This is a genomic window from Anaerococcus cruorum, from assembly GCF_046365495.1.
Taxonomy (GTDB): Bacteria; Bacillota; Clostridia; order Tissierellales; family Peptoniphilaceae; genus Anaerococcus; species Anaerococcus cruorum.
Window position 1 is genome coordinate 114,462 of record NZ_JBGMEH010000006.1, and the last position, 57,671, is coordinate 172,132.

Annotated in this window: 57 protein-coding genes (2 of these 57 cut by a window edge); 29 read left to right on the forward strand and 28 right to left on the reverse strand. The window is 30.5% G+C overall.

Annotated features, from left to right (window positions below; translation table 11 throughout):
- The 6 genes in view from gatA to ACCQ40_RS05235 are tightly spaced (at most 29 nt apart) and all read left to right on the forward strand, a layout consistent with a single transcriptional unit that may run on beyond the window.
- Window positions 1-194, forward strand: the end of a protein-coding gene (gatA, locus tag ACCQ40_RS05210; RefSeq protein WP_410032903.1) for an Asp-tRNA(Asn)/Glu-tRNA(Gln) amidotransferase subunit GatA. The gene continues 1,216 nt to the left of window position 1, outside the view; the window shows 194 of its 1,410 coding nt (coding positions 1,217-1,410); its start codon lies beyond the left edge, outside the window; the stop codon is at window positions 192-194.
- Window positions 191-1,609 (forward strand): Asp-tRNA(Asn)/Glu-tRNA(Gln) amidotransferase subunit GatB, encoded by a 1,419-nt coding sequence (gene gatB / locus ACCQ40_RS05215; RefSeq protein ID WP_410032904.1) that lies wholly within the window; start codon window positions 191-193, stop codon window positions 1,607-1,609. The genes gatA and gatB overlap by 4 nt, the downstream gene beginning before the upstream one ends.
- A gap of 29 nt (window positions 1,610-1,638) precedes the next feature.
- On the forward strand, window positions 1,639-2,901 hold the full coding sequence (locus ACCQ40_RS05220; RefSeq protein ID WP_410032905.1) for an amidohydrolase: 1,263 nt from the start codon (window positions 1,639-1,641) through the stop codon (window positions 2,899-2,901).
- Window positions 2,898-4,082: an NAD(P)H-hydrate dehydratase gene (locus tag ACCQ40_RS05225; RefSeq protein ID WP_410032906.1), complete on the forward strand. Its 1,185-nt coding sequence runs from the start codon at window positions 2,898-2,900 to the stop codon at window positions 4,080-4,082. The genes ACCQ40_RS05220 and ACCQ40_RS05225 overlap by 4 nt, the downstream gene beginning before the upstream one ends.
- Before the next feature lie 2 nt (window positions 4,083-4,084).
- Window positions 4,085-5,206, forward strand: a complete 1,122-nt coding sequence (gene alr / locus ACCQ40_RS05230; protein ID WP_410032907.1) for an alanine racemase — start codon at window positions 4,085-4,087, stop codon at window positions 5,204-5,206.
- Window positions 5,196-5,549: a type II toxin-antitoxin system PemK/MazF family toxin gene (locus ACCQ40_RS05235; protein WP_394011563.1), complete on the forward strand. Its 354-nt coding sequence runs from the start codon at window positions 5,196-5,198 to the stop codon at window positions 5,547-5,549. The genes alr and ACCQ40_RS05235 overlap by 11 nt, the downstream gene beginning before the upstream one ends.
- Before the next feature lie 49 nt (window positions 5,550-5,598).
- On the opposite strand, the gene murC is transcribed toward ACCQ40_RS05235, so the two are convergent.
- Entirely contained in the window at window positions 5,599-7,002 is a 1,404-nt protein-coding gene (gene murC / locus ACCQ40_RS05240) for a UDP-N-acetylmuramate--L-alanine ligase (protein ID WP_410032909.1), read from the reverse strand.
- A gap of 120 nt (window positions 7,003-7,122) precedes the next feature.
- On the opposite strand from murC, the gene rpiB reads away from it, so the two are divergent.
- The 9 genes from rpiB (at window position 7,123) to ACCQ40_RS05285 (ending at window position 17,147) form a co-directional block, all read left to right on the forward strand.
- Window positions 7,123-7,563 (forward strand): ribose 5-phosphate isomerase B, encoded by a 441-nt coding sequence (rpiB, locus tag ACCQ40_RS05245; RefSeq protein WP_410032910.1) that lies wholly within the window; start codon window positions 7,123-7,125, stop codon window positions 7,561-7,563.
- An 82-nt stretch (window positions 7,564-7,645) separates the two neighbouring features.
- Entirely contained in the window at window positions 7,646-8,365 is a 720-nt protein-coding gene (deoD, locus tag ACCQ40_RS05250) for a purine-nucleoside phosphorylase (RefSeq protein WP_394011560.1), read from the forward strand.
- Window positions 8,366-8,370: 5 nt separating this feature from the next.
- Window positions 8,371-9,765: a bifunctional UDP-N-acetylglucosamine diphosphorylase/glucosamine-1-phosphate N-acetyltransferase GlmU gene (gene glmU, locus ACCQ40_RS05255; protein ID WP_410032911.1), complete on the forward strand. Its 1,395-nt coding sequence runs from the start codon at window positions 8,371-8,373 to the stop codon at window positions 9,763-9,765.
- Window positions 9,762-10,748: a ribose-phosphate diphosphokinase gene (locus ACCQ40_RS05260; protein ID WP_394011558.1), complete on the forward strand. Its 987-nt coding sequence runs from the start codon at window positions 9,762-9,764 to the stop codon at window positions 10,746-10,748. The genes glmU and ACCQ40_RS05260 overlap by 4 nt, the downstream gene beginning before the upstream one ends.
- The gene (gene pth, locus ACCQ40_RS05265; protein WP_410032913.1) at window positions 10,749-11,333 is read left to right on the forward strand and encodes an aminoacyl-tRNA hydrolase; all 585 of its coding nucleotides are present in this window, start codon (window positions 10,749-10,751) and stop codon (window positions 11,331-11,333) included.
- Window positions 11,330-14,824, forward strand: coding sequence for a transcription-repair coupling factor (gene mfd, locus ACCQ40_RS05270; protein ID WP_410032914.1), 3,495 nt, complete (start codon window positions 11,330-11,332; stop codon window positions 14,822-14,824). The genes pth and mfd overlap by 4 nt, the downstream gene beginning before the upstream one ends.
- Window positions 14,808-15,905 (forward strand): peptidylprolyl isomerase, encoded by a 1,098-nt coding sequence (locus ACCQ40_RS05275; protein WP_410032915.1) that lies wholly within the window; start codon window positions 14,808-14,810, stop codon window positions 15,903-15,905. Before mfd ends, ACCQ40_RS05275 begins: the two co-directional genes overlap by 17 nt.
- Window positions 15,886-16,785 (forward strand): SurA N-terminal domain-containing protein, encoded by a 900-nt coding sequence (locus ACCQ40_RS05280; RefSeq protein WP_410032916.1) that lies wholly within the window; start codon window positions 15,886-15,888, stop codon window positions 16,783-16,785. The genes ACCQ40_RS05275 and ACCQ40_RS05280 overlap by 20 nt, the downstream gene beginning before the upstream one ends.
- A gap of 83 nt (window positions 16,786-16,868) precedes the next feature.
- Window positions 16,869-17,147: an HU family DNA-binding protein gene (locus tag ACCQ40_RS05285; RefSeq protein ID WP_101540075.1), complete on the forward strand. Its 279-nt coding sequence runs from the start codon at window positions 16,869-16,871 to the stop codon at window positions 17,145-17,147.
- 48 nt (window positions 17,148-17,195) lie between these two features.
- On the opposite strand, the gene ACCQ40_RS05290 is transcribed toward ACCQ40_RS05285, so the two are convergent.
- The gene (locus ACCQ40_RS05290; RefSeq protein WP_410032917.1) at window positions 17,196-18,941 is read right to left on the reverse strand and encodes an Rqc2 family fibronectin-binding protein; all 1,746 of its coding nucleotides are present in this window, start codon (window positions 18,939-18,941) and stop codon (window positions 17,196-17,198) included.
- A gap of 85 nt (window positions 18,942-19,026) precedes the next feature.
- Here ACCQ40_RS05290 and gmk point away from each other — a divergent pair, with 85 nt between their 5' ends.
- The 11 genes from gmk (at window position 19,027) to ACCQ40_RS05345 (ending at window position 33,087) form a co-directional block, all read left to right on the forward strand.
- Window positions 19,027-19,635: a guanylate kinase gene (gene gmk, locus ACCQ40_RS05295; RefSeq protein WP_410032919.1), complete on the forward strand. Its 609-nt coding sequence runs from the start codon at window positions 19,027-19,029 to the stop codon at window positions 19,633-19,635.
- Entirely contained in the window at window positions 19,628-19,813 is a 186-nt protein-coding gene (gene rpoZ, locus ACCQ40_RS05300; protein ID WP_394011551.1) for a DNA-directed RNA polymerase subunit omega, read from the forward strand. Before gmk ends, rpoZ begins: the two co-directional genes overlap by 8 nt.
- Window positions 19,810-20,982, forward strand: coding sequence for a bifunctional phosphopantothenoylcysteine decarboxylase/phosphopantothenate--cysteine ligase CoaBC (coaBC, locus tag ACCQ40_RS05305; protein ID WP_410032920.1), 1,173 nt, complete (start codon window positions 19,810-19,812; stop codon window positions 20,980-20,982). Before rpoZ ends, coaBC begins: the two co-directional genes overlap by 4 nt.
- A gap of 19 nt (window positions 20,983-21,001) precedes the next feature.
- Window positions 21,002-23,353, forward strand: coding sequence for a primosomal protein N' (gene priA / locus ACCQ40_RS05310; protein ID WP_410033150.1), 2,352 nt, complete (start codon window positions 21,002-21,004; stop codon window positions 23,351-23,353).
- A gap of 9 nt (window positions 23,354-23,362) precedes the next feature.
- Window positions 23,363-24,754 carry a signal recognition particle-docking protein FtsY gene (gene ftsY, locus ACCQ40_RS05315; RefSeq protein ID WP_410032921.1) on the forward strand — a complete coding sequence of 464 codons (1,392 nt, stop codon included), beginning with the start codon at window positions 23,363-23,365 and terminating at the stop codon, window positions 24,752-24,754.
- A gap of 137 nt (window positions 24,755-24,891) precedes the next feature.
- Complete coding sequence (rpsB, locus tag ACCQ40_RS05320) at window positions 24,892-25,746, forward strand: 30S ribosomal protein S2 (protein WP_394011548.1); 855 nt, start codon at window positions 24,892-24,894, stop codon at window positions 25,744-25,746.
- A 7-nt stretch (window positions 25,747-25,753) separates the two neighbouring features.
- Complete coding sequence (tsf, locus tag ACCQ40_RS05325) at window positions 25,754-26,425, forward strand: translation elongation factor Ts (protein WP_410033151.1); 672 nt, start codon at window positions 25,754-25,756, stop codon at window positions 26,423-26,425.
- A 76-nt stretch (window positions 26,426-26,501) separates the two neighbouring features.
- Window positions 26,502-28,238, forward strand: a complete 1,737-nt coding sequence (locus ACCQ40_RS05330) for an ABC transporter ATP-binding protein (protein WP_410032922.1) — start codon at window positions 26,502-26,504, stop codon at window positions 28,236-28,238.
- On the forward strand, window positions 28,231-29,979 hold the full coding sequence (locus tag ACCQ40_RS05335; protein WP_410032924.1) for an ABC transporter ATP-binding protein: 1,749 nt from the start codon (window positions 28,231-28,233) through the stop codon (window positions 29,977-29,979). Before ACCQ40_RS05330 ends, ACCQ40_RS05335 begins: the two co-directional genes overlap by 8 nt.
- 118 nt (window positions 29,980-30,097) lie before the next feature.
- Complete coding sequence (rny, locus tag ACCQ40_RS05340) at window positions 30,098-31,639, forward strand: ribonuclease Y (protein ID WP_410032925.1); 1,542 nt, start codon at window positions 30,098-30,100, stop codon at window positions 31,637-31,639.
- A gap of 461 nt (window positions 31,640-32,100) precedes the next feature.
- Window positions 32,101-33,087 (forward strand): tyrosine recombinase XerC, encoded by a 987-nt coding sequence (locus ACCQ40_RS05345; RefSeq protein WP_410032926.1) that lies wholly within the window; start codon window positions 32,101-32,103, stop codon window positions 33,085-33,087.
- A 13-nt stretch (window positions 33,088-33,100) separates the two neighbouring features.
- On the opposite strand, the gene ACCQ40_RS05350 is transcribed toward ACCQ40_RS05345, so the two are convergent.
- The 6 genes from ACCQ40_RS05350 to dut all read right to left on the reverse strand — a co-directional run bounded on the left by ACCQ40_RS05350 (window position 33,101) and on the right by dut (window position 40,737).
- Window positions 33,101-34,378: a methionine gamma-lyase family protein gene (locus tag ACCQ40_RS05350; protein WP_410032928.1), complete on the reverse strand. Its 1,278-nt coding sequence runs from the start codon at window positions 34,376-34,378 to the stop codon at window positions 33,101-33,103.
- Window positions 34,368-35,315, reverse strand: coding sequence for a tRNA (adenosine(37)-N6)-dimethylallyltransferase MiaA (gene miaA / locus ACCQ40_RS05355; protein ID WP_410032929.1), 948 nt, complete (start codon window positions 35,313-35,315; stop codon window positions 34,368-34,370). Before miaA ends, ACCQ40_RS05350 begins: the two co-directional genes overlap by 11 nt.
- Window positions 35,305-37,095 carry a DNA mismatch repair endonuclease MutL gene (mutL, locus tag ACCQ40_RS05360; RefSeq protein ID WP_410032931.1) on the reverse strand — a complete coding sequence of 597 codons (1,791 nt, stop codon included), beginning with the start codon at window positions 37,093-37,095 and terminating at the stop codon, window positions 35,305-35,307. The genes miaA and mutL overlap by 11 nt, the downstream gene beginning before the upstream one ends.
- Complete coding sequence (mutS, locus tag ACCQ40_RS05365; RefSeq protein WP_410032933.1) at window positions 37,095-39,704, reverse strand: DNA mismatch repair protein MutS; 2,610 nt, start codon at window positions 39,702-39,704, stop codon at window positions 37,095-37,097. The genes mutL and mutS overlap by 1 nt, the downstream gene beginning before the upstream one ends.
- Window positions 39,705-39,766: 62 nt before the next feature.
- Window positions 39,767-40,303, reverse strand: coding sequence for a hypothetical protein (locus tag ACCQ40_RS05370; RefSeq protein ID WP_394011537.1), 537 nt, complete (start codon window positions 40,301-40,303; stop codon window positions 39,767-39,769).
- A complete protein-coding gene (dut, locus tag ACCQ40_RS05375) occupies window positions 40,303-40,737 on the reverse strand; it encodes a dUTP diphosphatase (RefSeq protein WP_394020638.1) in 435 nt (144 codons plus the stop codon). Before dut ends, ACCQ40_RS05370 begins: the two co-directional genes overlap by 1 nt.
- Window positions 40,738-40,820: 83 nt before the next feature.
- Between dut and pepT the strand changes: the two genes are divergently transcribed.
- Window positions 40,821-42,041 carry a peptidase T gene (gene pepT, locus ACCQ40_RS05380; protein WP_410032935.1) on the forward strand — a complete coding sequence of 407 codons (1,221 nt, stop codon included), beginning with the start codon at window positions 40,821-40,823 and terminating at the stop codon, window positions 42,039-42,041.
- Window positions 42,042-42,098: 57 nt separating this feature from the next.
- Window positions 42,099-42,386, forward strand: coding sequence for a hypothetical protein (locus ACCQ40_RS05385; RefSeq protein WP_394018173.1), 288 nt, complete (start codon window positions 42,099-42,101; stop codon window positions 42,384-42,386).
- A gap of 31 nt (window positions 42,387-42,417) precedes the next feature.
- Here the strand turns inward: ACCQ40_RS05385 and ACCQ40_RS05390 are convergent, their stop codons facing one another.
- The 20 genes from ACCQ40_RS05390 to ACCQ40_RS05485 form a co-directional block, all read right to left on the reverse strand.
- Window positions 42,418-43,650: a peptidase U32 family protein gene (locus ACCQ40_RS05390; RefSeq protein ID WP_394018175.1), complete on the reverse strand. Its 1,233-nt coding sequence runs from the start codon at window positions 43,648-43,650 to the stop codon at window positions 42,418-42,420.
- A gap of 2 nt (window positions 43,651-43,652) precedes the next feature.
- Window positions 43,653-44,279, reverse strand: coding sequence for an O-methyltransferase (locus ACCQ40_RS05395; RefSeq protein ID WP_410032937.1), 627 nt, complete (start codon window positions 44,277-44,279; stop codon window positions 43,653-43,655).
- The gene (locus tag ACCQ40_RS05400; protein WP_394011531.1) at window positions 44,251-45,945 is read right to left on the reverse strand and encodes a ribonuclease J; all 1,695 of its coding nucleotides are present in this window, start codon (window positions 45,943-45,945) and stop codon (window positions 44,251-44,253) included. Before ACCQ40_RS05400 ends, ACCQ40_RS05395 begins: the two co-directional genes overlap by 29 nt.
- Window positions 45,946-45,954: 9 nt before the next feature.
- On the reverse strand, window positions 45,955-46,386 hold the full coding sequence (locus ACCQ40_RS05405) for a Fur family transcriptional regulator (RefSeq protein ID WP_394011530.1): 432 nt from the start codon (window positions 46,384-46,386) through the stop codon (window positions 45,955-45,957).
- Window positions 46,376-46,618: a DUF1292 domain-containing protein gene (locus ACCQ40_RS05410; protein WP_394011529.1), complete on the reverse strand. Its 243-nt coding sequence runs from the start codon at window positions 46,616-46,618 to the stop codon at window positions 46,376-46,378. The genes ACCQ40_RS05405 and ACCQ40_RS05410 overlap by 11 nt, the downstream gene beginning before the upstream one ends.
- On the reverse strand, window positions 46,611-47,030 hold the full coding sequence (gene ruvX, locus ACCQ40_RS05415; RefSeq protein ID WP_410032939.1) for a Holliday junction resolvase RuvX: 420 nt from the start codon (window positions 47,028-47,030) through the stop codon (window positions 46,611-46,613). Before ruvX ends, ACCQ40_RS05410 begins: the two co-directional genes overlap by 8 nt.
- The gene (locus tag ACCQ40_RS05420) at window positions 47,023-47,283 is read right to left on the reverse strand and encodes an IreB family regulatory phosphoprotein (RefSeq protein WP_394011527.1); all 261 of its coding nucleotides are present in this window, start codon (window positions 47,281-47,283) and stop codon (window positions 47,023-47,025) included. The genes ruvX and ACCQ40_RS05420 overlap by 8 nt, the downstream gene beginning before the upstream one ends.
- Window positions 47,284-47,293: 10 nt before the next feature.
- Window positions 47,294-49,909, reverse strand: coding sequence for an alanine--tRNA ligase (gene alaS / locus ACCQ40_RS05425; protein WP_410032941.1), 2,616 nt, complete (start codon window positions 49,907-49,909; stop codon window positions 47,294-47,296).
- Window positions 49,906-50,316: an RrF2 family transcriptional regulator gene (locus ACCQ40_RS05430; protein WP_394018181.1), complete on the reverse strand. Its 411-nt coding sequence runs from the start codon at window positions 50,314-50,316 to the stop codon at window positions 49,906-49,908. Before ACCQ40_RS05430 ends, alaS begins: the two co-directional genes overlap by 4 nt.
- An 8-nt stretch (window positions 50,317-50,324) precedes the next feature.
- Window positions 50,325-50,951: a DUF655 domain-containing protein gene (locus tag ACCQ40_RS05435; RefSeq protein ID WP_394018183.1), complete on the reverse strand. Its 627-nt coding sequence runs from the start codon at window positions 50,949-50,951 to the stop codon at window positions 50,325-50,327.
- A gap of 30 nt (window positions 50,952-50,981) precedes the next feature.
- The gene (rsfS, locus tag ACCQ40_RS05440) at window positions 50,982-51,290 is read right to left on the reverse strand and encodes a ribosome silencing factor (RefSeq protein WP_394011523.1); all 309 of its coding nucleotides are present in this window, start codon (window positions 51,288-51,290) and stop codon (window positions 50,982-50,984) included.
- Window positions 51,283-51,837, reverse strand: a complete 555-nt coding sequence (gene yqeK, locus ACCQ40_RS05445; RefSeq protein ID WP_394011522.1) for a bis(5'-nucleosyl)-tetraphosphatase (symmetrical) YqeK — start codon at window positions 51,835-51,837, stop codon at window positions 51,283-51,285. The genes rsfS and yqeK overlap by 8 nt, the downstream gene beginning before the upstream one ends.
- Window positions 51,830-52,426: a nicotinate (nicotinamide) nucleotide adenylyltransferase gene (nadD, locus tag ACCQ40_RS05450; protein WP_410032943.1), complete on the reverse strand. Its 597-nt coding sequence runs from the start codon at window positions 52,424-52,426 to the stop codon at window positions 51,830-51,832. The genes yqeK and nadD overlap by 8 nt, the downstream gene beginning before the upstream one ends.
- Before the next feature lie 9 nt (window positions 52,427-52,435).
- Complete coding sequence (gene yhbY / locus ACCQ40_RS05455; protein WP_394011520.1) at window positions 52,436-52,720, reverse strand: ribosome assembly RNA-binding protein YhbY; 285 nt, start codon at window positions 52,718-52,720, stop codon at window positions 52,436-52,438.
- 8 nt (window positions 52,721-52,728) lie between these two features.
- A complete protein-coding gene (gene obgE, locus ACCQ40_RS05460; RefSeq protein WP_394018189.1) occupies window positions 52,729-54,009 on the reverse strand; it encodes a GTPase ObgE in 1,281 nt (426 codons plus the stop codon).
- A 55-nt stretch (window positions 54,010-54,064) separates the two neighbouring features.
- Window positions 54,065-54,358 (reverse strand): 50S ribosomal protein L27, encoded by a 294-nt coding sequence (gene rpmA, locus ACCQ40_RS05465; protein WP_101540041.1) that lies wholly within the window; start codon window positions 54,356-54,358, stop codon window positions 54,065-54,067.
- A 10-nt stretch (window positions 54,359-54,368) separates the two neighbouring features.
- Window positions 54,369-54,680 carry a ribosomal-processing cysteine protease Prp gene (locus ACCQ40_RS05470; RefSeq protein WP_394018191.1) on the reverse strand — a complete coding sequence of 104 codons (312 nt, stop codon included), beginning with the start codon at window positions 54,678-54,680 and terminating at the stop codon, window positions 54,369-54,371.
- On the reverse strand, window positions 54,680-54,994 hold the full coding sequence (gene rplU / locus ACCQ40_RS05475; protein WP_394011517.1) for a 50S ribosomal protein L21: 315 nt from the start codon (window positions 54,992-54,994) through the stop codon (window positions 54,680-54,682). Before rplU ends, ACCQ40_RS05470 begins: the two co-directional genes overlap by 1 nt.
- A gap of 107 nt (window positions 54,995-55,101) precedes the next feature.
- A complete protein-coding gene (gene thiI, locus ACCQ40_RS05480; RefSeq protein ID WP_410032945.1) occupies window positions 55,102-56,262 on the reverse strand; it encodes a tRNA uracil 4-sulfurtransferase ThiI in 1,161 nt (386 codons plus the stop codon).
- A complete protein-coding gene (locus ACCQ40_RS05485) occupies window positions 56,262-57,380 on the reverse strand; it encodes a cysteine desulfurase family protein (RefSeq protein WP_410032947.1) in 1,119 nt (372 codons plus the stop codon). Before ACCQ40_RS05485 ends, thiI begins: the two co-directional genes overlap by 1 nt.
- Before the next feature lie 97 nt (window positions 57,381-57,477).
- Here ACCQ40_RS05485 and ACCQ40_RS05490 point away from each other — a divergent pair, with 97 nt between their 5' ends.
- A protein-coding gene (locus ACCQ40_RS05490; RefSeq protein ID WP_410032948.1) for a ribonuclease H-like domain-containing protein crosses the window boundary here: on the forward strand, window positions 57,478-57,671 show its 5' end (the start). Its footprint extends 712 nt past the window's final position; only the first 194 of its 906 coding nucleotides appear in the window; the start codon lies at window positions 57,478-57,480; its stop codon lies beyond the right edge, outside the window.

Consider the following 57,671-nt stretch of genomic DNA (forward strand, 5'->3'; position numbering starts at 1 on the left):
AAGAAACCCAAAAGGATCCTTTATCAGATTTTAAAGCTGATGGTTTTAACGTAATAGTAAACTTAGCTGGTATGTGTGGTTTATCTGTACCAGTAAAAGAAGGAATCTCTGGCTCTATCCAATTTATTGGAAATAGATTTGATGATAATAAAGTAATAAATGCGGCTGAGAAATTTTTAGGGGAGGCAAAATGAATTTAAAAACAATAATAGGTCTAGAAATCCACGTGGAGCTAGCAACTAATACAAAAATGTTTTGCTCCTGTAAAAACGAATTTGGTGCAGTACCAAATACAAATGTGTGCCCAGTTTGCTTAGGTCACCCTGGTTCTCTACCTGTGATGAATGAAAAAGCAGTAGAACTAGCTTTAAGAGCAGGACTTGCTTTTAATTGTGATATAGCAAATGATCAAAAAATGGATAGGAAAAAATATTTTTATCCAGATTTAACTAAGGGCTACCAAATTACTCAATATGATAAACCATATGCGACAAATGGATATGTAGAACTTTCAAATGGCAAAAAAGTTGGTCTAATTGAAATCCATATGGAAGAAGATACAGGAAAATCTAACCGTGATGAAGAAGGTAGAACCCTTATGGATTATAACCGTGCTGGTGTTCCACTTATAGAAATAGTTACAAAACCAGATATAGAATCCCTAGATGAAGCACGCGAATTCGTTGAGACTCTTGCTTCAACTTTAAGATTTTTAGAAGTATCTGATTGTATCATGGCCCAAGGTTCTATGCGTGTGGATGTAAATATCAATATGGTAGACATAGATACTGGCAATAAAACAAATATAGCTGAAATTAAAAATATGAACTCTATCAAAGCTATTGAACAAGCCCTCGCCTTTGAAGAAGACCGTCAAAGAAAACTACTTGAAAATGGTGAAGCTGGTATAAAAGAAACTAGAAGATGGGATGATGAAAAGCTAGAAACTATTCATATGCGTCATAAAGAGGTAGGAAATGATTACAGATTTTCTGTAGATGGCGATATACCTGAAATATATCTTGAAGAAAGTTACATCAATAACATTGAAGAAAATCTTCCAGAGCTACCAAGTCAAAAACAAAGTCGTTATATAAATGAATATGACATGACAGAATATGATGCAAATCTATTGGCAAATGATAGAGAACTAGCAGAATTATTTGAAAGCACTAATAACCTAGTAAATGATCCAAAGGTATCTGCAAACTGGATACTCACAGAATTATCCAGAAGATTAAATGAGACTGAGCAAAGTCCATCAACTATGAATCTATCAGTTGAAAACTTTGCAAAATTAATAAATTTAGCTAAAGAAGATAAGATTAACAATAACGTAGCAAAAAAATTATTACGTGAAATATTTGAGTCAAACGAAGACCCAGAAAAATTAGCGGAAGAAAGAAACTTACTACAAATAAGTGATAGTGGATTTTTAGAAGAAGTAGTAGATGAAGTACTAGCTGAAAATCCTGAGTCTATAGAAGATATTAGAAATGGAAAAGACCGTGCTTTTGGATTCTTAGTGGGCCAAGCTATGAAAAAAACCAAGGGTAAAGGAAATCCAGTTGAAATAAATAATTTATTAAAAGAAAAGATAGGAGAATAAGGAGTGGGCACCACTCCTTTTTTTGCAATATGAACATACTTATAGAGAACACTAATATTTTGTCAATGGTAGATGAAAAAATTAGAAAAGACAATATTTACATAGAAAATGGAAAAATAAAAAAAATTGGAAGCTTAAAAGATTTTAAAGCTGAGAAAATAATAGATGGTACAAATTATATAACTATGCCAGGCTTTATAAATTCCCATACTCATGTTGCAATGAGTTATTTTAGAAACTATGGAGATGATAATGAGCTATTTACTTGGCTAAATGATTATATTTTTCCGGTAGAAGCTAAACTTACAGAAGAAATAGTGTACCATGCATCTCTTTTATCCTTTGCTGAAATGATAAAAACAGGTACTACTACATTTGCAGATATGTATTTTTTTGAAGAAGAAACTATAAAAGCTCTAGATAAAGCAAAACTAAGAGCACAAATAGCTAGAGGTCTTACTAGCCCTGATCCTGATGATGAGAGAATAAATGAATGTATAGACCTACACAAAAAATATAATGGCCATAATGAAAAAATAGAAATAGCAATGGGTCCCCATGCAGTATATACAACAGATAAAAAATATCTTAAAAAAGTAGCGGCTCTTGCTAAAGACCACGATATTCCAATTCATATCCACTTATCAGAAACAAAATTTGAAAATGAAGAGTGCCTTAAAAACCACGGACAAAGCCCAACCGAAGTTTTTGCAGAATGCAATATTTTTGATAATAGAACTATAGCGGCCCATGGAGTTCATTTATCAGATAAAGATATAGAAATTCTAAAAAATAAGCATGTATCCGTAATTCACAATCCATCTAGCAACTTAAAATTATCATCAGGAATTTGTGACGTATCTCGTTTAATGGAAGGTGGAGTAAATGTTGCTCTAGGAACAGACTCGGCTTCAAGTAATAATAAACAATCCATGCTGAGAGAAATAGAAGTAGCATCATTAATATCAAAACTAAAAGCGGCTGATAACTTAAAAGCATTTGACGTTTTAAAAATGGCCACAATAAATGGAGCAAAGGCCTTAGGCATAGATGATAAGGTTGGGACAGTAGAAGAAGGTAAATGTGCTGATTTAATTATGATAGATATCGACAATATAAACCATACACCACAAAACGACCTTATAGCATCTATTTGCTATTCAACTTATGAAAATGATATTTCCTATGTATTTGTTGATGGTGATTTACTTTATGAAAATGGTAAATATACTTATTTAGATATAGAAGATATAAAAGTAAATGCGAAAAGATTAAGTAAAGATTTATTATGATTGGTGTAGACATCGTTGATATCTCAAAATTTTCTAGCAAAGCTAGCTCTAGATTTTTAGAAAAATTATTTGCTGAAGATGAACTTAATTATGGTTTTAAAAAACAAAATAGCTTACAAACTTTTGCAGGTATTTTTGCAGCAAAAGAAGCTATTTTAAAAGCAAATAATTTGAACTTAGCCCATATCTTAAGAAAAAAAATTGAAATTAAACATGTAGATAATAGACCAATTGCTTTTATAAATAATAAAGAAATAAGGGGGAGCTTATCTATTAGTCATGATGGAAACTATGCCATAGCCATTTGTAACATGAAGGAGCAATATCAGATGAATATCAGCCAGGAAATAAAAGAATTAATGCCAAAAAGAAAATCAGAATCACACAAGGGAGATTATGGAAGAATAGCTATTCTTGGCGGTAGCTCTGGTATGGCAGGCTCAGTTTATATGGCAAGCTTATCGGCTATGAGAACAGGAGCGGGAATGGCTTTTATTCTAGCTCCAAAATCTATTAGTGAAATTCTACAAATAAAATCAAATGAACAAATAATAAAAGAAATTGATTGTCACAATTTTTACTATAGTTCAGAAATTGTTGATCAAATATTAGATAATATTGAAGGTAAAGATACACTTATAATAGGCCCAGGTATGGGTAAGGGTGAAGACTTAAATAAACTCATTGGTGAAATAATTGCAAGTACTGACATAGATATGGTTATAGATGCAGATGGACTTAATGCAATTAGTAAAGATTTAAGTATCTTAAAATCTAATAATAAAATAATTCTTACTCCTCATATGGGAGAATTTTCAAGACTTACAGGTCTTCAGATTGATAAAATAAAAGAAGATGAGGAAAGTATTGCTAGAAAATTTGCCAAAGACAATGATGTTGTTTTAGTTTTAAAATCAGATCATACTATAGTTACAGATGGCCTAAAATTTTATAAAAATGAAATAGGCAATCCTGGCATGGCTACGGCAGGAGTTGGAGATGTTTTAACGGGAGTTATCGCAAGCCTTATGAAAAGATTAGAACCATTTGAGGCAGCTAAACTGGGAGTTTACATACACTCCTTAGCTGGAGATATAGCAAGCGAGAAACTTGGAGAAGATTCACTAATAGCAACAGATGTTATTGAAAATTTATCAGAAGCAATAAAGAGATTGAGGTAATCATGAACGAAAGTTATGTAGAAATTGATATAGATAAAATTATAGAAAATATTCAAAATATAAAAAGGATAAACCCTAACTCTATGTATTGTGCTGTTTTAAAAGCAAATGGATATGGACTTGGAGCTTTTAAAATAGCAGAACAAGTTGAAGAATATATAGATTATATTGCAGTGGCAAGACTTAATGAAGCTATTTCATTGAGAAAAGCAGGAATAAAAAAACCAATATTAGTATTAGGTGCTGTATATTTTAAAGATGTTAGTAAATGTATAAAATATGATATAGATATTCCGATTATTGATTTAGAGTATGCTAAGAAAATAAATGATTCTATAGATGAAAAAGTAAATGTTCATCTAGCTTTAGATACTGGTATGGGTAGGATAGGATTTAGAGATTATGAAGAAGATAAAATAAGAGAACTTAAAAATCTAGAAAATATAAATGTAATCTCCGCATTTACTCATTTTTCAACTGCAGATGAGGCAGATACTTCCTATACTGAAATGCAAAATGATAAATTTATAAAAATTATTAATGACATCAATAATGCTTTTAATTTAGAATTTGTCCACATTGCTAATAGTGCAGCTGCTATAAAACATAATATTAACCGCGACATGATTCGTGTAGGTATATCAACTTACGGTATTTATCCATCTGATCTATTAAAAGAAGAAAATAATGTAGAGCTTAAGCAATGTTTCTCTTTTAAATCAAGAGTTATTTTTATAAAAGAAGTAGAAGCTGGAACATCAATTAGCTATGGTAGAACATTTACAGCAGATAAGCCTATGAAAATTGCTACCTTAAGTATAGGTTATGCAGACGGATATATAAGAGCTTTTTCAAATCTTGGAGAAGTTTTGATAAATGGAAAACTTTGCAAGGTAGTTGGTAGAGTATGCATGGACCAAATGATGGTTGATGTAACAGGTGTAGATGTAAATATAGATGATGAAGTAATAATATATCCTGATATATATAAAGAAGCAGCAAAAATTGATACAATCCCTTATGAATTAATGACTTCAATTAATCTCCGTGTACCTAGAATTTATAAAAAAAGTGGTAAAATAATTAGTATAGATAATTATATAGGAGAAATCTATGAAGATTAAAAGAGGGGATTTGTTCTATGCAGATCTATCTCCGGTTGTGGGAAGCGAACAGGGGGGAGTTAGACCTGTTATAGTTGTGCAAAATGATGTGGGGAATAAATATTCTCCAACTATCATTGTAGCACCAATCACCAGCCAACTTAACAAAGCAAAACTTCCCACCCATGTAAAGATAAGAGGAAACGAATTTGGCCTTCCAAAAAATAGTGTAGCTTTGCTTGAGCAACTTAGGACTATAGATAAGAGAAGGCTAAGAGAGAAAATCGGCAACTTTGATGATACAGTTATGATAAAAATAAATGAAGCTATGGCGATATCCTTAGATTTAGCGCACGATTTTTAAATAAGTACATATTAAAAAAATGACCTCCCTAAGGGGGGGCATTTTTAATTTAAGCACTTACTTTTACTTGATCATCTACTATCATGTGAGCAAGCACATCTGGATTACCACAACCTGTAGTGATAATTAGATCTGATGGATTTGCTATTTCATACACATAATCTCTTGCTTCTTCGAAAGTAGCTAGATATTTAGCATTTATTCCTTTTTTATTTAAAGCATCTACCACATCTTTAGAATGGATAGTTGGATCATATTTTTCACGAGCTGCATATATATCAGTAATAATAACTTCATCAGCTGCATCAAAACAAGTTAAAAAGTCATCGAATAATGATTTTGTTCTGCTGTAGGTATGTGGTTGCCATACACAAACAAGCTTTCCTTCTGTATGTTCTTTTAGAGCATTGAGAGTAACTTCAATCTCTGATGGATGGTGACCATAATCTGTCATAATAGTTGAATCATTTACATGTCCTATTATTTCCATTCTGCGTTTTAAACCAGTATAACTTTTTAAACTTTCTTTTATAGTTTTTAAATCTATACCATTTTCATAAGTTGCTATTATTGCAGCCATTGCATTATTTATATTATGGCGACCTATAACACCCAGTTCAAAATGCTCAATATTTCCATCTTTCATTTTTAAATCAAAATTTGGTCTACCAATCTCATCAAATGCAATATTACGTGCTACATAATCAGCTTCATAATTTTCTTGAGCATAGGTTATTAGCTCGCCTTGAACGGAATCAAGAATTAGCTTATTATTTTCTTCATTAAGATTTAAAATAGTTTTAGAATTTGCGTCTTGGTTTCTTAGATAAGTTTTAAAAGTATCTACTATGTCATTTAAATCTTTGTAATAATCTAAGTGGTCTTCATCTATATTTAATATAATAACAGTTTGTGGATAATAGTATCTAATATTTCCCTTATATTCACAAGCCTCAGTTACTAAATATTTGTCATCACCAACATGGACATTTCCATCCATATCATCCAGCTCTCCACCTAGTAGGATACTAGCATCTTCAGTTGAGTTTAATAGTATTTTTGAAATAATACTAGTTGTCGTTGATTTTCCATGAGAACCTGATACTGCTATGGAGTGCTTATAATTTCTCATAAGAGCTCCTAAAAACACTCCACGAGTTACAACTGGTATATCAAGTTTTTTAGCTGCGATTAATTCTTCATTATCATCTAAAATGGCATCTGTATATACTACTAGGTCAGGGTTTGTGATATTTTCTGCTCTTTGACCTATAAAAATTTCTGCACCATTTTCTTTTAAATTTTCTACTATATCAGTCATTGATCTATCGGATCCTGATATTTTATATCCTTTATTTAACAATAAAGAAGCGATACCACTCATTGAAATACCGCCTATACCGATAAAATGAACATAATTATAATCGTGTCCATTTAAATTAAATTCAAACATTGTATCTCCTAGTTTCTACTTACTTTAATATAATATATCATATGCTTTTTACTATTACTTGTAAAGTTGATACCCGTATGTTACCATTAAAATAGAATTTAGACAATAGGAGGATAAGCTATGATTTATGCAATCGGCAACGACCATGGTGGTATTGAATTATATGAACCTATAAAAGAAAAATTAGAAGAATTAGGACATGAAGTAATCCATGTAGGAACAGATGGAAAAGATAGTGTTGATTATTCTGATTTTGCTCAAAAAGCTTGTCAAAAGGTATTAGATAAGGAAGCTGATTTTGCAATCTTAGTTTGTGGAACAGGACTTGGAATGAGCATTTCTGCAAATAAAATTGATGGTATTAGGGCAGCTTGTGTTTCTGAAGCTTTTTCTGCTAGAATGAGTCGAGCTCACAATAACGCAAATTGCTTATGTCTTGGGGCTAGAGTTATAGGTAGTGAAACTGCAAAAATGATTGTAGAAGAGTTTGTAACCACTGATTTTGAAGGTGGTCGTCATCAAAGAAGAATAGATAAAATAACAGAAATCGAGAAAAGATAGAAAATAAGTCTATCTTTTTTTAGTTTTAAAATAATTTTAAAAATGTTATTATAGTATATGAAATTAAATAATAGGAGAAAATATGAATATACCTACACCACATATTTCAGCAACAAGCGCTGATCAAATTGCAAAAACAGTATTAATGCCAGGAGATCCTCTTAGAGCAAAATTTATTGCAGAAAATTTTCTAGAAGACGTAACAAAATTTAATGAAACACGCGGTATGCTTGGATTTACAGGTTACTATAAGGGAAAAAGAGTTTCAGTTATGGGATCAGGCATGGGAATACCATCATCAATGATTTATTATAATGAACTATTTGGCGGTTATGATGTAGATACCATTATAAGAGTTGGTACTGCAGGTTCTATGCAAGAAGAAGTAAAACTTCATGATATAGTCATAGCTACCAGTGCTTGTTCAGAAAGTTCAATAAACGATAATCTTTTTGCTAATATCAATTTTTCATCTACTCCTGATTTTGATTTATTATTAGAAACATATAATAAATCATTAGAATTAGGTTATACTACTCATTGCGGTCAAGTACACAGTTCAGATCAATTCTACAATGATTTACCAGAAGGCGTTTTTGAAAACTTACGTAAATACGGAGTTTTATGTGTAGAAATGGAAAGCTATGGTTTATTTATGGCTGCTAGAAAATATGGTAAAAAAGGTCTTGGTATATTTACCATAAGTGATTCACTAGTAGAAAATGTAGCAGATAGTGCAGAAAATCGCGAAAAGTCTTATACAGATATGATGACTTTAGCCCTTGAAGTAGCTCACGAGTAAAGACTATGTTAAAAACTATAATAATGGCTGCGGGTGAAGGAACAAGGATGAAATCCAAAACATCTAAGGTCTTGCACAAATTATTAAATAGGGAAATTATAAAATACGTAGTCGATGCATCAAGGCTTGAATATTCTCAAACCATAATAATAGCTGGGAAAAATAAAGATAAACTAGCTGAACTTTTCCCTGATGAAACTATTATTGAACAAAAAATAGGTGAAGATTATCCTTATGGAACTGGTTATGCAGCATCTCTTGCTATAGATGAGATAGCAGATGATGATCAAGTTTTAGTTTTAAACGGTGACATACCTTTAATTACAAAAGCAAGTTTAAAAGAATTTGTAGAAAGCCATGTAGAAACTAATAGTAATGCATCTGTTTTATCAACCAGGGTTTTAAATCCAAAAAGTTATGGTCGCATTATTCGCGATGATAATGGTGATTTCATAGGAATAGTAGAGCATAGAGATTTAGATATAAGCCAGTTAGTTATAGATGAAATAAATACTGGTATTTATATATTTAAAGGTCAAGATTTAAAAGAGGCTTTAGCAAAACTTGATACTAATAATGATCAAAGTGAATTATATCTAACAGATTGCATTGAGATTTTATATAATGCCGGCAAGAAAGTCATGGCCTTTACTGCTAGTGATGCTGATGAATTTTATGGCATAAATAATAAAAAAGAATTAGCAGAAGCTAAAAAAATCCTACAAAAACGAGTAAATGAAAACCATATGCTAAATGGTGTGATAATAGAAGATCCAGAGATGGCAATAATTGATCCAGAAGTTAAAATAGGTATGGATACTATTATTTCAGGACCTGTTAAAATTTTAGGAAAAACTGAAATTGGAGAAAATTGCATCATAGAAGGTTCTTCTAGGATAGAAGATTCTATTTTAAAAGATAATATTAAAATAGATAATTCTGTAATAGAAAAATCTTTTATTGATGAAGGAACTGATGTAGGTCCATATGCCCACCTAAGACCTAATGCAAAACTTGGTAAAAATGTCCACATCGGAAATTTTGTTGAAGTAAAAAATGCGACAATTGGAGATGGAACAAAGGCAGGTCATCTAGCTTATATTGGAGATTCTGATTTAGGTAGTAAAATAAATATTGGCTGTGGGGTTATATTTGTAAACTATGATGGTAAATTTAAGTATAGGTCAATAGTTAAAGATAATGCATTTATAGGATCAAATTCAAATATTATTGCCCCAGTAACTATAGAAAAGGAAGCATACATAGCAGCAGGTTCTACAATTACTTCAAATGTAGAAGCAGGAGCTCTATCAATAGAGCGTGCAGAGCAAAAAAATATAGCAGGCTATGTAGAAAAAAAACGTAAAAGAGATTTAGAGAAAGAAAAGGAGCAAAAATGACATCTGATAACTCACAATTATCTATTCACAGAGGAGAATTAAAACTTTTAACAGGTAATGCAAACCCAAAATTAGCTGAATCAATCGCAAAAAGCTTAGATAAAGAAATAGGCGCTGCAGATATTGAAAAATTTAGCGATGGGGAAATCAAAATAATTATTAATGAATCAATCAGAGGTAAGGATGTATACATAGTACAACCTACTTCATCACCAACAAATGATAACTTAATGGAACTTTTAATAATGATTGATGCTTGTAGACGTGCCTCTGCTGGATATATAAATGTTATTGTTCCTTATTATGGTTACGCTCGCCAAGATAGAAAAACACGTGGTCGTGAACCTATAACTGCAAAATTAGTTGCTAATCTTATTACTGAAGCAGGTGCTGATAGAGTAATTACTATGGACCTACACGCAGGGCAAATTCAAGGATACTTTGATATACCAGTAGACCACTTTACGGCTATAAGACTACTTTCAGAATATTTTAAAGATGAAGCTTACGATAAGCCAGATGATTATGTAGTAGTAAGTCCTGACCTAGGTGGAGTAAGACGAGCAAGAGAATTTTCTGATTACCTAAAACTACCAATTGCTATTATTGAAAAAAGAAGACCTAGACCAAATGTTTCAGAAGTCATGAATGTAATTGGTGATTTTAAAGGAAAAACAGCTATCCTTGTAGATGATATGATAGATACTGCTGGAACTATCACAAATGCAGCAAATTATTTAATTGATAATGGTGCAAAAGATGTATATATAGCTGCAACTCACGGAGTTTTATCTGGACCAGCAATTCAACGATTAGAAGAATCAAAAGTAAAAGAAGTTATTATTACAAATACAATTCACTTACCAGAAGAAAAAAGAATAGATAAAATCACACAATTAGAGGTAGGACCATTATTAGCTGAAGCTATTCATAGAATTAATACCTACGAATCAATTAGTGGATTATTTGAGGATGAAGATTAAATGTATTATATAGTAGGGCTAGGAAATCCAGGCTTACAATATGAAAACACTAGACATAATGTTGGGTTTATGGCTATAGATTATTTAGCCGAAAAGCACAATATTAATGTCAAAAAATTAAAACACAAAGCGCTTTATGGTCAGGGAGAAATCTCTGGCCAAAAAGTTATGCTCATAAAACCACAAACTTATATGAATAATTCTGGAGAGTCAGTAAGAGATTTCAAAAACTTTTATAAGTTTGACGATGATAAATTAATTGTAATACTTGATGATATAGATATAGACTTTGGGCGTATTCGTATAAAGAAAAAAGGATCAGCAGGTACCCATAATGGTATGAAATCTATAATATATCAAACTCAAACCGACAAGTTTCCAAGGATAAAAATTGCTGTAGGACAAAAACCAGAATATATGAATCTAGCAAATTTTGTTTTAAGTGGATTTCACGGAGAAGATGTAGATATCGTAAGAGAAGAAATTATTATGGCTGCAGAAGCTATTGAAATGATGATTGATACAAATATTGATAAGGCAATGAATAAGTATAACTCGATAAATTTATTGGAAAATAATAAATGAATCAATTAATTAATATATTAAAAAACACTGAACAATTAAATAAAATAAAGGCGAATTATGTAAACGATTCACCTATTTATTTACATGGTCTTACTGAAGGGATAAAAGCACATTTGATTTTATCTCTTTTCGATACTTTGGATAAGAATTTTGTAGTAATTACAGAAAATGAAAAAAAGGCCAAAGACTACCAAATAAATATAAACAATCTAAACGATGTGGCTAGACTATATCCAGCCAGTGAAATCAACTTTTATAATATAAAATCAGTTGATGAAGATGTAAAAAGTCTTAGGATGGAAAATTTAATCAGTCAAGCTAGAAATCAAAAGCAAATTACTATAACTACTATGGATGCTATATTAAATAAAATTACATCTTTAGATAAATTTAACAATAGTTTTGTTAGAATAACAGGTGAGGATACTGTAGATGTAGATAAATTTATAAGTACGCTTATAAATTTAAACTACAGTCCTACTACCCTTGTAGAAAATAAAGGTGAATACGCAAAACGTGGATCTATAATAGATTTTTGGCCAATAGATTATGATAATCCTATAAGACTTGAGCTTTTTGATGATGAAATTGATTCAATAAGGATATTTGATGAGAAAAATCAACGCACTATTGAAAAGATAGATGAAGTTACGATTTCACCTTTAAACGAACTAATCTATGATAAAGATGACTTTGATATTGTTTTAGATAAAATTGAGAAAGATATTAATAACTTAGAAAAAAATATCAAAGACTCTAATGATCAAAAGTTAGTAGATAAATACAAACAAATAGAAACATACATAAAAGATAGTATGTACGTATCTAACTGGGATTTGATAAATGCCTATAGAAATGATAACTATGAAACTTTTATAGATTATTTATCTAATGATACTATTTTTATAGTAGATGATATAGCTAGAATCTATGATCAAGAAAATGAATCCTACAATAGATTTTTAGAAGATGTTACTCTCCAAAGAGAGAGGGGAGAAGTCTTTACTGATTTTGCTAATCTTTTGGTAAAATCAGAGGATATTTATAAAAAAATAGAAAATCATCCTATCATAAATCTTACATCTATCCTTAAGAGGTCAAAGTTATTTAATCCAAAAATGCTCCTTGAATTTAAAACAATAGAGGCGGAGCATTTTAATAGAAAAATCACTACTCTAGCGGATTCGCTTAAGCGCCAAAATGTAGATGCAAATACCTTTATTTTTGCAGGTAATGAAGAAAATAAAGAAAATTTAATAAATGCCCTAAAAGAAAATGATATTCTCGATATATCAGATGATTATAATTCTAAAATTACAGTTACTAGTGATACAGCTAGTGAAGGATATTATCTACCAGAATACAATTTTTATCTTTTCACCGAAAAAGAAATTTACGGTACAAGTAAGAAAAAAGTTAAAAAGAAAATAAAAAATAAAATGTCATCTACGGACATTATTAATTATTCTGACTTGGATATAGGTGATTATGTAGTACATGAGAATAACGGTATAGGTGTTTATGATGGTCTTGAGAAAATAGAAGTAAATAATATCCAAAAAGATTTTATAGTCATTAACTATAAGGGAAATGACAAAGTCTATGTACCTATTGATCAAATGAATCTCGTTAGTAAATACATAGGTAATAAGGGTGAGAAACCTAGATTATCTACACTAGGAACACCAACTTGGTCAAAAGCAAAAGCCCGTGCTAAAAAGGCTGTAGATGAAATTGCAGATGATTTAGTAAAACTATACGCTAAAAGGTCCAAAGAAGTTGGTCATGCATTTTCTCCAGATACACCTTGGCAAAAAGAATTTGAAGAATCCTTTCCATATGAGGAAACTTATAGCCAGCTAAGAAGTATCCATGAAATAAAAGAAGACATGGAAAAAGATAAGCCTATGGACCGTCTTCTAACCGGTGATGTGGGTTATGGAAAAACTGAAGTTGCACTTAGAGCAGCCTTTAAGGCAATTGATGATGGCTACCAAGTTGCGTTTTTAGTTCCAACTACAATTCTAGCCAGTCAACACTATGAAACTATGAAGGAAAGATTTAAAGATTTTCCAATAGAAGCTAGACTTTTATCTAGATTTAATTCTAAGAAAGAACAAGATGAAACTATAAAAGACTTAAAATCTGGAAAAGTAGATATAGTAATAGGTACCCATAGGGTTTTATCAAAAGATGTTAAATTTAAAAATCTAGGGCTCCTTATTATAGATGAGGAACAAAGGTTTGGGGTAAAACATAAGGAAAAGCTAAAGCAATTAAAAACAAGCTTAGATGTATTAACCTTATCAGCAACTCCTATTCCTAGAACTTTACAAATGTCACTAGCAGGTATAAGAGATTTATCAACCTTAGATGAACCACCAGAAGAAAGACTACCTGTAAATACTTATGTGATTGAATATGATGAAAATATTATAAAATCTGCTATCGAAAGAGAACTTGCTCGTGATGGACAGGTATATTTTGTTTATAATAGGGTTCATAATATAGATTTACTATATAATCATATAGTTGAAATTATCCCTCAAGCAAGAGTAGAAATTATCCATGGTAAGCTAACCCCAAAACAAATAGAAGTTATAATGAATGATTTCATCAATGGTGAGATAGATATATTGCTTTCTACAACTATAATTGAAACAGGTATGGATATAGCAAATGTAAATACAATTATTATTTATGATGCAGATATGATGGGTCTATCCCAGCTTTACCAGTTAAAAGGGCGTATAGGTAGGGGAAATAGGTCATCATATGCATATTTTACCTATAGGCATGGAAAAGTATTATCAGAAATTAGCGAAAAGCGTTTAAAATCTATCAGAGATTTTTCCGATTTTGGTAGTGGTTATAAAATTGCTATGAAAGACTTGGAGCTACGTGGTGCTGGCAACCTCCTAGGAGAAAGTCAAAGTGGTCATGTAGAGGCTGTTGGCTATGATCTTTATGTAAAATACCTTCAAGAAGCGGTAGAAAAGGCTTCTGGAAAAGAAGTTGATATTAAGAAAAAATCAGATGTATATATTGATATTAAGGTAAATGCCTATATACCAAATACCTATATATCAGATCAATCACAAAAAATTGAGATATATACAAGAATTGCAAATATTGAAAATATAGAAGATTACAATATATTAGTAGAAGATTTGATTGATATTTATGGAGATATACCTGTGATGGTGGATAATATAATGTATGTATCCATGATAAAATCTTTGGCTGAGACTATAGGTTTTAAAGAAATCCGTGAAAGAGATGGCTACATTAATATCAAATTTACAGATAGGGATGATTTTAGTATAGATGAGCTAAAAGAAATAAGTGAAGAGTACAAGGGTGAAATGAAACTTGATCTATCAGCTAACCCTTCCTTCAAAATCCCAACATCAAATACAAAATTAATCGATACTTATGATTTATTAGAAGTTATAAGTAAGGTAAGGAGAAAAAATGAAAAAAACAAATAAAATTTTAACAATTATGCTTGCAAGTTCAATGTTTTTAGCAGCTTGTAATAATGAAACAACAAAAAAAGAGAATGATGCTACTACAAACAGAACTGAAACTGTAGAAAAGGCAGATACTGCAGATAAAAAAGAAAAAACTGATGAAAAATTACCAGAAAATGCAGTAGCTTTAGTTAATGGAGAAGAACTAAGCAAAGATAAATACAAAGATGAAATGGCATTTTATTCTGCATTTTTAGCAAGTAGTCAAAATGCAAAATCAAAAGTAGTAAGCATGATGGTAAGAGATAAGTTAGTTGCTGATGATGCAGCTAAAAATGATATTACTGTAAGTGATAAAGAAGTATCTGATGAATTTATGGCAACTGTAGAAAATATCAATAAGCAAAATGGTAAAGATGCTTTTGATAAAATGCTAGAAGATTATAACATGGATACTGAAATGTTTAAAGATACCATAAGAAAAGATATTCTTTACACCAAACATTTAGATTGGTTTAAAGAAAATAATCCAGTGAGCGATGAAGATATCGATAAATACTATGAAGAAAATAAAGAAAGTTTTGAAAAAGTAGATGCTGATCACATTCTTGTAGAAGATGAAGAAACTGCTAAAGAAGTAAAACAAAAATTAGATAATGGAGAAGACTTTGCAGAACTTGCAAAAAAATACTCAAAAGATACTGGTAATGCAGAAAAAGGTGGAGCTTTAGGTGAGTTTACTAAAGGTCAAATGGTAAAAGAATTTGAAGATAAAGCCTTCTCAATGAAAGAGGGAGAAATTAGTGAACCAGTAAAAACTCAATTTGGATGGCATATCATAAGAGTAAACAAAGTCTCAAGTGATCTAACAGATGAAGATAGAGAAAAAATAAAAGAAAATTTAGAGAATCAAAAATATCAAGAATATACAAATGAATTAGCAGAAAAAGCTAACATTGTAACTGAAGATACTCAAGCAGCAGATGAAGAAGCTACTAAAGAAGAGGTTGTAGAAGAATCCACTGAAGATAAGGAAGAAGAAAAAGATAACTCAGAAGAAGCCAAAGAAAAAGAATCAGATGAAAAGAAAGATAATTAAGACTGTATTATTTGCAGTTTTAATATTTAATCTATCAGCATGCACAACTTCCAAGCAAAGTAAGGGAAATATAGCACTTGTTGATGGAGTTGCCATTAGCAATGAGCAATACTTAAAAGAATTAGATTTTTATCAAAATTACTATTCTAAAAAATATGGTGAAGGATATCTTGAACAAGAGAATGATAGAAATAAAACTAATTTAGATCTTTTAGAAAAAGAATTAGTAGATTCTATGGTTAAAGACCAAGTAATGGTTAATGATCTGAAAGCTAATGATATAAAAGTAGATGATAGTGTTGCTTCATCTATTAGAGATGATTTGGAGGATAAGCTAGGGGGTAAAGATTCCTTAAAGGCAAATGTTAAAGCAATGGGCATAGATGAAAATGACTTTAACCAAATACTCTATAATGATTCTATTAGAAAACAACATTATAATTACTTCCTAAGCCATAATGATATAAAAGATAGTGAAGTACTAGAATACTATAAAGCAAATGAAAAATATCAAAAAGAGTATAAATATAATGTCTTAGCTTTTGATGATGAAACTGAAGCTAAAAAAGCTAAGGAAAATTTAAACTCTTCAAGTGATTTCAAGTCTTATCTAAGTAAACCTGTACAAAATTATGAGGTTATTAACTCTGATTTTGTCTACAATGATGACCCACTTTTAAAAGAAGCTGGAGTTTTAGAGAAAAATAAGATAAGTAATATATTCAAATATAATGACAAATATATGATTTTAATGGTAAATTCATATAATGAAAATGAAAATGACTTACTAATAAATGTCAAAGATATTTACCTTAAACAAAAATATGAGGATTATCTTAATAAGTTGGTGAAAAAGTCTAAAATTAGGCTTTTTGTCTAAGATTTGCTTGAAAAAGCTAGAATTATTTTGTATAATCAAAACTAGAGTTAAACAGAATTATTTATTGATTTATAGGAGGAAATATGAATAAATCAGAATTATTAGTTAGCATTTCAGAAAAAAGCGGACTTAAAAAAAGCGAATCTGAAAAAGCACTAAATGCAATGATAGAAACAATTACTGAAACATTAGTTGCAGGAGATAAAGTTCAATTAGTTGGATTTGGTACATTTGAAACAAGAGATAGAAAAGCTCGTGAAGGTAGAAACCCAAGAAAACCTGACGAAGTTATCAAAATCCCAGCTTCTAAAGCTCCAGTATTCAAAGCTGGTAAAACTTTAAAAGAAGCAGTTAATAAATAATTTCTATAAAATAAAACCGGAACTTGAAATAAAGATCCGGTTTTTTTATTATTTAATTTCTTTATATTGACTACTTAAATCATCATTAGTATCTATGGTTATGGTATTAAAGTTTTCATAATATACCATGCCAGGTTTTGCACCTTTGGCTTTATTTACATTTTTCTTTTCTGTATAGTCAATATTTATTTTTTCGTCACTACTTATTGATGAGTTTATAGCTGCAAGATATGCTGCAATAATAACATCATCTTCATTCATATTATCTGACCTTAAGATAACGTGACTACCTGGCACATCTTTTACGTGAAACCACATATCATCTCTATTTGCTAGTTTTAAAGTAATGTAGTCATTCTGCGTGCTATTTTTACCTACATAAATGTCAGAATTATTTTTTGTAACAAAGTGGTAGGGCTTAGATTTTTTATTTTTAATCTTGTGTTTAGAAGATTTTTTAATAATGTTATTTTCAACCATCTCATCACGAAGGTCATTTAAATCATCTATACTATTTGATCTTTCTATAAAGTCTATTAATTGGTTTAAATAATTTAGGTATTCTTTTTGCCTTGGTAAATCTTTTCTAGCATAGTCTACAGAATTTTTAATTTTTTTAGCCCTAGTATAAAAGCCCTCGGCATTTTCCCATGGAGTTTTCAAAGGATCAAGGTCAATCTTCACTTCTTCGTTATTATTATAAAAATCATTGAGTAAAATATCTTTATCGCCCTTGTTTATCCTATGAACATTTGCCGATAATAAATCTCCATTTTTCCTAAGACCTTCAATTTTTGATTGATTTAAGATATTATCGTTTAAGATATTAATCTTCTTTTGAGTTGTTTTCACATGCGAATTTATTTTTTTGATATAGTCTGTCTTTATTTGATTTAACCTATCATGGGTTTTATTTACATCAAAAAATTCTTCTATGGCCTCACTCATTAATTCATAATTATTTTCCTCAAAATTTATATGAGTAAGTTTAAGAGTATGAAATTCTTTTACCTTTTTATTATCCTTATAGGAATAAGCAGCTAGGTTTTTGTTTAAGATATCATCTCGTATTTGATATAATATTTCATTCATTCTTTGTTTTTCATCTTCACTTACTAGTCCCCAAGTAATTCTTGGATCTATGCCAGCCCTATATGCTATTTCTTTACCGACAACAGGGGAAAATCCTGTATAGTTTTTATGAAATATCTTATTAGGCTTAGTATTATCAGCAAGTCTTTGGTCTAATTTTTTGATATCATAAGAAAACTCCGAATCTGTAATATCGTATTTATTATCTTCAACAAATTCGTAAGTAAGTCCAGGCAATAGTTGTCTAACTGAAGACATAGATTCGCTAACTCTTTTAATAGAGTCTATTATTTTATAATTTTCATCAGTTAAAATAATATTTGAGTATTTGTCCATAATTTCAACTATTAGTTTCTTGCTAGTATCAAAACCCATTTCATCTATAGAACTTATAGAAAATATTACAACTCTATCCAGTCCCTTTTGTGATATATCTACGATTTTACCTTGGTTTATATGTTTTCGAAGGACCATAGTAAAGTTTGGCGGTACATCTGGATTTTCAAATTTTTTGTTTGTTAAATTTATTCTTGCTTCATTATTATTAGCACTTAAAAGTAGTTTATAGCTACTACCCATGGAGTATACATTAAATACAATATCATTTTTAGAAGGTTGGGTGATTTTTTGTATTTTCCCTCCTAAAAGTTTCTCATTTAATTCATTTACTACTTTTCTTGTTACTATTCCATCATATGTCATTATCTCACCTCATTAATTATTATACTTTTTTTATTACTTGTAATAAGGGGTCTAAAAAGTAAAATATTTATAATAAGGAGGCGTAATGAAGAAAGGTTTTTTATTAGTCATATCTGGTCCATCAGGAGTAGGTAAGGGCACTGTCCTTCACGATCTTATGAATACACAAAAAAACTTAGTATACTCTGTATCTGCCACCACTCGTGATAAAAGAGATGGCGAGATAGAAGGAGTATCTTATTTTTATAAAAGTCATGAAGATTTTAAGCAAATGATTGAAGAGGATAAATTCTTAGAGTATGCCCATGTACATAACAATTATTATGGGACACCAAAGGAATTTGTAGATAAGAAAATAGATGAAGGTAAAATAGTTGTCTTAGAAATAGATGTTCAAGGTGCGATAAATGTAAAGAAAAACACAGACAACGCTGTCTTCATATTTTTGGCGCCCCCAAGTTTATCAGAACTTAAAAATCGTATCGTAGGACGAGGAACTGAGACAGAGCATGATATAAATCTTAGAATGAAAAATGCACGAAAAGAATTAGAATATATTAAGTACTATGATTACCTAGTTATAAATGATCATATAAACTCAGCTATAAATTCTGTAAATGAAATAATAAATGCTGAAAAACACAAAGTATTTAGAGAAGAAGATTTTGATATAAAGGAGATTTTAGATGAATAACCCATCTTTTAAAAAATTATCAGAAATAAGCCCAAGTAGATATGATATCTGCATGATGGTTTCAAAAAGAGCAAGAAGAATTGTAAGTGGATCAGCTCCTCTTACTAATCACGTAGAAGCAAAACCTGTAACCCAAGCCCTAAATGAAGTAATAGAGGGCAAAGTTACTAAAAAATGATTGAAAATAAAAATATCTTATTAGGAATTAGTGGGGGAATAGCATCCTATAAGGTTTTAGAATTATGTTCTAGACTTAAGAAAAAGAATGCTAATATAAAAGTAATAATGACCCCAGCAGCTACCGAGTTTGTTACACCCTTATCTTTTGAAACTATGGCAAGATGTAGAGTTTATACTGATATGTGGGAAGGGCACCATGAAAGTGTCCACCATATTGATTTACCAAAATGGGCAGATGTTATGCTTATAGCTCCAGCAACTGCAAGCACTATTGGTAAAATGGCAAATGGCATTTCAGATAACTTTTTAACTGCATCATATCTTGCTTGCAATAAAGATGTAATCATAGCTCCATCTATGAATACACAAATGCTATTAAATCCTGCAACTCAAAAAAATATTGAAACCCTAAAATCATACGGTGTAAAAGTAATAGCACCAGAAGCAGGTGTGCTAGCTTGTAACACCATAGGTGATGGTAGGATGGAAGAACCAGAAAATATTGTAGAGTACTTAGAAGATTATTTTACAAAAAAAGATCTAAAGGATAAAAAAATAATTGTTTCTGCTGGGCCGACTATGGAGCCAATAGATTTTGTAAGATATGTTACCAATCATTCTAGTGGAAAAATGGGCTATAATATTGCAAATGAAGCAAAAAAACGCGGAGCAGAAGTAGTATTAGTCTCAGGTCATGTAAAACCCTTTGATATAAAAGGTATTAACCGTATAGAAGTTAGTACTAATGAACAGATGAAAAATGCCATAGAAGAAAACTTTGATGATGCAGATGCATTGATAATGGCAGCAGCACCTGTTGATTATAAGTCTAGTGTAGTTAGTGATCGTAAAATTAAAAAGTCTGGCCAAAATTTACAAATGGAATTTATAGAAAATATAGATATTCTGAAATATTTTGGAGAAAAAAAATCGAAGCAAACTATAATTGGTTTTGCTGCTGAAACGGATGATTTAATTGCAAACGCTAATAAAAAACTAAAAAAGAAAAATGCAGACTATATTATAGCAAATGATTTAACAAAAACTGGTGCAGGTTTTAATACTGATACAAATATAGCAAGTATAATCTCTGCTGATGGTGTAAAAAATTTAGATAAAATGACCAAAACAGAGCTTGCAAATCAAATCTTAGATTTAATAAGGTGATATTATTTACGCAAAAGTAATAATTGATAGTAAAAGTAGATTTTTAAATCGAGCTTTTACCTATCATATACCAGAAAAATTTAATAATAAAATTGACATAGCAATGAGAGTTTTAGTTCCCTTTGGTAAAGGAAATAAAACTAGCGTTGCTTTTGTTTATGAAATAATTGATATAATAGATGCCGATTATGAGATAAAAGACATCCTTGATATTATTGATGATAGAAGGCTAATTTCAGAAGAACTAATGGACTTAGCTTTTTTTATGAGCAAAACTTACATGTCACCCATCCAAGCATCCTTAAAACAAGTGATGCCACCAACTGATATAAAAAAAATTAAAACCTACTATTATGCAAAATCAGATCCAGATTCTAAGCTATTAAAGTTTTTAAGTAAAAAAAGAACTATGGATGATATAAGCAAAAAATTTGGTGATATAAAAGATGAGGTCAATATATTAGTTGACCAAGGAAAGATAGGTGTTTCCTATGATATCAAAAATACTCAAAATATTCGTTATGATGAATATGCTTATCTTACTGGTAAAAATTTTTCTTTAAATGCTAATGCAAATAAACAGCAAGCTCTAGTATCGTACTTAGAAAAAAATGGAAAAACCAAGGTCAATATTCTATTAAAAGAAACTCAATCACTAAAATCCAGCTTAAATTCATTAATCAAAAAAGGCATAATAGCTATCGAAAAAAGAGAAAGTAAAAGAGATATCACAAAAGATTATGATAAATATAAGAAATTTAAACTAAATGGCGAGCAAGAAGAAGCTTTTAAGAAAATAAAAGAAAAACCAAATGGTCACTTCCTATTATTTGGAGTCACGGGATCTGGTAAGACAGAAATTTTTTTACAAATGGTAGAAGAGGTTATAAACCAAGGCAAGGAAGCTATTATTTTAGTTCCAGAAATATCTCTTACTCCACAAACTATAGAAAGATTTAAGGGACGTTTTGATGAAAAAATAGCTATTATCCACTCTGGACTCACCCCAAGTGAGCGTTTTGACCAATGGAGAATGATAAATAATGGTGAGGTAAAAATTGCTATTGGGGCAAGATCTGCAATATTTGCACCTTTTAAAAATCTTGGAATAATTATTATTGACGAAGAGCATGATGATTCATATATTTCATCAAAAGATCCAAAATATCACACAGATGAAATAGCTAGGTTTAGAGCTAATTATAATAACTGTAATCTGATATTAGCCTCAGCAACTCCATCTATAAACACAATGACAAAAGCCCAAAGTGGGGTCTACGATTTAATTCATCTAAAAAATAGAGTAAATAACAACTTGCCTGATATTGAAATAGTAGACTTAAAAGAAGAACTAAAAAATTCTAACTACTCAATAATTAGCTATAGGTTACAAGAAGAAATTAAAAATAACTTAGTGAAAAATGAGCAAACTATACTATTCTTAAATAAAATAGGCCATGATTCTTATACCTTTTGCAGGACATGTGGTTATGTTATAAAATGTGATGCCTGTGATGTAGCAATGACCTACCATAAAAGAATTAATAAACTTATCTGCCATTATTGTGGGAGAACTCAAAATCAACCAAAAGTTTGCCCAAATTGCCATTCAAAAAAAATAAAAGAATTTGGAGCTGGAACTGAAAAACTAGAAGAAGAAGTAAGATCATTATTCCCCGAAGCAAATATTATGCGTATGGATAGTATGAAAGCTACGAGCAAAGCAAGCTATCAAAAAATGTATGAAGGAATGAAAAATAATAAAATAGACATTCTTTTAGGTACGCAAATGATAGCAAAGGGATTGGATTTTAAAAATGTAACCCTTGTAGGAATAATATCTGCAGATCTTAGTTTAAATGTAGGCGATTTTAGGTCGCAAGAAAATACTTTTGAACTTTTAACTCAGGTTGCTGGTAGAAGTGGTCGAGATAAGAAAAAAGGTAAGGTAATAATCCAAACCTACAGGCCCGATAATTTTGTTATTCAGGCAGTAAAAAATAGTGATTATGAAAATTATTTTAAAAATGAACTCATGGAAAGAAGAGCATTTTCCTATCCGCCTTATAAAAACATAGTTACTATAAAGATAATTGATAGCGATAAAGCAGCTACAATTGATATTTCGCGAGAATTTTCAAATAGTTTAAAGAAAATTTTAGCAGATTTTGATCAGGTAGAAATCATAGGTCCTAATCCATGCAAGATTTCAAGAATAAATAATAAACATAGGTATAATATTATTATAAAAGCACCAGATGCTGACCTTGATGTAGTAAGGGATGCAGTTAATAAATTAAGAAATGAATTTATTAACAAATACAAGCTGACCAGCTTTATCCCGGCCCTAAACCCAACTAATATAAATTAAGGAGAAAAGATGTTTGACTTTTTTAGAAAAAAGAAAAAAGATGAAGAAGTAAAAGAAGAATATCTAGATAGTGATTATGAGGATAATTACAGTGAGGATGAAGACTTTTACGAAGATGAGTATCACGATGAACAGGAATATATAGATGATTCACACTATGAAGAATCAATTAATGAAGATAATAGCCATCAACCAACAGATGAAAAAATAGTTTTTGAATCTTCGACCTATAGTCCAAGTGATTCTTTTGTGGAAAAAGCGGAAGAATCTACTTTTGAAGAAAGACCCATATCTAATGAACCAGTTTATTTTGATGAAAACATAGAGGAATCTTATGATGAAAACTTAAGTTATGATTACCAAGATAGTAATTATGATGAAACTCTAGCTTATGATTACGAAAATGAATCTTATGACGATTATGAAGTAAGTGAAAGCTTCAAAGATTATCCGGAAGATAAAGTTAAAGAAGAATCTAGTGATAAATTAGGATTTTTTGATAGGATAAAAGAAGGCCTAGTAAAGACTCGTGATCAATTTTCCTCACAAATTAAAAATTTATTTACTGCAAATGTAAAAATTGATGACGAAATGTACGAAGAACTTGAAGAAATTCTTATCTCAGCTGATATAGGTATGGATTCTACTTTAGATATAGTAGATAGTCTACGTGATGAGATTAAAAGACAAAGTATAAAAGATTCTGATCAAATATATCCATTGTTAAAAGATATCATGGTGGAAAAGTTAGATGAGAATAACCTAGATAATAATTTAAATATGGTGCCAAATGAGCTTGCAATTATTCTTGTCATAGGTGTAAACGGAGTAGGAAAAACAACTACAATCGGAAAACTTGCCCACAGTTTACAAAAAGATGGCAAATCAGTAATGCTAGCAGCAGCTGATACCTTTAGAGCAGCAGCTATAGAGCAATTAGGTGAGTGGGCAGATAAATCAAATGTAGAAATGATATCCCACAACGAAGGGGCTGATCCATCAGCAGTTATATTTGATGCTATAAAATCTGCAAAAAGTAAAAATGTAGATGTACTTATCTGTGATACAGCAGGACGTTTACACAATAAGAAAAATCTAATGAAAGAGCTAGAAAAAATCAATAAAACTATTGATACACACGCTGGTAGTGCAACTCGTGAAAATATATTAGTACTAGATGCAACTACAGGCCAAAATGCGGTAAATCAACTTAGAGAATTTAAAAATGTAACAGATATTTCTGGACTTATCCTTACAAAACTAGATGGAACAGCCAAGGGAGGAATCATATTCCCATTACAAGTAGAACTTGATGTACCAGTAAAATATATAGGTCTTGGAGAAGGCATAGATAACTTAGAAAAATTTGATTCAGAATCTTTTGTAGAAGCTATGTTTTAGTATTGATATTTCCTATAATCTATAGTAAAATATTACAGTACTACAAAAATATACACACACTCGGATGAGTATTTCGTTGCCAATTGTGGTTAGATACTCAAAAGAAGAGCGTGGAAGAAGAAAACGGAGGAATATATATGGCAGTAGTTTCAATGAAAAAATTACTAGAAGCTGGTGTACACTTTGGTCACCAAACAAGAAGATGGAATCCTAAAATGTCTAGATACATCTTCACAGAAAGAAATGGCATCTACATTATCGATTTACAAAAAACAGCAACACAAATCGAAGATGCTTACGAAATGATTAGAGATATTGTGGCTGATGGCGGAGATGTTTTATTTGTAGGAACTAAAAAACAAGCTCAAGATGCTATTGAACAAGAAGCTAAAAGATCTGGTCAATACTACGTATCCAATAGATGGTTAGGTGGTATGCTAACAAACTTTGACACAATTAGAAAAAGTATTGATAAACTAAAAAGATATGAACAAATGGAAGAAGATGGAACATTTGATCTTCTACCTAAAAAAGAAGTACTACAATACCAAAAAGAAATGGATAGACTTGAAAAAAACCTTGGCGGTATTAAAGATATGGAAAAACTTCCAGATGTATTATTCGTTGTAGACCCAGGTGAAGAATCAATTGCAGTTCACGAAGCTCGTATCCTAGGTATCCCAGTTGTAGCAATAGTTGATACAAACTGTGACCCAGATGAAGTTGATTTAGCTATTCCTGGAAACGATGATGCTATTCGTGCTGTAAAACTTATTACATCTATTATTGCAGATGCAGTAGTTGAAGCAAACCAAGGAAGTGAATTTGATCCATCAGCTGAAGAATTTTTCCAAGAAGATGAAGAAGAATCCTCAGTAGAAGATGATGAAACATCAGAAGAAGAAACAGAAAATTCAGTATCAGATGAAGAATTAGAAAATGCAGCAGAAGAAATCGAAACAGCTGCATACGATGAAACAGAAGAAAATTAAGGAGAAAATAATGGCAGTAAGTGCAAGTTTAGTAAAAGAATTAAGAGAAATGACAGGCGCTGGAATGATGGACTGCAAAAAAGCTTTAGAAGAATCTAATGGCGATATCGATGCAGCTGTTAAACTTTTAAAAGAAAAAGGACAAGCTACATTAGATAAAAAAGCAGGACGTGTTGCAGCAGAAGGTGTTATTGGTTCATACATTCACAACAACAAAATTGGTGTTATTGTAGAAATCAACACAGAAACAGACTTTTCTGCTAATACTGACACAGTTCAAGATTTTGCTAGAGATATTGCTATGCACATAGCTGCAGCAAATCCTTTATACATTTCAGAAGATGATGCTGATGAAAAAGATGTTGCTGAACAAAGAGAAATCTTAGTTAACCAAGCGATAAATGAAGCTTCTGACAATATGCCAGAAGAAAAAAGAAAAATGATTGCTGAGAAAAAAGTAGAAGGAAGACTTAAAAAATATTTCTCAGAAGTTTGTCTATTAGATCAAGCTTACATTAAAAATCCTGACCAAACAGTAGAACAATATCTAAGAGATACAGCTAGCAAAGTTGGTGAAAATATCAAAATCAGAAGATTTGCTAGATTCGAAGTTGGTGAGGGAATCGAGAAAAAAGAAGAAGATTTCGCTGCAGAAGTAGCATCACAAATGAATGTATAATCAAATATTATTTTGGTCACCTATATATTATAGGTGACTTTTTTTCTAAGTAAATTTAATAAAACATGGAGTATATATGTTTAAAAATTTTAAATGGTTTGTAAAGTACGCAAAAAGAAATTATATAGTAGGATCCATTTCCCTTATTGTTAGTGATATAATTTCTTTATTTTTGCCATATATTACGGGCCAATTAATAGATATGGTTTATAATAATACCTTAACTATGGCTAACTTTAAAAAAATGATTATAATTGCTATTATTTTAGTTATTTTAAAGTATGTCACAGCTATGGCTTGGTCTTATAATATTTTTACTGCATCTTCTATGATGGAGTATCTTTCTCGTGATAAACTTATGAATAAATTTTTAAGGCAATCACAAAGATTTTATGAAAATAATCCTACTGGATCATTAATGAGTAAATCAACTCAAGATGTTAGTCAAGTAGCTCAATTTGCTGGTTTTGGAGTGCTGGCTTTTTTTGATGCTGTATTATTTCCTGTATTTATTATTATAATGATGATAGCAACAATAGATTTCAAAATGACTATATTTGCTATAATTCCTTATGTTGTATTGGCTTTTGGATATTATAAACTAATGGATAAGATATATAATAGGTCAAAGCTTGTAAATAAATCTTTTGACGAACTTACAGATAATGTTCTAGAAGATGTTGAAGGTATAAGAATAATAAGAGTTTATAATATAGGAAAACTTAGAGCAGAAAAATTTAAACAGAAAACTAGAGAGCTAGCTGATAGATATGTTAATCTTGTAAAAGTACAAGCTTTAATTGAACCTTTTGAAATCTTTGTTACATCTATATCCTATGCTATTGCAGTTGGATTTGGAGCGTACTTAGTCTCAAGTGGAAATTTGTCAGTTGGAAAAATAGTTTCATTTACTTATTATTTAGGAATGCTAGTATGGCCGATGTTTGCACTTGGTGAATTTTTAAATCTTAGTCAACAAGCTTCTGCTGCTATGGATAGGATTGTTGAACTATTAAATTATAAAGAAGAAATCAATGATACTTCTAGTCTTAAAAATACAAATGACAACTCGGATATAGAATTTATAAATCATTCTTATAAGTATCCATCAAGTAACAAAGACATATTAGAAGATATAAATTTATCTATCGAAAATGGGACATCTCTTGGTATAGTAGGAAAAACTGGGAGTGGAAAAACAACTTTAATAAGACAATTATTAGATATATATAAAGTTGATAAAGATTCTATAATAATTGGAAATGATAGTTTTGATGAAGTTTCTGCCAAATCGTTTAAAGAAAATATAGGATATGTTCCACAAAGGCATATGATATTTTCTGATACTTTAGAGAATAATATTAAATTTTCAAAACCTAATGCTACAGATATTGAATTAAATAAGGCTATAGAAATTTCTGATTTCACTAAGGATATTGGTGAATTTAAAGATGGACTTCAAACCCTTACCGGTGAAAAAGGGGTATCTCTATCTGGAGGGCAAAAACAAAGATTATCTATTGCAAGAGCTATATTAAAAGATCCACAAATACTTATTTTAGATGATGCTATGAGTGCTGTTGATGCGAATACTGAGCAAAATATAATAAAAAATCTAACCAAAAGTAGAAAAGGAAAAACTACTATTATTATTGCTCATAGGATTAGCCAGGTGCAAGACTGTGATAAAATAATTGTAATGGAAGATGGAAAAATTACTGATAGAGGAAGTCACGAAGAACTAATGAGTTATGAATCTTGGTATAAAAACCAATACGAAAATCAAATAAGTGGAGGTGAGATGAATGGCTAAGCAAGATAAATATGTAAAAGACTTATTAAAGCAATATGCTAAGACAGAAAAACCTTCATTTATAAAGGGATTTGTATTATCACTTATTAGGACTGGTTTAGAATTAGTTACGCCTTTGATTTTAGGCTATGTTATAAATAATCTAATAAAAAAAGATATGGATGCAGAAGATTTTAAACTTATAGCTATTTATCTACTATTATATATAATAGTTAATACAATGGCTGGAGTTATAGCAAATAGAACAACTGTTTCTTTTGAAAAAGCTTCTAGTAATATAGCTTATAAGATGCAAAATGATGTATATAAAAAAGTAAATTCATTTCCTATATCATATTTTGATAGTCTTCCAGCAGGAAAGATTTCTTCTAGAATTACTAATGATACAAATAAGATGAAAATTATGTTTAGATTAATCTTTACGGATATAGCTACAGCAAGTATTCTGGTAGTCGGTCTAATAATTACGCTTTTTGTAACTAATCCCATAGCAGGGATAATGTTATTGCCCTTAGCTCCAGTAGTTTATATAATTTATAGATCTTTTACTAACTATACTAGGACCTATACTAGTGAAATAAGAAAAAATACTTCTGAAATAAATGCTCAGATAAATGAGTATATTCAAAACATGGAAATAATCCAAGTTTATAATAAAGAAGATTACATCAAAGAGAAGTTTAATGATACTAATGATAATATTTATTCTATGGCTAGAAAACTAGCTAAAGTAAGGTCTTACTCTGGGTTTAGGGCCATGGATATAGTAACATATTTAGCTTCTATTATAGTATTAATTTATTTTGGTTTAGGCCAACTTACTGATTACTATATAGTTAGTATCGGAAGTTTGTATGTAGTCTTTGAGTATACCAATAGATTATTTACTGAAATAAGGTTTGTTATAATGAGGTTGGGTGAGGTAGAAGAAGCTATGGCTTCAGCAAGTCATATAGCAGACCTATTAAAACTAGAATCCCAAGAAATATTAACTGAAAAAATAGTAAATATAGAACAAGAAGTTATATTTGATGATGTTAGATTTTCTTATAACAACAATGAAGAAGTCATAAAAGGAATCTCATTTAAAGTAGACAAGGGTGAGTCTATAGCCTTTGTCGGTCAGACAGGATCAGGAAAATCAACTCTTATAAATTTATTATTAAACTTTTATGCTCCTGATAGCGGAAAAATAACTATCGGTGGAGTAGATACTTCGAAAGTTGATAAAGAAAACTTAAGAAAAGATATGGCTGTAGTATTACAAGATGCCTTTTTATTTAAGGCAGATATTGCACAAAATATTACACTTGGAATGAACTTTACAGATAAAGAAATAAAAGAAGCCTTGTTAGCTGTAGGTGGAGAAAGGCTTGTAAAAAAAGGTATCCATTCTAAAGTATTAGAAAATGGATCAAACCTTTCTCAAGGAGAAAAACAACTTGTATCTTTTGCAAGAGCCTATATCAGAAATCCAAAGATTTTAATTCTGGATGAAGCTACATCAAATATTGATACAGAAACAGAAACTATAATCCAAGAAGGAATAGATAGGTTAAAGAAAAATAGAACTACTTTTATAATAGCCCACAGGTTATCTACAATAAAAGATGTAGACAAAATAATTGTTTTGTCATATGGACAGATTGTAGAAATGGGAAACCATGAAAAATTAATGGCAAATGATGGCTATTATAAACGAATGTATGACAAGCAAATAAAAGAAATTCAAAGTCTTTAGTTAATCTAAAGACTTTTTTTAATAAACTTTTTAAAATATCTTATTCGTATAATTATCAATTTATGGTATAATTATAAAGGAAACTAATTTCCAAGAATTTAATAGGAGGTGATATTAAATGGATAATCCAGTTTTTATAATCATTACTGTCGCCTTCGTATTGTTAGCTTTTATTTTAGGCTTCGTTTATCAAAAAAAATCTAGTGAGAAAAAGATAGGGGCAGCTGATGAACTCAGTCGCCAAATCATCGAAGATGCCAACAAACAAGCAGAAATTTTACGTCGTGAAACTCTTGTTGAGGCCAAGGATGAAATATCTAAATTACAAATAGAAAATGATAAGAAGTTAAGCAAAAGAAGTGATGAGCTTGACAAAAGAGAATCACGCTTATTTAAAAAAGAAGAAAGTCTTGACAATAGAGCTTTATTGATTGACAAAAAAGCTGATCAAATCTCTAGTGATCAGAAGAGGTTAAAACAAAAAGAAGACAGCATTGATAAACTGATTGAAGAACAACAGTTGAAATTGCAAAATATTGCAGGCCTAACAAATAGTGAAGCTAAAGAAATAATTCTTAATGACGTTAGAAAAGATACTATCCATGAATCAGCAAAACTAATAAAAGAGGCTGAAGAAAGAGTAAAAGCTGAAAGCAAAAAAATTGCAACAGAAATTCTAGCAACAACTATCCAGCGCTATGCTGCAGACCAAGTTGCAGAGAATACTGTATCAGTAGTTACCCTTCCAAATGATGAAATGAAAGGCCGTATCATAGGTCGAGAAGGTAGAAATATAAGAGCCTTCGAGCAACTTTCAGGAGTAGATTTAATAATAGATGATACCCCAGAAGCAGTTGTATTGTCATCATTTGAACCAGTTCGACGTGAAATAGCAAAAGTAGCTTTAGAAAGACTAATCCAAGATGGCCGTATAAATCCATCTAGAATAGAAGAAACTTTACAAAAAGCTGAAGATGAAGTTGAACAAAGAATCATGGAAGATGGTGAGCAAGCAGTAGAAGCTGCTGGAGTTAGAAACCTCCATCCACAACTTGTAAGACTTGTTGGTAAAATGAAATTTAGAACAAGTTATGGACAAAATATCATGAAACACTCAGTAGAAGTAGCTCAGCTTTCTGGAATGCTAGCTGAAGAAATTGGAGCAGATGCTCAAACTGCTCGTAGAGGTGGTTTACTACATGATGTTGGTAAAGCCATAGACCAAGAAATGGAAGGAACTCACGTGGATCTAGGTGTAGAATATGCAACTAGATATGGAGAAAATAAATACGTTATAAACGCTATCCAGTCTCACCATGGTGAAGTTGAGCCAAATTGTGTTGAATCAATATTGGTACAAACAGCTGATGCAATATCAGCAGCTAGACCAGGAGCTCGTCGCGAAAGCTTAGAAAATTATATTAAGCGATTAGAAAATCTAGAAGCTATAGCAAATTCTTACGATGGAATAGAAAAATCATTTGCTCTACAAGCTGGTAGAGAACTAAGAATAATGGTAAAACCAGATAAAGTATCAGATGATGAGATGATTGTAATTGCTAGAGAAATTGCAAATCGTGTAGAAGAAGAGCTAGAATATCCTGGAGAGATAAAAGTAAACGTCTTAAGAGAATCAAATGCAATAGAGTATGCAAGATAATTTATTAGAAATAATAATGAAATCAAACTAAACTGCCAGATTTATAATTGGCAGTTTTTTATTTTGTTTTTATATTGTTAGAGGTTATAAAAATATTTTATAATTAGCAATTTGTTTTCGAATGTACTATAAAAAAATACTAAAAAACAAATGTAAGCTGATAGATAGTTGGATGCTGGAATAATAAATTCATTGTAATCTTGAAAATTTAATACATAATAAAATATGTATATAAATAGTAAGGAGCTAGGCGTATATAATTATCGTTTTTTAATCTGTATCTGGCACTTTTTTAGAATTATAAAGAAATATAAGTAAAAGGGAAGAGATTCATCAAAATAAATTATTGCACAAAATTATTATTTTGTGCAATAATTGTATAAATTTTAAAGAGAGGTACAATTTTAATATAAACGCACATTAAGAACTAATTTTTACATTTATAAGAGGAATTTTATATTATGATAGAAACAAAACCTATTATCTTAGCAGATTATTTAAATTATTTAAAATCCATACGCGGACTTTCCGCTACTACCATTAAAGAATATTCTTATGATCTTGAAGTTTTCTTTGAATATCAGATTATTAGAAAAATTTATTACGGCGACCAAAACGCTTTTGAAAATGAATTTGAACCTAAGGATATTAACAAAATTATAACACCAGACTTTCTAGAAAACCTTAAAATTACTGATTTTTACTCATATTTGTCATATTTGGACAACGAAAAAAATGATAATCCTACCACTAGATCTAGAAAAATATCTGCTATAAAGTCTTTTTATAACTACTTATATCAAGAAATTGAAGTGATTGATAATAATATAACAGTAAAGCTTAAAAACCCTAAAATTAGCAAAAGACAGCCTGTCTACCTCACCTTAGAAGAAACCGAAAGACTTTTAAATGTAATAAATACAGAAAAAAATGATTTTCTTAGAGCTCGTGATATGGCTATAGTCTTTACCTTTTTAACAACTGGTATGAGATTATCAGAACTTGTAAGTATCAACGTTTCTGACATAGAAAATGATCATTTTACAATAATAGGTAAAGGAAATAAGGAACGCACTATCTATTTAACAGAAAATGCCCTAAAGGTCATCCACTATTACCTTAGAATTAGAAAAGATTACCTAGAAGATCTATATATCGATGCCCTATTTATATCTACAAGAAAAAAGAGAATTTCAAATAGAGCTGTCCAAGCAACTATAGAAAAATATTTAAGAAAAGCAGGTTTTGATACTAGTATTTACTCCACCCATAAGCTTCGTCATACTGCTGCAACACTTCTGTATAAGTATGGCAACGTAGATATTAGAGCTTTAAAAGATATTTTAGGTCACACTAATATTTCTACGACTCAAATCTATACGCATCTTGAAGATGAAGATTTAAAAAATGCCATCAATAAAAATCCACTTTCTAAACTAGAGTTTTAAAAAACTAGGGTACCTATATGTATCCTAGTTTTTTAAAATTGCTTAAAACGCATTTTAGAGCGTGCTTTCCATGGTAATAATTCAAACCACCTTGTAAATATACCACATATGGTTCACGGAGTGGTCCATCTGCTGATAGTTCTGAAGTAGCTCCTTCAACAAAACCACCGGCTGCCATTATAACAGGATCTTCATAGCCTGGCATAGGAAAAGGTTCTGGAACTAGATTAGAATCAACTGTTGCTGCTTCTTGGATAGCCTTACAAAAAGTAATTACCTTATCTGGGTCTTTGAATATAATTGACTGCACTATATCGCTACGCGGATCATCTACTTTTGGTATTACATCATAACCAAGTTCATCAAAAACTTTTCCAAATAATAAGCCTACTTTTATAGCTTCTTTTACAATATGTGGTGCAAAGTATAAACCTTGTAAAACATGTCTTGTTGTACCAAAACTTAAACCTTCATCCTTACCAATACCTGGAGCAGTCAAGGTATTAGCGCAGTATTCAATTAAATCAGCCTTACCACAAATATAACCACCTGTGATGGCTATACCACCGCCTAGATTTTTAATTAAAGAACCTGCTACAATATCAGCCCCAATTTCAATAGGTTCCTTATCTTCTGTAAATTCACCATAGCAGTTATCTACAAAAATTATTGTATTTGGATTAGCTTTTTTTATTTCATTAACAGCTTTTTCTATCTCACTAATGGTAAAGGCACGGCGTTGAGTGTATCCTGTTGATCTTTGGATAAGAGCAAGCTTAGTGTTTTTATCTATCACTTTGGAAATATTATCATAATCAATTTGGTTATTACTATCTAAGGCTAACTTATCATAGCTAATTCCTTTTGATAATAGATTTCCTTTTTTATTACCAGCAATTCCTATCACTTGTTGCATAGTATCATATGGATCATCAGTAATAGCAACCATTTTATCACCATGATTTAATAAGGCAAATAAAACTAATGATAGCGCATGAGTTCCTGCTACTATACTTGGTCTTACTAGGGCATCTTCAGACTTAAAAATATCCGCAAAAATTTCTTCAACTTTTTCTCGTCCAGTGTCTGCGTATCCATATCCTGTAGCAGAAATAAAGTCTTGGGTATTTAAGTTGTATTTATTAAAAGCTTTTAGTACCTTTAACTGATTAAATTCAGAAATTTCTTCTAATTTATTAAAATCATCATACAAATCATTTTCAGCTTCTTTAATCATTTGATCAAAGATTGGGTCAATATTATAGTGTTCGTATATTTCATTAAAATTCATAAGTATCCTTTATAAGGCTAATAATTATATCAGCCGCATCATTTTTATTTAAGTTATCCATTAATATTTCATGAGTAAAATCATAAGCTAAATAACGCTTCATCCATGTAACTTGGCGTTTGGCATAGTGTCTAGTATTTTTTTGAATCAAATCTATTAATTCATCTATATCAATTTCCTCATTTATAAATGGAAGTAGTTCTTTATAGCCAATCGCTGCCATAGATTGCGAAGCAGCAGTTAGATTATAGTTTCTAACTACATCTACAAATTCTTCTATAAGTCCTTGGTCAATCATTTCTATAACACGATTGTTAATTTTTTGATAGATACCGGACCTATCTTCATAATTTAAAAAGAACAAAATTGGATTAATGTTTTTATTTAGTTTTTTCTCACCTTTTCTCACTTTGGAAGGTAATTCACCAGTCGATTCATATATTTCAAGGGCCCTAATTATTCTGTTAGTTTCATTAGAATGATATTTTTTAGCAGTAATAGGATCGATTGTTAATAATTTATCATATAAAAAGTCAGATCCTTTTTCTTCACTGACTTTTTGTAGTTTTTCTCTAAATGCTAGATTTTGTTCAACTTTTCCATAATTCATATCAAATAAAATAGAATCTATATAAAAACCAGTTCCCCCAGCAACTATAGCTACTTTTCCTCGGCTATTTATCTCACTTATAAGATTGGATGCTTTTATAGAAAAATCTTCCACACTAAAATTTTGGTCTGGATTAACAACATCTATCATATGGTGGCAAATTCCATGATTATCTTTTATTTTGTTAGTACCTATATTCATATAGCGGTAAACCTGCTGACTGTCAGCAGATATTATTTCTCCGTTAAAAGCCTTTGCAACTTCTATTGCTATGTCACTTTTACCACTTGCTGTAGGTCCAGTAATTATAATTACATTATCTGTCAAAATATTTCTCCAGTGTTTCTTCTTCTACTTCTAGAATAACAGTTTTGCCATCATAGGTTTTATAAGGGTTTTCTAAATCAAATAAATCTGATATAAGTCTTTCAGCGGTATCTTTACTTATTTTATAACCCTTTCTAAAAGAATTTTCCTTGACTTTTTTGTATAGATTTTTATAGAATAATTCCTCTTTGTTCGTTATATCAATATCTATAAGGTCTAGAATAAGCTTTTCATTTATTTCACCTTCAAATATAGTAGGGATAGACCTTACTATAATTTGATTTTCTCCAAATTCTTCTACATCAAAACCAAGGCTAGCTATAAAATCTTTTTTATCTTCATATATATCTTTTTCTTCAGTTCTAAGCTTTATTATTAACGGCTCTAAAAGTATTTGAGATGATATCTTAGATCTTTTAAGTTCATCAATGTATTCTACAAATTTAATTGCTTGGTCAGCTCTTCTATGGTCCATTAGATAAAGTTTGCCACTACTAGCTTTAAATAAAGAATATTTATCAAATATGCTAGTTAGATATAAAAATGACTTCTTATTTATAAAAGAATCAGATTCATAATTATAATTTTTATTTTCAACAACTTTTTTCTTCGATTGCTTATTTGAAGAGGAAGCTTCTATTTTTTTATCCAAGTCAAAAAAGCTATCATCTTCATATCTTGCTTTTTCTTCTCTGACAATATTAAAACCACTATAAGAATCTAAGAGACTTTTATAGTTTGATAAGTCAGGTATACTCTTTTCTTTATTTTCTTTTATTGTAATAGTATTAGCTTCTAACTTTTTATTTAAAGCTTCATAGATAGTATTCTCTATTAGTCTAATTAACTCATCCTCATAAGAAAATTTGATAGTTCTTTTGTTAGGATGGACATTTACGTCTAAGTTTTTTGGATTTGTTGTTAAGAATATAAAAAAGGCTGGAAATCTTCCTTGTGGTATAAGTGTCCTATATTCTTTTTCTATAGCTTTGGTAATTAAACTACTATCTATCAGTCTATTATTTACATAAATATATTGCAGACTCCTGCTACCTCTATAGTAATTTGAAGTGGATATAAAGCCGTCTATATTATATAGGTCATTGTTGTTTGACACTTCTATCAAATTGTCCTTTAAACTATCATCAAGTAAATTTGGTATTTTTATACCCAAAGGATCATTGGCATTTGTTTTAAACTCTACTCTACCATCTTTTATATATTTTATAGAAATATCCTTGTATCCAATAGCAAGCGAATACATAAGCTTTGAAATAGCATTAGACTCAGCTATATCTGATTTTAGGAACTTTTTTCTAACAGGAACATTATTAAATAAATCCATTACTTCGATGCTTGTCCCGTTGTTGGTAGCTATTGCTGATTCATTTACTCTAGAATTTAAAAACTCTAATTTTTTACCTACATTATCATTTTCTGTCTTAGAAATTGCCAAAACATGGCCGACAGTAGTGATACTTGCCAGGGCTTCGCCCCTAAAACCTAAAGAATATATATCATAAAGGTCTGAGAAATCTTTTATTTTGGATGTAGCATGTTTTTCAAAAGCTAAAGGCATTTGATCATTGGTTATCCCTACCCCATCATCAGTTACTCTAATGTAGGTCTTGCCACCTTTTTTTATTTCCACAACTATATTTTTAGCACCTGCATCTATTGAATTTTCTACCAATTCTTTAACAACAGAAACAGGGGATTCTATTACCTCCCCTGCTGCTATTTGTTCAATTGTTCTGTCATCTAGTTTTATAATTGGCATTATAATTCATTTATCCTTTCAACTAAGTCATTTAACTTAGTAATTGCTTCTATAGGTGTAAGTTCGTTTATATTTATATCAGTAGAAATTGCTTTAATATCATCTAATTTATCATTATTTATTTGATCTAAAGTATCCTTTAAATCAGTACTTTTATCTAGATTAAATATCTCATCTCCATCAATTTTTTCCATAAATTTTTGAGCATTTTTTATAACTTCATCAGGCAATCCAGATAGTTTTGCTACCTCGATACCATAGCTACGATTTGATTTACCTCTTTTAATTTTTCTAAGAAAAACTAGATTGTCATTGTCATTTAATATTTCAATCTTTAGATTAACTACATTATCGAATTCATTTTCTAAAATAGTAAGCTCATGAAAATGGGTTGCAAAAACTGTTTTAAATCTTTTTACCTTGGAGATATACTCAACAAGGGCCATGGCGATACTTAAACCATCATCTGAAGATGTGCCCCTACCAACTTCATCTAAAATAACAAATGAATTTACAGTAGCATTTTTTAAAATATTTGAAACTTCATTCATCTCAAGCATAAAGGTGGATTCACCCTTGGAAATATTATCGCTTGCTCCAATTCTAGTAAATACCTTATCACATATACCTATTTCAGCAGAACTTGCAGGAACAAATGATCCCATTTGGGCAAGAATTATAATTATTGCCATTTGTCTCATATAGGTTGATTTACCAGCCATGTTTGGTCCTGTAATTATTTGGATAATATTATCTTCCTGGCCAATTTCTGTATCATTGGCTATAAATTCATTTTCTTTAAGATTTTTTTCAATAACAGGATGACGGCCATCTTTAATAATTATTTCATTATTATTTGAAAGTTTTGGCCTAACATAGTTATTAGTTACTGCAACTCTAGCAAGGGTATTAAGGCCATCAATATTTGCAATCATCTTTGCAAGGGATTGAAGCATTAAAGTTTGGTTTAATATTTCATCTCGTACTTCATTAAATATTTGATATTCTAAATCATTTACCCTATCCTTACCACCAATAATTAAGTTGGATAAGGTTTCTAAGGTTTCAGTTGTATATCTTTCTTGATTTTTTAATGTTTGCTTTCTTATATAAGTATCTGGGACCTTATCAAGATTACTTTTAGTTATTTCAATTGAATAACCATTATTTTTATTAAATACTATTTTATAGTTTTTTATTCCAGTCTTTTCTCGTTCTTGACTTTCATATGTGGCTAATTTACTTACTGCATTTTCTGATTCATTTTTTAAATCATCCAAGTAGTTATTAAAACCAATTTTTATTATCTCACCTTCAGTTATTGATATAGGTGGATCATCCACAATAGCTTCTTCTAATATTTTATAAAGACTATTTACTTCTGGTAAATTTAGACCCAGATTTTTTATATTTTTATCTTTGCTTTTTTCTAAATATTTTTTTAAATCTGGTACGTTTTTAAGAGAGTTTTTAAGAGATATTAGGTCCCTAGCATTGGCTCTTTTATAAGAGATTTTACCTACTAATCTTTCTAAGTCATAGATATCATCTAAAAAATTAGATATATTTTGAGAATCCATTGTGTTTTCAAAGAAATATTCTACTATATCAAGCCTTCTGTTAATCTTATCTAAGTCTACAAGGGGTCTTTCCAGCCATTCATTAATTATTCTAGACCCCATAACTGTATCTGCTTGGTCTAGGATTTTAAGGACTGTATCATCTTTAGTATTATTATTTAAATTTCTATGTAGTTCTAGATTATTTCTCGTATTTGCTTCAAGCTCTAAATAATTTGATATTTCTAGAACTTCTATATTATTAATGTGTTTTAGATTTTCATCATAAAACTTATAAATATAGTCAAGGAGGTTTGCTAGTGAAACTATAGATAACCTTTTATCTTCAATCTTTGATAGATTATCATCTCCCAAATATTCAATAATAGTATCCGCTCTTTTTTCATACCTAGTATCATCGTCTATATAATTTATAAAAATATTAGTATTTTGATTTAAATATCTTGATAAACTTCTAAGCTTATAATTTTCGTTAATAATTATCTCAGAAGGGTTGATTTTTTCTATTTGGTCTATGGCTTGCTTTGCAATAAAGTCATCAGAACCTTTAAGTTCTATGGTAAAGATAGCCCCTGTTGATATATCACAATAAGATAAGGATAGTCCAAAATTATTTTGAAAGATAGATAATAAATAATTATTTTCACGATTATCTAGTGACTCCATATCAGTAATAGTGCCTGGAGTTATAACACGAGTTATAGCGCGTTTAACAAGTCCTTTTGCTTGTTTAGGATCTTCTATTTGATCACATAGAGCAACTTTATATCCTTTTTTTACAAGCTTATTTACATAATTATCTATAACATGGTGAGGAACACCACACATTGGGGCTTTTTTTTCATGACCACATTCTTTACCAGTTAAGGTAAGGCCTAAGGCCTTGCTAGTTATAATTGCATCATCAAAAAAAGTTTCGTAAAAATCCCCTACCCTATAAAGTAACAACGCATCTTTAAAATTATTTTTAACATCAACGTAGTGTTTGAGCATTGGTGTTAATTTTTCATATGTAAAATTATCTTTCATTCTTCTATCCCTCTTCTATCTATAATTATACCATAAAAAAAGCCCACCCCTGGGGTGAGCGCTTACTCTATATCTAAGGTCTTTACATTGTTAACCCAAGATGAAGCTGAGTCATCAACAGTATCTACTAATATCATTTTTCCATAGCTAGGGCTAATATCAAATACAGGAGTTCCATCTAATTTATAAACAAGATATACTCTTTCAGGCTCTAGGACTGCTGACATATGGACTTTATTTAGATTACCATCGTTATCCTCTACTAGTAAGAAAGATCTATCTTTTAAGTTTATATTAAGATTTCCTATAATTTTCTCAATGGCTATACCTTCAATAGTAGCTTTTTCTAATCCGTTGTTAAGGTAGACAGACTTTTTTTCTGCTCCTAGATTTCTTATTTCTTTGAGAGTTAGTGAATCTATTTGATTACCTTCGCCTTTTACTATCAGTATCTCATTATCATATTTGGATATCTCTTTTTCTATATTGTATCGTCTAATTAAAAATCCAATTAAAATTACAGCTAATATGCTAATAACTGAAATTATTATCCTATACTTATTCTTTTTTAACTTCTTGTTTACTCTTCTACTATCCATTATCTACCGGTGGAACCAAATCCACCCTCACCCCTATCAGATTCATCTAGGCTATCTACTAGCTCAATTTCAAACTGTTGGTAAGGTTGTATAACTAATTGAGCCAAGCGGTCACCATTTTTTATTATTTGAGTTTCATCTCCATAATTATAAAAGAAAATCATAATTTCACCCCTATAATCAGAGTCAATTACTCCTATAGTATTGGCAAGCATAAGTTTTCTTTTTACTCCTGTAGATGATCGTGGATAGACAGCACCAAAATATCCTTTTGGGATTTGGACCTTAAGTCCAGTATCTATTTTACAAGTTTCTTTTGGTTTTATTTCTATATCTTCTTTATTAGAACAGTATAAATCTATACCAGCAGCCTCAGCTGTAGCGTAAGCTGGTATTTTATTTTCTGTTACTATTTTTAATTTTTCTTTCATTATATCACCTTCACTAAAGATTAATATACCAATTTTTGCCCTAGATTACAAAGGAAAGTATAGTTAATTTAAGAAAAGAGGTAGATATGGATAATATAACTAAAAGATTTTTAAAGTACATTTCATTTGATACTAAAAGTAATCCAGAAAATGGAGAAAAACAAAAACCATCAAGTGCTGGCCAATGGGATTTGGCAAAGGAACTTAAAAAAGAGCTAGAAGACTTAGGACTTACTGCAACTATTAATGATGAGGCTTTTGTATTTTCAGAGATAAAAGCAAATACAGATAAAAACTTACCAAAAGTAGGTTTTATTGCACATATGGATACTTCTCCAGAGATGCCAGGTAAAATTGATGATCCACAAATAATTAATTACAAGGGCGGAGATATCAAACTAAATGATAAGAGATCTATAACTGTAGAAGACTTCCCTATCTTAAAAGATTTAGAAGGTTTAACATTAATTACTACACGCGGAGAAACCCTATTAGGCGCTGATGATAAATCAGGTATAGCTGCAATTATGAATATGGCAGAATACTTTATAAACCATCCAGAAATTGAACATGGTGATATAAAAATTGCCTTTACCCCGGATGAAGAAATAGGTACTGGTGCTGATACCTTTGATGTAGAGACTTTCGGTGCAGATTTTGCCTACACTATTGATGGTGGCTACATTGGCGAATTAGAATACGAAACCTTTAACGGTGCAGGAGCTAAAGTTCATATAACTGGAAAATCCGTCCACCCTGGATCTGCTAAAAATACGATGATTAACTCAACATCAGTTGCCTTTGAATTTGATAGACTATTAGGTGAAGTAAGTCGACCAGAACATACAGAAGGCTATGAAGGATTCTACCACCTAATTTCTATAAATGGTGATATTGAAAATACAAATATGGAATACATTATCCGCCACCATGACAGAGATGAATTTGAAGCTATGAAAAATCAATTTGTAGCTAACAAAGACTATCTAAACAAAAAATACGGTGATATAGTTGATGTTGAAATCAAAGATAGCTACTACAATATGGGTGAAGTTTTAAAAGATAAACCTGAGATAGTTGAATATGCTAAAAAAGCTATGGAGAACTTAGATATAGAACCTATTATAAGTCCTATTCGTGGTGGTACTGATGGATCTAAATTATCTTTTATGGGCTTACCTTGTCCAAATATTTTTGCAGGAGGTTTAAACTTCCACGGAGTCTATGAAATTATACCAATGGAATTTTTACAAAAATCTTCTGAAACTATTATAGAAATAGTAAAAGTGATTGCTAAAGATTGTTAAGTATTATATAATTAGATTGGGTATAATATTACAAAACGTATTATAAAGGAGATTTTTATGACTGACGAAAAAAGATATGAAGAAGACGATAGAAAAATCGAAGATTTAGAAACTGGAAAAGTTGAAGAATCTAGCCAATATGAAGGCGACGAAGAATTAGAAGAAGTTGCTAACAACCTAGATGAAACAGATCGTAGTAGCGATCCTGATGTAAAATACAATACAGATACAGAATACAGAAACACAGATGTTGATGAAGCTGGATACGTTTCTGGACCAACAGCTGAAGGAAGAAGAACAAGAGTAGATGAACTTTCTGAAAATCCTTCTGAAGATGAAGAATAATTAAAACAAAAAGAGCCTTGCGGCTCTTTTTTTATTCGCTAATTACTCTTCTTAGCATATCCCCTTCTTCTAAAGGAAGGTCTATTGTCATATATATTTTTTCTTTAGGTTTATTAGCTACTTCTAGTTCTTCACCTTTTGCATTTCTCATACTAGGAATCTTATATTCGTAAAAGTCTTTAGAATTACCAAATATTTCTATTTCTTCACCAGGGAAAAATCTATTTCTTTGCTCAATTATAGCTTCTTTAGTGTCAGAATTATAAGCTAAAACAGTACCAATAAAATCATATTTTCTTATATATGAGGAATTTTCATAGATTTGATCTTCCCCATCTGGTTTTTTATGGAAGAATCCTTTTGTATAATGTCTATGACTTGCTTTTTGAAGCTCATTAAAGTATTTTTGAACAGTTTCTTCGTTGTAGTTGCCCTCATAGTAAGCATCTATTATTTGCCTATAAGATCTAATTACAGTTGCTACATAAAAGGCTGTTTTCATTCTTCCTTCAATTTTAAAACTATCTATTCCAGCTTCAATCAGTTTATCTAGTTCATCTATTAGACATAAGTCTTTAGAATTCATGATATAAGTACCTGAACCATCTTCTTCTATAGGATAGTATTCTCCAGGTCTATTTTCTTCTTGGATAGAATATTTCCATCTGCAAGCTTGAGAGCAATCTCCCCTATTAGCATCCCTACCTGTCATATAATTGCTTAATAAGCACCTACCAGAATAAGAAATACACATTGCACCGTGAACAAATACTTCTATTTCTAAATCTTTAGGAGTATTATTTCTTATTTCTATAATTTCTTCTAGGGATAGTTCACGAGCTAAGATTACTCTTTTTGCACCCATATTGTACCAGAAATTTACTGTAGCAGAGTTTGTAACTGATGCTTGAGTTGAAACATGAAGATCAATATCTGTTAGTTCTTTTGCTATAGAAAATATACCAGGATCTGAGATAATTAGAGCGTCCACTCCAATCTCATCTAAATATTTTAAGTAATCTTCTATACCAACCATATCTTCATCATGGGGAACAATATTCATAGTAATGTGAACATTCACTCCATTTTCGTGGGCATAGTCCACAGCTTTTTTCATAGCTTCACGATCAAAGTTTTTGGCATTGGCACGTAGTCCAAAGCTATCTCCGGCCATGAATACTGCGTTTGCGCCAAATTTTACGGCTGCTTCTAATCTTTCCATATCCCCAGCGGGGGCAAGTAACTCAACTTTTTTATCTGTCATATTTACTCCTTAATACTTAAAGTTAAACCATCACCTATGGGAATAATTGTGGTTTGAAAATCATTTCTATCCATTACATAGGCTAGGTAATTTCTCAATCTTTTTACGATGGTTATCATGCGTTTATCTACATAATCATCATTTAAAACCATTCCTTTAAATAATACATTATCAGCTATTATTATTCCACCGTCGTTTAATAGCTTTGCAGTTTTTTTGAAATAATCTATATAATGTGCCTTATTGGCATCTATAAAAACAAAATCAAAGCCTTGATTTATATTATTCAAGGCTTTTTGTGCATCATCATTTATTATTTTTATATTAGCATTATATTTTTTGAAATTTTCACAAACTTTATTTGCCGTGCTTTTATCAAGCTCAATAGTTGTTATATCAGCCGTTGTATATTTATCAAAAACAAGGGCTGAATAACCTATAGCTGAGCCTATTTCTAAAATATTCTTAGGTTTTTTACTTATAAGAATGGTTTTTATAAACTCTTTGGTTTCAACATTCATTATAGGGACATTATTAGCCTCAGCATACTCACGTAAGTCCAAAAAATCCCTATCCTCAATTAGTTTTTCTAAATAAAGACTAGTATGAGGATAATTTATATATTTCATTATTTTCCACTTCTGAAATAACTGGTAGGATCATTGGGTCACGTCCTAGTTCATTATATAGGTAAGATTTCAAATCTTCCCTAATTTGGTATTTAATTTGACTTATTGCTCTTATTTCATCTTTTTGACATTTTTCAAATGATCTTACTACTACTTCCTTAGCATTTTCAATTATGTCTTGGTTTTCTTTCACATATACAAAACCACGAGATACTATTTCAGGGCCTGCAAGTAATGTTTGTGTGTTTCTATCAAAGGTAATTGATACAACCATTAGACCATCTTCTGATAAGTGTTTTCTATCTTTTAGGACAATATTTCCTACATCACCTATACCAGAGCCATCAACAAGGACGTTTCCTGCTTGAACTTTACCAACTACATTTGCAGATTTTTTTGTAAATTCTATTATATCTCCATTTTCTAAGATGTGGATATTTTGACTATCCATACCCATGGAAATTGCTAAATCACGGTGGGTGTGTAATTGACGAGCTTCACCGTGGGCAGGAAGTAAAAATCTAGGTGTAGCTAACTGATACATTAATTTTATTTCTTCCTGGCAAGCGTGGCCTGAAGCATGAACTCTTTCTAATGAAGAATATATAATATTAACTCCGATTTCAGTTAATTTATTTATTACATTATTAATAGCTATTTCATTACCTGGTATAGCAGATGATGAAAGGATAACCGTATCAGTTTCGTTTAAGTGAATTTGCTTGTGGTCACGATTTGCCATACGTGTTAGAGCTGATAGTGGCTCACCTTGTGTACCTGTAGATAATACTACAATTTCATCATCAGCATAACTTTTTACATTTTTCATATCAATGATAGTATTATTTTTTACTTTTAAATAACCTAATTCACTTGCGATTTTTACGTTATTTATCATTGATCTACCAGATAAGGCTACTTTTTTATTGTATCTTTCGGCAGCAAATATTATTTGTTGAACCCTGTGTAGGTTTGATGCAAATGTTGCAACAACAATTCTACCAGAAACTTGTCCAAATATTTTTATAAATGTATCGCCAACTTCTTTTTCACTAATAGAATACCCTGGTCTTTCAACATTTGTACTATCACAATATAGGGCTAATAAACCTTTTTTTCCTAGCTCTGCTATTCTTTGGATATCTGTAGGGTCACCATCTATTGGTGTAAAGTCCATTTTAAAGTCACCTGTAAATAAAATAGTTCCTACTGGTGATTTTACTGCAATAGCACATGAATCTGGTATAGAATGGCTTACTCTGATAAATTCTACACTTAATTCACCAACTTTTACCTTGTTATTTACATTTACCATTTTAATTTTATTAGGATTTAAATGGTGTTCTTTAAATTTATTTTCTAAAAGTCCTTTAGTAAGTTTTGAGCAGTATACATTTGTATCTACATTTTTTAGAAAATATGGTATAGCTCCAATGTGGTCTTCATGACCATGGGTTACAAATATACCACCTAATTTCTTTTTGTTTTCTTCTACATAGGTAAAGTCAGGAATAACTATATCTACCCCTAGCATTTCTTCATTAGGGAAAGTTAATCCACAATCTATCATTACCATATCATTGCCGTATTCGACAACTGTACAGTTTTTACCTATTTCTTGTAATCCTCCTAGGGGAATTACTCTTAGCTTCTTATCATTTGACATTTTTACTCCTTATTTGTTTCTGCAATCGGAGCAAATTCCATAAATTCTTAATGAATAGTTATTTAATTCAAAATCATATTCTTCCTTTAGTGAGTCAGCTAATTTTTGCTTTGATAAAAACTCATCTTCTATGATTTTGCCGCAATTAGTACATATCATGTGATCGTGATGATCATTAATAGGATCTATCAGTTCATAGGTGTAAGCCTGGTCAGTAAACTCTTGCTTATTTACTATTCCTAGTTCTTCAAATAAGTTTAAAGTTCTATAAATAGTTGCTATACCTACTTGCTTATTTTCCTGATGTACTTTTGAAAATAACTCTTCTGGTGTAACATGTTTAGAAGAGCTATCTTTTAATACATTAAAAATTATTTCTCTTTGCCTCGTAAACTTTTGATTATTGTCATCAAAAATTTTGCGGATCTCATTAGTTTCCATTACTGTCTTCTTTCATTTCTTCATACAAACTGATGATTTCATCAAGTTCTTCTTGATTATCAATAGATTTAAATACTACTTCATCACCATCATTAATGACTTCCATAATCATTATCAATTCATCATCATACTGTTGTAAGGCACAGTAATTTTTATCATCTACTCCGAAAGTATCTATTATATTAAATTCGACTTCATTATTATCTGCATCATATAAAACAATACTATCCATTCTTTCTCCCATCTAAATATGTTTGTAGAATAAAGCCTGCTGCAATTTTATCAATATGTTCTTTTCTATTTTCTCGTCTAACATCCATATCAATCAAGACTCTTTCTGATTGAAGGGTTGTCATTCTCTCATCTTGGTAGATTATTTCTTTGTCAGTTTGTTTTTTTAATAAATCAACAAAGCTCATAACTTTCATAGACTGTGGTCCTATTGAATTATTCATATTTTTAGGCAGTCCTACTACTACAGTTTCTACATCATATTCATTTATTATTTCAACAAGCCTTTCTATATCTAGACTTGCTTTTTTTCTTTTAATTGTTTCTAGTGGGTTTGCTATCAAAAACATAGGGTCGCTTAAAGCAACCCCTATTGTTTTATCTCCCACATCAAGACCCATTATTCTAGTCATTGATATAATTATTTAATAATTCTTCGATGATTTCGTCACGATCAACTGCACGGATTAATTTACGCGCACCATTATGAGCAGTAATATATGTTGGGTCACCTGATAATAGGTATCCTACAATTTGACTTGATGGCTTATAGCCTTTTTCTTCTAAAGAAGAATAAACAGTTGTTAGTATTTCTCTAATATTTTTTTCGTCTTCTCTTTCTGGTTTGAAAGCTATTGTTTCATTAAAGTCATGTTTTTCAGTCATAATAACTCCTTTAAATGAGCTCATAAGCTTTAGCTAAAGCTTCGTCAACTTTTGAAATATCTTTTCCTCCAGCTTGAGCAAAGTTTTTCTTGCCTCCGCCATTTCCACCTGTTATTTGGCTTATTTGTCTAACAATTTTGCCTGCATCATATTTATCGGTCAGACTATCATCTACGGTTACTGTAAATATTATTTTTTCATCTATAACACTTGCAAAGACTAAAACTAAATTATCATAGCTATTTTTAAGTCTATTTTCATAATCACGAAGCTCATCCATGGATGTATCTTCGAATTTATGAACCAAGAGATTTATATCATCTTTTGCTTTTACACTATTTTCTAGGTCTTTATATACATCTTTATGAGAAGATGACTTTAATCTTTTAATTTCTTCTTTTTGATTCTCTAATTCTTCTTGAAGTGAACTAATCTTTTGAATTATTTGATCTTCCCTAGCATTTAGGCTATTAGCTATTTGAGATAAATCATCTTTTTGATTTTGTAATAACTCATAGACTTTTTTACCTGTTATAGCTTCGATTCTACGTACTCCTGCTGATACAGAAGATTCAGAAACTATTTTAAAAATCAATATATCTGAAGAATAATTTACATGGCATCCACCACATAGTTCCTTAGAATAATCTCCAATAGAAACTACTCTAACATTTTCCTTATACTTATCTTCAAATAGACCAATTGCACCCATCTCTTGGGACTGTTTATAGCTTACAACTTCTTTTTTTACTGGAAGTTGTTCTCTAATTTTTTCATTTATTATATCTTCGATTTTTCTTTTTTGCTCACTTGTTAGTGCTTCATTATAAGTAAAATCAAATCTTAGTTTGTTTGGATCAACTAGAGAACCAGCCTGAGTAATCTCATCACCTAATACATCTCGTAGAGCTTGGTCTAGCAAGTGTGTTGCTGAATGGTTCCTTGTAATATTGTATCTGCGCTCTTGGTCAACTTCAAATGTATATACTTTATCTACACTAATATTTCCTTCTATAACTTCTACAGAATGGAAGTATACATCATTTTTCTTTTGAACATCCGTAACTTTCGCTTTTCCTTCATCATTATAAATAAATCCAGTATCTGCTACTTGTCCACCGCCTTGCGCATAAAATGAAGTCTTATCAGAAACTACTATACCCTTTTCACCCTTATTTATCGATTGAATATTTTCACTTTCATCAAAAATATTTGTAATTTTAGCATCAGTCTTTAGTATTTCATATCCAACAAAGTCTGTTGGGTTTATACCATCTGTAATAATATTATCTAAAGACCAGCCAGAGTCAGACTTACGAGCATTTCGAGCTAAATTTCTTTGATTTTCCATTTCTTCGTTAAATTTGTTTTCATCTAAATCATAATTTTCTTCATTTAAGATTTCTTTTGTAAGATCAAGAGGGAAACCATAAGTGTCGTATAATCTAAATGCTTCGCTACCATCTAGGATAGTTTCATCATTTGCTTTCATATCAGCTATTAAGGAATTTAGTCTTTCAAGACCTGAATCTATAGTTTTTTGGAATCTGTCTTCCTCATCTTTAATAACTTTCAAAATATTATCTTTGTTAAATACTAATTGTTCGTATTCTACCTTATAAGTTTCTATAACTTCTGAAACTATTTGAGATAAAAATTCTCCTTCTATACCTAGAAGTTTACCATGTCTATATGCACGTCTTATAAGTCTTCTTAAAACATAACCACGTTTTTCATTTGAAGGTAGAACTCCATCAGAAACTAAAAATGTCATAGCCTTTGCATGGTCTGCAATAACCCTGATTGAAACATCAGATTTTTTATTGGTTTTGTATTTTACTCCAGACACTTTTTCAATTTCTGAAATAATATCTTGCATAACATCTATTTCAAAAATATTATTTTTTTGCTGGAGTACCATAGCAAGTCTTTCAAGTCCCATTCCTGTATCTATATTTGGATGAGCTAGTGGAGTGTAATTTCCCTCAGCATCTTTATTAAATTGTGTAAATACTAAGTTCCATATTTCCAAAAATCTATCTGAATTATCATTACCAGGAGCATTATCATTTTCATCAATTGCTCTATCAGCTCCTCTATCAACATAGATTTCAGAACAAGGTCCACACGGACCTACTTCTAATTCCCAGAAATTTTCATCTTTATCTTGACGTAAAATTCTATCAGGACTAATTCCTACCTCATCTTTCCAGATATTATAAGCTTCATCATCATCAAGATAAACTGTAACCCATAAATCGTTCTTATCAATTTCTACTATTTTTGTTAGGTATTCATAAGCCCAAGTTATAGCTTCTCTTTTAAAGTAATCGCCAAAAGAGAAATTACCCAGCATCTCAAAATAAGTACCATGACGTTCTGTTTTTCCAACTCTTTCTATATCACCAGTTCTAACACATCTTTGAGATGAGGTAGCCCTATTGTTTTTCATCTTCTTTTCACCAGTAAAATATAATTTTAACGGTGCCATTCCAGCATTTATGAGTAATAATGACTCATCATCTTGTGGGATAAGGGGAAATGACTTTAATATTGTATGTCCTTTTTCCTTACCAAAAAAATCTATATATGATTTTCTAATGTCATTCATTCCTAAGTTTTTCATTTTTCTACCTCAACTTTATTATTAATTATTTCATTTAAAGTTATTGAATCTATAGTTTCATTTATTGCTTCATCTATTTTATAAAATGCAAAATATGCATTACATTTATCTACACAATGACCATCAGGATAGCATCCTGTTACATTCCAGTCACCTTCCAGAACTCTTATAACTTCTCCTGCTGTTATATCTTCTGGATTTTTAGTAAGTTTATATCCACCCTTAGGTCCTCTAGTTGATTCAACTAAGTTTTCTTGTTTTAAAACCCTAACTAGTTGTTCCAAATAATTTTCTGAAAGATCTAACTTATCTGAAATTTCTGATACAGGTATATAACCCTTATCTTCATTTTCAGCAAGATAGCATATTGCTCTTAATCCATATCTACTTCTAGTTGATAATTTCATTTAACCACCTATACTGTAATTAACTCTATCATAGCTTGGTAAAATTTTTCACCAATGCCAGTTACATTTTTTATTTCTTCTATAGTCTCAAATTTTTTGCTTTCCCTGTAATCAATAATGGCTTGAGCTCTCTTCTCACCAACATTTGGTAGAGTCATAAGCTCTTCTTTACTAGCAGTATTGATATTTATTTTTCCATTTTCTGATATAGAATCAGGCTTTGAAACGATTTGATTGGCACCTACATTTTCTTGATCTAATATTTCATTTTCACTAGGTATGTAAATCTTCATCTGATCTTCTAGCTTCATGGCCAAGTTTAAAGACTTATTATCGGCATCTGGACTAAGACCTCCAGCTTGTTTAATTAAATCATCAAGCCTATCTCCATCCTCTACCTCATAAACACCCTCTCTATTTATCTGGCCGCTTATATGTACTTTTATCTGATCATTATCATCAGCTATATGATCTTCCGAATCTTTTTCAATCAATGAATCATTATCGGTTTCAAGCAAAGAAACATTATTGTCTAGTAAATTATCATCTTTATCTTTTACAAAATTATTACCTAAGACTAAAGCTAAAGCAACAATAAGGCCAATTATGATTTTATCTTTATTTCTATTTTCCATTATGATACCAGGGTATGATTTATGAAAAGATTACTCTTCCCATAAATCATCTATGCCGTAAAACTCTCGTTGTCGTTGGGTAAAGATGTGAATTATTATATCTCCTGCATCCATTAGTATCCATTCTCCTTCTCTTAGGCCTTCTTTAGATAAAAGAGGAAATTCATTTTTTTCTAACTCTTCTTCTATATAGTCAGCTAGAGCCTTAGTTTGGATAACAGATGTACCTGTAGCAACTACAAATGTATCTGCTACTGATGAATCTTTTAGTTCTATAACATTTACATCTTCTGCTTTTCTATCATCTAAAACTTTTAGTATTAAATCTAATTTATTCATTTTTCTCCTTAATTAAGAAATTTCTTGCATCAATTGTGAGTGGATGAATCAAATTATTATTTTCAATTATATAAGTAATATTGTGATCTAGACTATATAAAATTGCTTGATCAATATCTTTTTTCAATAATTTTCTTATAATATCTACCCCAGGATAGTCCCTGTGTGGCTCAATTGCATCAGCTAGATATATTATTTTTTCTAGCTCACTCATATTTGCTCTCCCTGTGGTATGATATCTGATTGCATCCAATACCTCATTATCATTTATATTATACTCTTTTTTAGCAACCTCTGCTCCCAAAAAAGAATGCAAAACTGCCTTAAACTGAACTTGGTAAGGGTCGATATAATCACCATATAACTGCATATATTTATCTTCATTATATTTTGCGCAATCATGTAAGATAGCTGCAGTTTTTACTTTATCTTCATCAATTTCTGAATTTATTTTAAGAGAGGTTTTCATAACTCTGATACAGTGTTTAAATCTTTTCTCACCAATATCAGCTAAGAGTTTTTCTTGCCATAAATCTAAATTATACATATAAGCCATACTCCTTGATTAATTCACCTACAGAGTCAGGTACCAAGTATTTTATACTCTTATTATTTTTTACCAAATCCCTGATGAGTGTTGAAGAGATATTTATATTTAGATTATCAATTAGATAAATATTTGGATTATCTTTTTTGATAAGGTCTACTTTTTTTATTAAATCACTATCTTCTTCTATACTAGTTCTAGCAAAAACTATAAGATTGTCATTTAAAATTTTCTCATAGTTTCTCCAAGAATCTATAGTCATAAAGGAGTCCTCACCCATGATATAGTAAAATTCATCATCAGGATATTTATTTTTAAAATAATCTAAGGTTTGGTGGGTATATACTACTGAATCATCATCAGATTCAAAGGTAGATAATACTAATTTTTTATTATCTTTTATAGCCTCCTCTACCATTTCAACCCTGATATTTGTAGCAGTCTTTCTTTTATTTTGCTTATGAGGCGGGTTTGAGCTTGGCAATACTATAATTTTATCTAAATCCATAAAATTTAGAGTATTTTCCATAACAATTAAATGACCTATATGGATAGGATCAAAGGTTCCGCCGTAAAGTCCAATTTTCATTTATATGCCTTATAATTCAAACTTATTATTATCGTTTTTTCTGTATATAGTAAATATATTACCCACATGGTTAACGAACTCTGCATCGAGTTTTTCTAAAAGTTCGCTTAATATTTCATCTGGGTCATCCATATTATTATTTAAAATTTTTATTTTTATAAGTTCACGAGCTTCTAAAGCTTCTTCAGTTGCTTTTATAACATCATCAGTCAATGAAAATTTACCGATATTTACAACTGGTTTGTAATCATGACTTTCAGCTTTTAGCTTAGCACGTTGTTTTCCTGTAAGCATAGTTCCTCCTATTCGAAATATTCAAAGACAATATCACCTACGGCGACACTATCCCCTTCTTCAATTCCCATTTCTATAAGTTTATCAAAAACTTCCATTTCTCTTAATTTACTTTCAAAATACATTCTAGAATCATAATCTTCTAAGTTTACTCGCTCTAAAAGATTATCTATTCTCTTACCGTAGACAACATAAATATTATCTTCTTTGGTAAATTGTAAATCATATTCTATTTCTTTATTGTAGAACTCATCTAGGAAGTCATTATCAACTTCTTCTATTAAATCATATTGCTTATCTTCTGTTTCTAATAATAGATTATAAGTTGCATCTAGCAGTTCTTTTATACCATCTGTAGTAGCTGCAGAGATTTTAAATATTTGATAATCATCTTTAAATTCTTTTGTAAATTTAGTAGCATTATCATTAAAATCTAGATCAGTTTTATTTAAAACTACTATCATAGGCTTATCTGCTAATTTTTCATTATATAATTTTAGTTCTTCATTTATTAATCTAAAGTCAGCAACAGGATCACGTCCTTCTATACCGGAAATATCTACTAAATGAACTAGTACCCTACATCTTTCAATATGCTTTAAAAAATCATGACCTAATCCTTGGCCCTCATTAGCCCCTTCTATAAGCCCTGGTATATCTGCAACGATAAATGATCTTTCATTATCTATATTTACAACTCCAAGATTTGGATCAAGGGTTGTAAAATGATAATTCGCAATTTTAGGTTTTGCAGATGTTATTACAGAAATCAGCGTAGACTTACCTACATTTGGTAGACCAACAAGTCCCACATCCGCTAGAACTTTTAGTTCCATTATAAGATCAATCTCTTGACCTTTTTTTCCATTTTCAGCAAATCGTGGTGCTTGACGTATAGAATTTTTAAAATGAACATTACCTCTACCGCCTTTGCCGCCCTTGGCTATTAAAAATTCCTCGTTATCAGTTTTAAAATCTTTAATTATGGTATTACTTTCTGCTTCTCTAAGTATAGTTCCAACTGGCACCTTTAGAACTAAGTCTTCACCTTTTTTACCAAATTTTTTCGATTTACCACCTGGTTGGCCATTTTCTGCCTTATATTTTGTTTTATATTTAAAATCATCTAGGGTAGATAGATTTCTAGTAGCTTTTATTATTATGCTACCTCCATCCCCTCCATCGCCCCCTGCAGGACCTCCAGTTGGTTCATACTTTTCTCGTCTCCAAGCAACAGCTCCATTACCGCCATCACCTGCTTTTAGATTAATTTTTGCAAAGTCTATCATATAAATATCCTTTCATATGAAAAAAAGCCTGCCGAAAAGGCAGGCTTATTAATTTTTAAGCAATATCTTGTTTTGGATAAACAGAAACTTGTTTTCTGTCACGTCCTTTTCTTTCAAATTTTACGATTCCTTCGCAAGATGCGTATAGAGTATCATCTCCACCTTTTTTAACGTTGTTACCAGGGTGGATTTTTGTTCCTCTTTGTCTAACGATAATAGATCCAGCATTTACAAATTGACCATCAGCTCTTTTTGTACCAAGTCTTTTACTTTCTGAATCTCTACCGTTTTTAGAAGAAGATACCCCTTTTTTACTAGAAAATCTTTGTAAGTTAATATTTAAAATCATTTATATCTCCTTATATTATAGTTTTGTAAGCTTCTACAAAGTCACTATAACTTTGCGTTAGTGTCCAAATACCTGTACTAAATGTATTTAAAATTACTTCTGAATCGTGAGATGGATTTTTTACTAATAATTTCATAGTTTCTTCATCATCACTAAATTCTACTTCATAATCATAACTATCAAGAGAATTTACACTTGTATAAGCTAGCATAGACACTGCTGCGCATACTATATCTTTACCATGCTCATCGTAGTCTGCATGGCCAGTAATTTCAAATCCTTTAAGAATGTCTTTATTATAGATTAAATTTACTTTAATCATTAGTTAGCAGAGATGCTATCAATTTTAACTAAAGTATAAGGTTGTCTATGTCCTTGTTTTTTTCTATACATTTTTTTAGGTTTGTATTTGTATACGATAATTTTTTTATCTTTGTTTTGATCTTCTACTGTTGCAGATACTTTTGCGTTTTCTACAGTTGGTGCTCCAACTTTAACGTCGCTATCATTTGCAACTAATAGTACTTCATCAAATTCAACAGTTTCGCCAACTTCGTAAGGAAGTTTTTCAACTCTTACTAAGTCCCCTTCTGATACTTTGTATTGTTTGCCACCTGTTTTTATAATTGCGTACATGGGCTTCCTCCTTGTTCTTAGATTCTCGCCAGGTTAGGTGATCAGTACCTAAACTGAGCGGTTTACCTTTAAATGATACTACTGATAATTGTTTTTGTCAAATAAACTTATATTTCGATAATCTCTATAGTATCTATAGCCTCTTTCACTAATCTATCTATATCTAAGTTACCCTCAGATCTTTCAATATATTTAAGTTTAGGTTTAGTAACTGGCTTATCTGGAGCAAATATTGAACAACAATCATCAAAAGGTTCGATAGATTTTTCATAGGTTCCAATTTCTTTTGATAAATCTACTATATCTTGCTTATCAATAGCAACTAATGGTCTTAAGATAGGAAAATTAGAAGAATCTTCTATAACTGACATTGATTCTAAGGTCTGTGATGCTACTTGACCTAAAGACTCTCCTGTTACAAAGGCTTGATAGCCGTATTTATCCGCAATTTCATTTGAAATTCTCATCATAAATCTTCTAGATAAGATAGTTGTTTCTTCTCTAGGACAATTTGTAGCAATTTCTTTATAAATATTGGAAAGATTTACCGAATAAAATTTAAGCGGTCCAGTATAAGTAGACATTAATTTTGCTAAATCTTCTGCCTTTTGATGGGCTTGTTTAGATGTAAATGGATAAGAATGAAAATGAATAGCATTTACTTTCATTCCTCTTTTTGCCATCATAAATCCTGCTACCGGTGAATCGATACCTCCCGAAAGCAAAAGTAAACCTTGGCCACTACTTCCTATAGGTAATCCTCCTAGACCCTTGTGTCTTTTTGAATAGATATATGCGTTAGATTTTATATCTATATAAACCTTAAAATCTGGATTGTGAATATCTACTGACAAATTATCAAATTCATCTAAGAGATAATCACCAACTAGGTGGTTAAGTTTAGGTGAATCATATTCAAATGACTTATCTACCCTAGTTGTTTGTGATTTAAATGAGTAATCTTTATCAGAGTAGTATTTATTTACTACATATTTAGTAGCTTTTAAAATATCATCTAAATTTTTATCTACTTTATAAACTTCATCAATATATGCTATACCAAATACTTTTTCTATTTCTTTGATAAGTGCATCAAACTTATCTTCGCTAGCTCTTATATAAAGTTTGGCACTTTCTACATAGGTATTTTCGTAGCCAATATCTTTAATATTTGCTATTATATGACTTAAGGCGTTATTAAAAAAAGTTTTTCTATTGGCTCCCTTTAAAAAAAGTTCACCAAAACTTACTGATAGTAGTGCTTCCATTACATTACCCTTCTAATTTCTTCTATAGAGTCTTTTAAAACTCCAATTGTAGTGTCTAGTTCTTCTTTTGTATTTTCACCTGCAAAAGAAAATCTTATAACACCATCGCTATATTTTTCATCCACTCCAAGAGCCTCTAATATTCTATTATTATTTCCTTTTGAGCATGCAGATCCACTGGATACATATATATCCTTATCTTCTAACATATGAAGAAGAACTTCGGATTTTATATTGGCAAATCCAACGCTTAAAACGTATGGAGAATAATCTTGCTCTGGTGTGTTAAACTCATAATCACTAATATTATTTTCAATTAATTTTCTCATATATAAATTTAATTCATTCACATAAGAAAATTCATCAGTATCTATTTGCTCTTTTAAAGCTGTTGCCATAGCGTAAATTGCTGGATGGTTATCAGTACCACTAGAAATTACTTGTTGATGGCCGCCATGAAGGACAGGTTTTATTTTATTTAATATTTCTTTTCTCACATATAAGCCTCCCACCCCCTTTGGTCCGTGGAACTTGTGGGCAGAAAAGCTCATTAAATCTACTTTTAGCTTATTCACATCACAAGATATTTTCCCTAAAGCTTGAGTAGCATCAATATGGAGAACAATATTTTTATTGTAATTTTTAACTATATCACTTATTTTTCTAATATCCTGGATGGTTCCTGTTTCATTATTTGCATAAATAATAGAAACTAATTTTACATCTTGGTTTAATTGATTTCTTAAGTCTTCTAAGTCAATAAAACCATGTCTATCATTTTTTAAGTAGATAACTTCTTTAAAATCATAATTTTTAAAACTATCATATACTGAAGAGTGCTCAATAGATGAAGTAATAGCAACATTATTTTTTCCACTCATTGATGAAATAGCTATATTATTTGCTTCTGTTGCACCCTTGGTAAAATAAATCTCATCTGGATTTGATCCTATTATACTTGCTATAATTTCTCTTGATTCTTTTAAAAGATTGCTGGATTTCATTCCAAAACTATGGATTGATGAAGAGTTAGCAAAAGCTTCATTTTCAGCAATAGCTCTAGCATCTTGAGCCTTTTTGTATATTTTAGTTGTAGCTGCATTATCTAGATAAATCATTTATACACCTCTTATTTATATCCTGATTAACTTAATATCTTTAACTATTATACTATATAAGATAATACTAGTTAGGCAAATCTAGTATAATAAAATTATGATTACTTACAAAAAAAGATATTATCCAGAAAATTTAAATAAAAATGAAATCATACTTGATATAGAAACAACCGGTCTGGATTCTCAGCAAGACCAGCTAGTATTGCTCGGTTTTATAACTTATGAAAATGATAAGTGTTATATAATCCAGTATTTTGCAGAAGATAATAGCGAAGAGCAAAGACTACTAGA

What these genes read in the sequence shown, in the direction of transcription:
- rplU (WP_394011517.1), bottom strand. Translation starts at nt 54,994, where the DNA reads ATGTACGCAATTATAAAAACAGGTGGCAAACAATACAAAGTATCAGAA.
- ACCQ40_RS05260 (WP_394011558.1), top strand. Translation starts at nt 9,762, where the DNA reads ATGACATCTGATAACTCACAATTATCTATTCACAGAGGAGAATTAAAA.
- ACCQ40_RS05390 (WP_394018175.1), bottom strand. Translation starts at nt 43,650, where the DNA reads ATGACAGATAAAAAAGTTGAGTTACTTGCCCCCGCTGGGGATATGGAA.
- rpiB (WP_410032910.1), top strand. Translation starts at nt 7,123, where the DNA reads ATGATTTATGCAATCGGCAACGACCATGGTGGTATTGAATTATATGAA.
- obgE (WP_394018189.1), bottom strand. Translation starts at nt 54,009, where the DNA reads ATGATAGACTTTGCAAAAATTAATCTAAAAGCAGGTGATGGCGGTAAT.
- coaBC (WP_410032920.1), top strand. Translation starts at nt 19,810, where the DNA reads ATGATTGAAAATAAAAATATCTTATTAGGAATTAGTGGGGGAATAGCA.
- ACCQ40_RS05220 (WP_410032905.1), top strand. Translation starts at nt 1,639, where the DNA reads ATGAACATACTTATAGAGAACACTAATATTTTGTCAATGGTAGATGAA.
- rpsB (WP_394011548.1), top strand. Translation starts at nt 24,892, where the DNA reads ATGGCAGTAGTTTCAATGAAAAAATTACTAGAAGCTGGTGTACACTTT.
- ACCQ40_RS05405 (WP_394011530.1), bottom strand. Translation starts at nt 46,386, where the DNA reads ATGGAAACTAATGAGATCCGCAAAATTTTTGATGACAATAATCAAAAG.
- glmU (WP_410032911.1), top strand. Translation starts at nt 8,371, where the DNA reads ATGTTAAAAACTATAATAATGGCTGCGGGTGAAGGAACAAGGATGAAA.
- ACCQ40_RS05330 (WP_410032922.1), top strand. Translation starts at nt 26,502, where the DNA reads ATGTTTAAAAATTTTAAATGGTTTGTAAAGTACGCAAAAAGAAATTAT.
- pepT (WP_410032935.1), top strand. Translation starts at nt 40,821, where the DNA reads ATGGATAATATAACTAAAAGATTTTTAAAGTACATTTCATTTGATACT.
- yqeK (WP_394011522.1), bottom strand. Translation starts at nt 51,837, where the DNA reads ATGTATAATTTAGATTTATGGCAAGAAAAACTCTTAGCTGATATTGGT.
- ACCQ40_RS05430 (WP_394018181.1), bottom strand. Translation starts at nt 50,316, where the DNA reads ATGAAATTATCAACTAGAAGTAGATATGGATTAAGAGCAATATGCTAT.
- ACCQ40_RS05235 (WP_394011563.1), top strand. Translation starts at nt 5,196, where the DNA reads ATGAAGATTAAAAGAGGGGATTTGTTCTATGCAGATCTATCTCCGGTT.
- ACCQ40_RS05435 (WP_394018183.1), bottom strand. Translation starts at nt 50,951, where the DNA reads ATGGAAAATAGAAATAAAGATAAAATCATAATTGGCCTTATTGTTGCT.
- murC (WP_410032909.1), bottom strand. Translation starts at nt 7,002, where the DNA reads ATGTTTGAATTTAATTTAAATGGACACGATTATAATTATGTTCATTTT.
- alaS (WP_410032941.1), bottom strand. Translation starts at nt 49,909, where the DNA reads ATGAAAAACTTAGGAATGAATGACATTAGAAAATCATATATAGATTTT.
- ACCQ40_RS05275 (WP_410032915.1), top strand. Translation starts at nt 14,808, where the DNA reads ATGAAAAAAACAAATAAAATTTTAACAATTATGCTTGCAAGTTCAATG.
- ACCQ40_RS05285 (WP_101540075.1), top strand. Translation starts at nt 16,869, where the DNA reads ATGAATAAATCAGAATTATTAGTTAGCATTTCAGAAAAAAGCGGACTT.
- alr (WP_410032907.1), top strand. Translation starts at nt 4,085, where the DNA reads ATGAACGAAAGTTATGTAGAAATTGATATAGATAAAATTATAGAAAAT.
- gatB (WP_410032904.1), top strand. Translation starts at nt 191, where the DNA reads ATGAATTTAAAAACAATAATAGGTCTAGAAATCCACGTGGAGCTAGCA.
- ACCQ40_RS05350 (WP_410032928.1), bottom strand. Translation starts at nt 34,378, where the DNA reads ATGAATTTTAATGAAATATACGAACACTATAATATTGACCCAATCTTT.
- ACCQ40_RS05385 (WP_394018173.1), top strand. Translation starts at nt 42,099, where the DNA reads ATGACTGACGAAAAAAGATATGAAGAAGACGATAGAAAAATCGAAGAT.
- deoD (WP_394011560.1), top strand. Translation starts at nt 7,646, where the DNA reads ATGAATATACCTACACCACATATTTCAGCAACAAGCGCTGATCAAATT.
- ACCQ40_RS05370 (WP_394011537.1), bottom strand. Translation starts at nt 40,303, where the DNA reads ATGGATAGTAGAAGAGTAAACAAGAAGTTAAAAAAGAATAAGTATAGG.
- ACCQ40_RS05335 (WP_410032924.1), top strand. Translation starts at nt 28,231, where the DNA reads ATGGCTAAGCAAGATAAATATGTAAAAGACTTATTAAAGCAATATGCT.
- ACCQ40_RS05400 (WP_394011531.1), bottom strand. Translation starts at nt 45,945, where the DNA reads ATGTCAAATGATAAGAAGCTAAGAGTAATTCCCCTAGGAGGATTACAA.
- gmk (WP_410032919.1), top strand. Translation starts at nt 19,027, where the DNA reads ATGAAGAAAGGTTTTTTATTAGTCATATCTGGTCCATCAGGAGTAGGT.
- yhbY (WP_394011520.1), bottom strand. Translation starts at nt 52,720, where the DNA reads ATGCTTACAGGAAAACAACGTGCTAAGCTAAAAGCTGAAAGTCATGAT.
- pth (WP_410032913.1), top strand. Translation starts at nt 10,749, where the DNA reads ATGTATTATATAGTAGGGCTAGGAAATCCAGGCTTACAATATGAAAAC.
- mutL (WP_410032931.1), bottom strand. Translation starts at nt 37,095, where the DNA reads ATGCCAATTATAAAACTAGATGACAGAACAATTGAACAAATAGCAGCA.
- ACCQ40_RS05290 (WP_410032917.1), bottom strand. Translation starts at nt 18,941, where the DNA reads ATGACATATGATGGAATAGTAACAAGAAAAGTAGTAAATGAATTAAAT.
- ACCQ40_RS05280 (WP_410032916.1), top strand. Translation starts at nt 15,886, where the DNA reads ATGAAAAGAAAGATAATTAAGACTGTATTATTTGCAGTTTTAATATTT.
- thiI (WP_410032945.1), bottom strand. Translation starts at nt 56,262, where the DNA reads ATGGAAGCACTACTATCAGTAAGTTTTGGTGAACTTTTTTTAAAGGGA.
- ACCQ40_RS05395 (WP_410032937.1), bottom strand. Translation starts at nt 44,279, where the DNA reads ATGAAATATATAAATTATCCTCATACTAGTCTTTATTTAGAAAAACTA.
- ACCQ40_RS05485 (WP_410032947.1), bottom strand. Translation starts at nt 57,380, where the DNA reads ATGATTTATCTAGATAATGCAGCTACAACTAAAATATACAAAAAGGCT.
- ACCQ40_RS05225 (WP_410032906.1), top strand. Translation starts at nt 2,898, where the DNA reads ATGATTGGTGTAGACATCGTTGATATCTCAAAATTTTCTAGCAAAGCT.
- ruvX (WP_410032939.1), bottom strand. Translation starts at nt 47,030, where the DNA reads ATGACTAGAATAATGGGTCTTGATGTGGGAGATAAAACAATAGGGGTT.
- ACCQ40_RS05410 (WP_394011529.1), bottom strand. Translation starts at nt 46,618, where the DNA reads ATGGATAGTATTGTTTTATATGATGCAGATAATAATGAAGTCGAATTT.
- mfd (WP_410032914.1), top strand. Translation starts at nt 11,330, where the DNA reads ATGAATCAATTAATTAATATATTAAAAAACACTGAACAATTAAATAAA.
- ACCQ40_RS05470 (WP_394018191.1), bottom strand. Translation starts at nt 54,680, where the DNA reads ATGATTAAAGTAAATTTAATCTATAATAAAGACATTCTTAAAGGATTT.
- rpmA (WP_101540041.1), bottom strand. Translation starts at nt 54,358, where the DNA reads ATGATTTTAAATATTAACTTACAAAGATTTTCTAGTAAAAAAGGGGTA.
- rpoZ (WP_394011551.1), top strand. Translation starts at nt 19,628, where the DNA reads ATGAATAACCCATCTTTTAAAAAATTATCAGAAATAAGCCCAAGTAGA.
- rny (WP_410032925.1), top strand. Translation starts at nt 30,098, where the DNA reads ATGGATAATCCAGTTTTTATAATCATTACTGTCGCCTTCGTATTGTTA.
- nadD (WP_410032943.1), bottom strand. Translation starts at nt 52,426, where the DNA reads ATGAAAATTGGACTTTACGGCGGAACCTTTGATCCTATCCATATAGGT.
- mutS (WP_410032933.1), bottom strand. Translation starts at nt 39,704, where the DNA reads ATGAAAGATAATTTTACATATGAAAAATTAACACCAATGCTCAAACAC.
- ACCQ40_RS05420 (WP_394011527.1), bottom strand. Translation starts at nt 47,283, where the DNA reads ATGACTGAAAAACATGACTTTAATGAAACAATAGCTTTCAAACCAGAA.
- ACCQ40_RS05345 (WP_410032926.1), top strand. Translation starts at nt 32,101, where the DNA reads ATGATAGAAACAAAACCTATTATCTTAGCAGATTATTTAAATTATTTA.
- rsfS (WP_394011523.1), bottom strand. Translation starts at nt 51,290, where the DNA reads ATGAATAAATTAGATTTAATACTAAAAGTTTTAGATGATAGAAAAGCA.
- ftsY (WP_410032921.1), top strand. Translation starts at nt 23,363, where the DNA reads ATGTTTGACTTTTTTAGAAAAAAGAAAAAAGATGAAGAAGTAAAAGAA.